This window comes from Pseudonocardia endophytica (assembly GCF_004339565.1).
GTDB lineage: Bacteria > Actinomycetota > Actinomycetes > Mycobacteriales > Pseudonocardiaceae > Pseudonocardia > Pseudonocardia endophytica.
The window spans coordinates 1,264,656-1,322,326 of sequence record NZ_SMFZ01000001.1; the positions used below are offsets into that span (position 1 = coordinate 1,264,656).

Below are 57,671 nucleotides of genomic sequence, written 5' to 3' on the forward strand. Positions count from 1 at the left end.
CTCCGGATCAGCGCGCGCCGGACGTCAGCAGGCGAGGCGACTCCGCCCAGGGCCGGGCCATCCCCCGCCGAGATGGACGTGACGGTCGAACGATCTCCGCCGGAGAGCGTTGACGTTCATGTCGAGGCTGGAGGCTCCGGGCCGAAGGCGGCGTCCAGGCCGGCGTCCAGGGCACGCAGTGCGTCCTGCGGGTCGAGCCCGGCTCCGAGGACGTGGACGGTGAGCCCGTCCGCGAGACCGAGCAGGACGGTCGTCGCCAGCGCAGGGTCGTCGACGGCGCCCGCCGCGGCGATCTCCGACGCGACGTGCCCGCGGAGCTGCCCGACGCCGTCGCGGACCGAGCGGGTGATCACGTCGTCCCGCCCGGAGACCAGGTGGGCGAGGAGCGCCCTGGCCTCACGGAGACGGCGCTCGTCGATCGGGAGCCACTGCGTGAGCAGCACCCGGACGCGATCCCGCGGGCCGGGGTCGTCCATCTCGGACAGCAGTCGCCCGCACTCCTCGGCGACCCGTTCCCCGACGATCTCGAACGCGAACAGCAGCATCTCGTCGCGGGTGTGGAAGTAGTGCTGGACCAGGCCCATCGACACGCCCGCCTCGCCCGCCACCCGGCGGAGGCTGACGGCGTCGACGCCCTGGTCGGCGACGACCCGCCACAGCGCGTCCGCGATCTCGCGGCGGCGCTGCGCGTGATCGACCTGACGGGGCACCGGGCCATCATGCCCCTCCCGGAGCCGGCACCCGGGGACCTCCCGCCAGCATGGCAATGCGGATGCATGGCGAACGACAGCCGGATACCATGCAGGTGCATTGCCACGCTGACGAGGAGGACCGATGGCCGACTACCCGTTCACCGGTGGCTCGCCGATGGACCCACCACCGCGGCTGGCCGAGCTCAGGGCGTCCGAACCGGTCAGCAGGGTGATGCTCGCGAGCGGGCCGGCCTGGCTGCTCACCCGGCACGCGGACATCCGGGAGGCGATCGCCGAACCGGCGCTGGCCGGGTTCGTGCCGGGCATCGTCGAGGGCTCCGACGACGAGCGGGAGCAGGCCGCACAGGCGGGCTTCCTGATGATGATGGACGGGCCGGCACACCAGCGTCTGCGACGACCGCTGGCCGGCGCGATGAGCGCGCGCCGGATCGCGGACCTGCGGCCGAGGATCGAGAGCAGGGCCCGCGAGCTCGTCGACGGCCTGGCCGTGGCGGGTGGCGGGGAGGTCGTCCGGGCTCTCGCCGCCCCGCTCGCCATCGACGCGATCGGCGCGCTGATCGGCGTGGACGTCACCGCGCGCCCGGACTTCGCGCAGTGGTCCGACGACTCGGCCGCGATGTTCGGCGGGAGCGACCCACAGGCGATGGCCGAGAGCGGCGCAACACTGTTCGCGTTCATCGGAGAGCTGGTGGTCGGCGAGCGGGACTCGGACGGCCTGGTCGGCGACCTGTTCCGGCTCGTTCCCGACGACGGCCTCGCGCTCACCGACGCGGAGGTGACCGGTCTGGTCGGTCAGCTGCTGATGGCCGGCTACCTGCCGACGGCGATGGTCACCGGCCTCGGCGTGCACCGCGTGCTGCGCGACCCGGAACTCGTCGCGTCACTGCGCGCGGACCCGGACTCGCTGCCCGGTCTGGTGGACGAGCTGCTGCGTCTCGATCCGGGCGCAGCGGGCACGGTGGACCGGCTCGTGCGGGCGCGGGGCGAGGTCGAGCTGGGCGGACACACGTTCGCCGACGGCGACGTGCTGGTCCTGCCTCTCGGCGCCGCGAACCGCGACCCGGACGTGTTCGCCGACCCGGACCGGATCGACCCGTCGCGCCGGCCGAACCCGCACGTGTCGTTCTTCCCCGGCCCGCATCACTGCGTCGGCGCGGCGCTGGCGCGGACGGTGCTCGGCGCGATGCTCGGCGCGCTCGTCGAACACCCGGCGGTGGCGCTCGGCGGGGAGCCGACGTGGATCACCGGCCTGCTGGGCGAGACGCAGATGGCCGCGCTGCCGATCCACGTCGGCGCGCCGGCAGCGGCGCGCTGAGCTCTCCCACCCCGAACGAACGGCACCTTCGAGCAATCACGTTGCCCGAAGGTGCCGTTCGTTCGGGAAGGCGGGGGCGGGAGGGAGGGGAAGGGAGAGAGCGGGTCAGACCGCGATGACCGTCGGGACGATCATCGGGCGGCGGCGGTAGTGGTCCGCCACCCAGCGGCCGACCACACGTCGCACACCCTGGGCGATGCGGTGCGTGTCGGTCACACCCTCGTTCTCCAGCCTGGAGAGCTCGTCCTCGACGAGCGGCTGGACCGCGTCGAGCGCCTTCGGGTCGTCGGAGAACCCGCGGCCGGCCAGCGTCGGGCGCGAGACGGCACGTCCGGTCCTGGTGTCCACCGCGACCGTGATCGCGATGAAGCCGCCCTCGCCGAGCGTGAGCCGGTCACCGAGCGTCGTCTCGCCGATGTCGCCGACGGCCAGGCCGTCCACGTACACCCGGCCGACCTCGACCCGGCCGGTGATCGCCGCGCGCCCGTCGACGAGATCCACGACGACGCCGTCCTCGGCGATCACCACCGACTCCTCCGGCACGCCGGTCGCGGTGGCCAGCGCGGCGTTCGCCCGCAGGTGGCGCCACTCGCCGTGCACCGGCATGACGTTCGACGGGCGCACCGCGTTGTAGAGGAACAGCAGCTCGCCGGCCGGAGCGTGCCCGGAGACGTGCACCTTCGCGTTGCCCTGGTGGACGACCGTCGCGCCGAGCCGGGTCAGGCCGTTGATCACGGCGAACACGGACGTCTCGTTGCCCGGGATCAGCGAGCTGGCCAGGATGATCGTGTCGTCCGGGTGGATCGTGATGCTGCGGTGCTCGCCGCGGGCCATCCGGGACAGGGCCGCCAGCGGCTCGCCCTGGGAGCCGGTGGAGACCAGAACCAGCTTCTCGTCCGGCAGCCGCATCGCCTCGTCGATGTCGACGAGCAGGCCGTCCGGGATCCGCAGCAGGGAGTGCTCGTCCGCCAGACCCATGTTGCGGACCATCGAGCGGCCGGTCAGGCAGACCTTGCGGCCGTGCTCCACAGCGGCGTCGAGCACCTGCTGGACGCGGTGCACGTGGCTGGCGAAGCAGGCCACGATGATCCGCGAGCGGGACTTGCCGAACATGTTCGAGATCACCGGCCCGATCTCGCGCTCCGGCGTGACGAAGCCAGGGACCTCGGCGTTCGTGGAGTCGACGAGGAACAGGTCCACGCCCTCCTCGCCGAGGCGCGAGAACCCGCCCAGGTCGGTCAACCGGCCGTCGAGCGGGAGCTGGTCGAGCTTGATGTCGCCGGTGTGCAGGACGACGCCCGCCGGGGTGCGGATCGCGACGGCGAGCGCATCCGGGATCGAGTGGTTGACCGCGAAGTACTCGCAGTCCCACGTGCCGTGACGCTCGCGGTCACCGGCGGCGACCTCCTGCAGGCGCGGGGTCAGCCGGTGCTCCTTGCACTTCGCGGCCACCAGGGCGAGCGTGAAGCGGCTGCCGACGACCGGGATCTCCGGGCGCATCCGCAGCAGCCACGGCACGGCGCCGATGTGGTCCTCGTGACCGTGCGTGAGCACGATCGCGTCGATGTCGTCGAGCCGCTCCTCGATCGCCCGGAAGTCGGGGAGGATCAGGTCGACGCCGGGCGAGTCCTCGGCCGGGAACAGCACCCCGCAGTCGACGACGAGCAGGCGCCCGTCGAACTCGAAGACGGTCATGTTGCGGCCGACCTCGCCGATGCCGCCGAGCGCGAACACCCGCAGACCGCCCTTGGCCAGGGCGGGCGGCGGGCCGTCGGGGAGCTCGGCGCTGCTGGTGACCGGTTCCTGGTCGCGGCCCTTGTCGGGGCGGGAGCGTCGGTCGGAACGCTGGGAACTACGACTCACTGGGTTCGTTGCCTCTTGTCTGTCGAATGGTCACGGGCGTGCGCCCGTGCGGAACATGTCTTCGGTGAGCCCGGCGGGCTCAGCGGTACGCGACCTCGGCGCCGAGGTCGGTGTGCGTGCGGGAGCCGAGGGCGCCGTGGCCGTACGGCTCGGGGGAACCGTCCGGCCGCGAGGCCGGGTCGAGCGCGACGCCCGCGACGGCGAGGTCCCCGGCGATGGCCGTGACCTGCTCCTCGGTGGCGGGTGGGAGCGGCAACCGGGTGTCACCGACGTCGATGCCGCGCAGCCGCAGCGCCGTCTTCGCGAACACGGCACCGCCGACGCGCCCCATCGCGCGGATCACCGGCAGCATCGCGTAGTGCAGGGCGCGGGCGCGGTCGTGCTCACCCGCCTCGAACGCGTCCAGCATCGCACGGAGCCGGTCGGCGACGACGTGCCCGATCACGCTGACGAACCCGACGGCCCCGACCGACAGCCACGGCAGGTTCACCGGGTCGTCGCCGGAGTAGTAGGCCAACGTCGTCGTGGCCAGCACCTCGGTGCCGACCCGCAGGTCGTTGCGCGCGTCCTTGACGCCGACGATCCGCGGGTGCTGCGCGAGCCGCTGCAGCGTCTCGAGCTCGATCGGGATAACACTGCGCGGCGGGATGTCGTAGAGCATCACCGGCAGCTCGGTCGCGTCCGCGACGGCCGTGAAGTGCGCGACCAGGCCGGACTGCGGCGGCCGCGAGTAGTACGGCGTCACGACGAGCAGGCCGTGCGCACCGGAGCGCTCCGCGGAGCGGGCCAGCTCGATGGAGTGCGCCGTGTCGTAGGTCCCGGCGCCCGCGACGACCGTCGCCCGGTCCCCCACCGCGGACACGACGGCGCGCACGAGCTCGGCCTTCTCCTTGTCGCTGGTGGTCGGCCCCTCACCGGTGGTGCCGTTCACGACGAGCCCGTCGTTGCCCAGGTCCACCAGGTGCGTCGCGAGCTCCTCGGCCTTCGCCAGGTCCAGCTCGCCGTCCCGGTCGAACGGCGTGACCATCGCCGTCAGGACCTCGCCGAACGGCCGGCGGGGCGGGTGGGCGTCGGGGCCGGTGCTCATGGTCCCCGACGGTACCGCCCCGCCCGCGCGACGGAACGCGGCGACGCGTGTGACATGCCGTCACGCTGCGCCACCCGGTCGGGCGGGAGGTCAGAGCCCCTTGGGCGCGGCCCGGTAGCTCTCGACGTCGGCAGGCAGCCCGGTGATCTCGACGCGGGCGGCGTCCCGGCCGAACGCGTGCAACACGATCTCGCCGGGTTCACCGACGACCGTGACGAGACCCTGCCCGGTCGCGACGACCTGCTGGGCGCCCTCCGGTCGTTGCAGCACGAGGCCCACGGGGCTGCGCCGGAACAGGATCCGCGCCATCGACCCGAGCATCCCCCACAGCTGGGCGTCGCGCTCCAGGTCCGACGACCGCGGCTCCCATCCGGCCTCGCCGCGCCGCAGGTCCTCGTGGTGGACGAAGAACTCGGCACCGTTGGCGACCTCGTCGACCTTGCCGATGCGGAACGGCGACCAGGGCGGAGGGCCCTTGCGCAGCTCGTCGATCATGTTCGGCCATGCGGTCGTCGCGTACCCGGCCATCGCGTTGTCGGTGATCGACGAGAGCGCGGAGACGACGATGCCCGGCGAGGCCCACGGCTGGCGCTCGCGCACGAGCAGGTGCGCCAGCAGGTCCCGACTGGTCCAGCCCTCACAGAGGGTGGGCCGGTCGGGACCGGCCCGCTCGAACTCGTCACAGATGGCGGCACGTTCGTCCACGGCGAGGCTCACGGCGCCCAACGTAGTGGCGGCGCCCGGAGCGCGCTCACGCTCGACAGAAAAGTCATGCTGCGTGGCCGTTCTGTAGTGCGTGATACAGATCGCACCCACCCTCGTCCCGATACTCCCCCGAGCCCGGCGAAACGGACGTCGAGGCACGACCACCACATCGGGGAGGATCCGTGACACACGCCGCCGCCGGGTCACCGGCGCAGCCGAGGTCGATGCGACGCATCGCGATGGCCAGCATGACCGGCACCGTGATCGAGTTCTACGACTTCTTCATCTACGGCACCGCCGCCGCGCTCGTGTTCAACAAGGTTTTCTTCCCGGAGCTCGGTGCGGCGGCCGGCACGGCGCTGGCACTGGCCACGTTCGGCGTCGCGTTCGTCGCCCGGCCGTTCGGGTCGATCCTGTTCGGACACTTCGGCGACCGCCTCGGCCGCAAGGGCACGCTGGTCACGACGCTGATGCTGATGGGCTTCTCGACGCTGGCGATCGGCCTGATGCCGACGACCGCGACCATCGGCGTGGCGGCCCCGATCATCCTGGTGGTCCTGCGGATCCTGCAGGGCCTCGCCGTCGGTGGTGAGTGGGCCGGCGCGACGCTGCTGACCGCGGAGAACTCGCCCGCCACGGCGCGCGGCAAGTACGCGCTCTACCCGCAGCTCGGCCCGTCCGTGGCGTTCGCGCTGGCCAGCGCCACGTTCCTGGTCACAGCGCTGACCATGAGCACCGAGGCGTTCGCGGCGTGGGGCTGGCGGGTGCCGTTCATCGCGTCGATCCTGCTGGTCGGCGTCGGCCTGTTCGTCCGGCTGAAGCTGGAGGAGACGGCCGCGTTCCAGGACAAGAAGGTCACGACCGGGTCGACGAGGCTGCCGATCGCGGAGGTGTTCACCGCCCGTCCACTGGCCGTGTTCCTCGGCGCCGGCTCGACGACGGCCGTGTTCGCGTTCTTCTACATCGGCGTCACCTACCTGACCACGTACGGCACGGCGCAGCTCGGCCTGGAGCGCACGACCGTGCTCGCGCTCGGCATCGTCGGCGGTCTCGTGTTCGCGGCGACGACGATCGCGTCGGCGATCCTGTCCGACCGGCTCGGCCGCCGTCGTCTGGTGGTGTGGGGCAACGTCGCGTCCGTCGTCGCGGGCGTGATCGCGTTCCCGATCATCGACATCGGGACGGCATGGTCGTTCGGTCTCGGGCTGTCGATCGTGCTCGGCGTCGTCGGCATCGCGTACGGGCCGATCGGTGCGCAGCTGCCCGAGCTGTTCCCGACCCGCTTCCGCTACACCGGAGCCGGTATCTCCTACAACCTCGCCGGCGTGCTCGGTGGCGGCGTGGTGCCGCTCATCTCGGCGGCGCTGGTGCCGGTCTACGGCAGCCTGGCGATCGGTCTGCTGCTGGCGGCCGTGTCCCTGCTGAGCCTCGCGTGCACGCTCGCGATGCCCCGCACGGACGCCGGATCGCTCGACGAGCAGGACCAGCTGGCGGCCGCCACGGTCTGATCACGCTGGCGCACACGGGCGTGCACCACCACGGGGCGTGTCCGGATCGGGTTCCGGACACGCCCCGTACTCGTCTACCGTCGGCCGGATGGGTGAGCCGCACAGGGACGAGCAGCCGGTCTCGCCGTTCCTGCTGGCCGGGCCGAACCCCATGAGCGACCGCTTCGTCGCGCTCGGCACCGCCCGCCGTTACCGGACCGGGGAGCACGTCTACCGCCAGGGCGAGGAGTCGTCGCGGTTCCACGTCGTCGTGTCCGGGCGGGTGCGGATCTCCCTGCACCGGCCGGACGGCACCGAGCGCGTGCTCGCCTACGCCGAGCCGGGCTCCACCGTCGGAGAGGCGGCGTGCTTCGACGGCAGGCCGCGCCATCTCGGCTCGGTGACCACGCAGCCGTCGGAGATCGTGTCGGTGACCCGGGACGCGCTGCTGGAGGCCTCCCGCGCCGACCCGGAGCTGCTGCTCGAGATCACCCGCCGGATCGCCTACAAGCAGCGCGTGCTCCAGCTGCACGTGATGATCGACGGCCTGCCCGCCAGCGAGCGGGTCACGCTGCTGCTCGGGCACCTGGTCGAGGCGTACGGCGAGGTCACCCTGGACACGTCGGCGCGGCTGTCCATCCGGCCCGCCGTCGACGAGCTGGCCCTCATGGTCGGACTGACCCGGGTCACGATGAGCCGCGAGCTCTCCCGGCTGGTCGCCGAGGGCGTGCTGATCAAGGAGGGCCGGGCGATCGTCGTGCGCGATCTCCCCGCTCTTCGACGACGGGTGCACGCCGTCGCCGTCTGAGCGTCAGGTGTTCCGCGGGAACCCCAGGTTCAGGCCGGCGTGGCTCGGGTCCGGCCAGCGCGTGGTGACGACCTTCCCGCGGGTGAAGAAGTGCACGCCCTCGACGCCGTGCGCGTGCGTGTCCCCGAACAGCGAGTTCTTCCAGCCGCCGAAGCTGTAGTACGCCATCGGGACCGGTACCGGCACGTTCACGCCGATCATCCCGACCTCGACCTCGTTCTGGAACCGGCGGGCGGCGCCGCCGTCGTGGGTGAAGATCGCGGTGCCGTTTCCGTACGGGTTCGCGTTGACCAGGTCGACGGCCTGTTCGTAGGTGTCCACGCGCAGCACGGACAGGACCGGGCCGAAGATCTCGTCGGTGTAGACGGACATGTCGGTGGTCACGTGGTCGAGCAGCGTCGGGCCGACGAAGAAGCCGTCCCCGTCGGCGTCGAACTCGCCGGTGCGACCGTCGACGACGACCGTGGCGCCCTCGGTCTCGCCGGCACCGACGTAGCCGGTCACCCGCTCCTGCGCTGCCCGCGTGACGAGCGGGCCCATGTCGGTGCCGCGGCGGCCGTCGCCGGTGCGCAGCCCGCGTGCCCGCTCGGCGATGCGGCCCACCAGGTCGTCGGCGCAGCTCCCGACGGCGACCACCGCGGAGATCGCCATGCACCGCTCCCCCGCCGACCCGAACCCGGCGTTGACGGCCTGGTCGGCGGCCAGGTCGAGGTCCGCGTCGGGCAGCACGACCATGTGGTTCTTGGCGCCGCCGAGGGCCTGGACGCGCTTGCCGTGCGCGGTGGCCGTCTCGTAGACGTAGCGGGCGATCGGCGTCGACCCGACGAAGCTCACCGACCTGACGTCCGGATGGGTCAGCAGGCCGTCGACGGCCGTCTTGTCCCCGTGCACGACCGAGAACACGCCGTCCGGCAGCCCGGCCTCGCGCCACAGCTCGGCCATCCAGAGCGCGGCGCTCGGCACCTTCTCCGACGGCTTGAGCACGACCGTGTTCCCGGCCGCGATCGCGATCGGGAAGAACCACATCGGCACCATGGCCGGGAAGTTGAACGGGCTGATGATCCCGACGACGCCGAGCGGCTGGCGTACCGAGTGGACGTCCACACCGGACGACGCGTTCTCGGTGGCGGAGCCCTTCAGCAGGTGCGGCATGCCGCAGGCGAACTCCACGACCTCCTGGCCGCGCGCGACCTCGCCCGCCGCGTCGGATGCGACCTTGCCGTGCTCCGCGGTGATGATCTCCGCCAGCTCGCTTGCGCGGGCGTTGAGCAGCTCGCGGAACCGGAACAGGATCTGCGTGCGCCGGGCCAGCGACGTGTCCCGCCACTCCGGGAACGCCGCCTTGGCAGCGGCGACGGCGGCGCCCACCTCGTCGGCGGAGGCGAACGGGACGCGGGCGGTCACCGCGCCGGTCGCCGGGTCCGTGACGTCACCGAACGCGCCGCTGACGCCGGGCCGCGCCGCCCCGCCGATCCAGTGCGTCAGTTCGGGGGCTCCGCCGTCGCCCGCCTCGCGGGTGGTGCTCTCCAGCGTGCTGGTCATCGGCCGTCCCCTCTCGTCCGTCTCGTTCTGCCTCCACACTCGTCGGCGGGCGGCGCGACCGCACGCCGGAGTCGCCCGGCCCGCTCAGCCCTCGGTGACGAACGGGCTCGACGCGATCACCGAGCCGTCGTCGAGCGTCTGGACCTCGAAGTCGGCGAACACGTTCGGGACCTCACGCTGCAGCTGGCGCAGGCACTCCACGGCCAGGGCACGGATCTCGACGTCCGCGTGCTCGGACGCGCGCATCGCGATGAAGTGCCGCCACGCCCGGTAGTTGCCGGTGACGACGATCCGCGTCTCGATGGCGTTCGGCAGCACCGCGCGGGCCGCCTGGCGGGCCTGCTTGCGGCGCAACGTCGTGTTCGGCACGTCCGCGAACCGGCGCTCCAGCCCGGCGAGCAGCTCCTCGTAGGCCTTCACCGACGCGGCGGCGGCCTCGGTGAACAGCGCGTGCAGCTCCGGGTCCTCCGCGATGACATCCGGCTCGACCATCGCCGCGTCCTTCTCCGGGACGTAGCGCTGGGACAGCTGGGAGTACGAGAAGTGGCGGTGCCGGATCAGCTCGTGGGTCAGCGACCGGGAGATCCCCGTGAGGTAGAAGCTGACCGTGCCGTGCTCCAGCACCGACAGGTGCCCGACCTCGAGGATGTGCTGCAGGTAGCCCGCGTTCGTGGCGGTCCTCGGGTTCGGCTTGGACCACGACTGGTAGCACGCCCGACCGGCGAACTCGGCCAGCGCCTGTCCACCCTCGGCGTCGGTCTCCCACGGCACGTCGGCCGGCGGGAAGAACTCGGTCTTCCCGACGAGCTGCACGGTCAGAGGCACGGTCTCCGGCATGCTGGCGAGAGTAACGGGGACCCCCGACAGTCCCGGCCGCCGCCAGGGATGACGCCAGATCGACATTGCGCGACGGCACGAGTGACGCCACTATGGCGTCATGGACCTCACTCCGTACGTCGCGCAGTTGCGCGACGACCTCGCCACCGCCGCCTCGGCGGGCGACGAGCAGACCCGCCGGACGGCGGCCCTGCTCGGGTCCGCCATCGAACCCGCGGCGCGCCTCGCGCTGATGAACGCCCTGTCCGACCTCGCCGCCGAGGTCACCGCCTCGCTCGGGGACCGCACCGTCGACCTGCGGCTGGACGGCCGTGACGTGCAGGTGTCCGTCGGCGGCGCCCCGACGTCGGCGCAGGAGGAGCCGCGGCGCTCGACCGAGCAGACCCAGCAGACCGGGCCGTTCGGTCCGGACGCCGGTGACATCAGCCGCGTCACGCTCCGGATCGTCGAACAGATCAAGGGCCAGGCCGAGCAGGCCGCGCAGCAGCAGGGGGTCTCGTTGAACACCTGGGTCGCGCAGGCGGTGCAGGGTGCACTGTCCGGCGCCGCGCAGCAGCGTGGTCAGGGCAGGCCCGGCCGTCCCGGTCAGGGTCCCGACGACGATGGCCGCCTCCGCGGCTGGGTGCAGGGATGAGCGCCCCGGAGTCCCCCGGCGAGGACGTCACGCCGGGTGCGCCGCAGGACGCTACCGACAACCAGGCCGGGCCTACCGGCAGGTGGGACGTCTCGACCGCCGATGCCGGTGGGAGCACGGGCCCTGGTGGGAGCACCGGGACGTCCGGCGGTGGCGGTGGCAGCGGGCCGGATGACCCCGGAGCGGCCGGCGGTGGGCCCGGCGTACCCGGCGGTGAGTCCGGCGACGGTGGTTCCGGTCCAGCAGGCTCGGCGACCGGCGCCGGCTCGGCACCCGGGAACGCCCGCGAGGACGCGACCGGACCGGTGTTCGGCGAGCCGGGGACGCGTCACGAGCGGTGGGACTGCGACGGGCCGGCCGAGATCGAGGCGACGATCGGCGGCGGCCGGGTCGAGATCGACCTGACGGACCCCGGTTCCGGCGTGACCGTGCAGGTCCGCGCGGAGCCGGGTGGCGGGGCCCCGTGGCAGAACGGGCTCGGCGGGTTGCTGGACTGGCTCGGGTCGATGTCCGGAGGCGGGATGCCGCCCGGCGCCGGTGGCGCGGGCCGCGGGTTCGACCCGATCGTCGGGGCACCGTGGGAGCGGACCGGGGACCCGTCGGCCGCTGCGGTCGAGGCGACGACCGTGACCTGGTCGGAGTCGGCACGACGCCTGGTCGTCCGCGGTCCGGACTCCCAGGGCCTGGCCGGGGTGCCGCTGGTCGTGACGGTGTCCGCGCCGCGGGGATCGCGACTGGCCGCCCGGACCGGCGCCGCCGACGTCACGGTCCGGGGCCAGGCGCGGTGGGCCGCCGTGCGCACCGGTTCCGGAGCCGCACGGCTGGAGGAGGTCGACGGCGACGTGGACGTCACCACCGGCAGCGGCGGGATCGAGCTCGGCGCCGTCGCCGGCCGTGCGCGCCTGCGCGCGGGCAGCGGTGTCGTCGACGTCGCCGCGCTGGCCGGTCCGTCCCAGCTACGGACGGGCAGTGGCGACGTGCGCGTCGGCGAGATCACGGCCGACGTCGAGGTGCGGACCGGCTCCGGCGACGTCGTCCTGGCCGACGCCGTGGCCGGGTCGCTGCACCTCACGACCGGATCCGGCGCGATCCGGGCAGGCGTGCACGCTGGCGTCGCGGCCGAGCTGGACCTCTCGAGCGGCTCCGGACGCGCCCGGAGCGACCTCGACGTCGGTGGCGTCGCCCCGGAGAGCCCGGCCGTCCTGAAGATCGGCGGCCGTACGGGCAGCGGCGACATCTGGGTCACGAGGGCGACCCCGGTCCCCGCCTGAGGGCCGGCCACTCCGGCCCGCCGCCCGGAGGGGAGTCCCCGCCGGCGAACGGATGTGGCGTTCGTACGCATGATCGGTACGGGCGCCCCATCCGTTCGACGGGCGGGCGTCGGGTCGCGGGTGGCCTGTGGCGCGCCGCGGTCGACGTGAACACCAGCGTCCTCAGGTGGCGCGTCGAGGACCGTCGCGTTCATGTCGGCCGAGGCGCGCCGACAACCGAGGGCCGATACGTGCGCCGAGCGCGTCACACGGCGCCAACGCCGGTCCGCGCGCATCACTCGGTTCGCCGGTCCGGGCGCGAGGAGAGTGCCTCGATCGGCCGGCGGGCACCCGCTGCTCGGCCGCCATGACCGGCACGAACGCGACGTTCGTACCGATCATCGGCACGAACGTGGCGTTCGTTCGCTCTCAGCATGGCCGCGACGGGCGGGGCTGAATCCGTCGACTGCCCGCGGTTCCGGAGAACGCGCGGAGGACCGCCGGACGCGCGGGCCCGGTCGCGCGCGCTCTCCGGCGGCGCACGCGTTCCGGACGTGCTCCGCGCCGTCCGACGCGCCGCGAATCGTGTCGAGCCGAACGGACAGCACTCACTCGATGAGCGAGACTCTTCGCCGTCGAACAACCGGGGTACGCTGGACCACATGGACCGCACCGCCGCTCGTGAGGCGAACGCCGCCATGATCGAGAAGCTCTCCGGGGCACCGGACGAGCCGATCCCGGAGGGCGGGTTCGCGCTGCGTGTCGTCCGCACCCGCGGGCGTCGGAGCGGCGACGTGCACGCGACGCCGTTGGGTCTGCTGCGCCACGCGGGGGCGCTGCACCTCGTGTCCCCCGTGGCCGGTCGGGACTGGGTGCAGAACCTGCTGGCCGACCCGTGGTGCGAGATCGTCACCGGCGACGGGACGACGACGTACAGCGCCACGACGCCGTCGGGCACCGAGGCCGTCGCCACGATCGCGGCCTACCTGTCCGCCGTGCAGGTGCCGTGGGCCCTCGCGGCGTTCCCGGTCGACGCGGACGCCGACGAGTCCGAGATCGCCGCGCACCTGGACGAGATGGCGACCCTGCGGCTCGACCTCCGGTAGCCGTCAGCGGAGCGCGCGCTCCAGGTCCTCGCACAGATCGCCCCGGATACCGACCACCACCCCGTCGCAGCCCTGCCACTCCGCCATCTCACGCAGCTGCGCGGCCAGCGGCCCGGCGACCCGGGCCGGGTCCACGCCCGGCTCGGTGAACGCGCCCTGCACGCGCAGCACGCCGGTCGCGCGGTCGGTCTTCAGATCCACCCGGCCGACGAGCCGCCCGTCGAGCAGGAACGGGAACACGTAATAACCGAACTCGCGCTTGGGCTCCGGCACGTAGATCTCGATGCGGTAGCGGAAGCCGAAGATCCGCTCGGTACGGTCCCGCTCCCAGACGAGCGGGTCGAACGGGCAGAGCAGCGCTGCACCCTCGATCGCGCGGGGCACCCGGGCCGCCGGGTCCCGGTAGGCGGGCTTCGCCCAGCCGCGCACCGCGACCGTCTCCAGATCACCGGCGTCGACCAGCTCGGCGATCGCGGTGCGGGTGCGTTCCGGGCCGAGGCGATAGTAGTCCCGCAGGTCGGTCTCGGTGCCGACACCGAGCGCGGAGGCCGACCGGCGCACCAGCTCGCGCGCGGCGTCGGCCGGGTCCGGCGCCGGGGTGGCGAGCATCTCCGGCGAGAGGACGCGCTCCGGGAGGTCGTAGAGCCGCTCGAAGTGCCGCCGCGTGCCGACGTGCAACTCCCCGACGGCGAACAGGTACTCGCAGACGCGCTTGACCTCGGAACGCTCCCACCAGGTGGCACCCAGCGGCCTCGGGGTCGCACCCGGATGCTCCAGCTCCCTCTCGATCGCACCCGCCCCGACCGGCCCGCGCTCGGCGACCACGGCCTTGACGTCGTCGGCCAGCGTCGGGTGCCGTTCCAGCAGCTCCGCGTAGTGCCGCCACCAGCGCTGGGGCAGCACGCGATGCCCGACCAGCGGCCAGTCCTCGACCGGCACCAGGCTCGCCTCGTGCGCCCACGCCTCGACGAGCAGCCGGGGCCTCCGCGCGGACGGTGCCCACGCCGCGTCGTCCAGCACCTCGGTCGGGAACGCACCGAGGCGGCTGAACACGGGCATGTAGTGCGCGCGCACGGCCACGTTCACCGAGTCCAGCTGCAGCAGCCGCACCCGCCCCAGCACGCGTTGCAGGTGGCGCCGCGTCACCGGCCCGGACGGCCGGGGATCCGCCATCCCCTGCGCCGCCAGCGCCGTCCGCCGGGCCACGTCCGCCGAGATCGTCCGCACGCCCAGGATGCTGTCACGACCCCCCGACAGAAACGGGCCGGTAGGCCCGCAGCACCATGTCCGCAGCCCGGTCGGCGATGTCGCGGCGCTCGTCGGGGCCCAGCTCACGCACGCCGTAGAGCGATCGCATGTTCGCCTCGTGGGACAGCAGCGAGATCAGCTGGTCCGCCGCGCGACCCGCGTCCGGGACCTCCAGCCGGCCGGCGCGGTCCAGCGCCGCGAACTCGTCGGCGAGCCGGGCGGTCAGCTCGGCAGGGCCCCCCTCGTTCCACATCGCCCGCAGGTCCGGGCGCCGGTCCAGCTCACCGATGATCAGCCGTCGCAACGCCGCCACCCGCGGGCTCATGGTCAGCGACAGGTGGTTCGCGCCGAACGCGACGAGCGCCTCCCGCAGGTCGGACGCCTCGGTGAGGCCGAGCGACGGCGGATGCTCCGTCCCGGGCCGGCCCGCTGTACGGGCGGCGTGCACGACGGCCTTGAACAGCGACTCCTTGTCCCCGAAGTGGCTGTAGACGGTCTGCTTCGCCACGCCCGCCTCGGCCGCGACCGTGTCCATCCCGGTCCCGGCGAACCCCTCGCGCAGGAACACCGCGGTCGCCGCGTCGAGCACGGCGGCCCGTTTGCGCGGCGACGGCGGACGCCCGCGGCGAGGCGCGGAACCCGCACTTGACACGGCATCGGCCACAGGAGCACTTTATCAGACTAGACAGTCTAGTCTAGTAAATGGGGGAAGCGATGACCGTGATCGAGAACGAACGGGTCGAGGAGCAACGGGTCGGATCCGGCCGCTCGCCGCTGTGGCGGTCGCTCGGCGTGCTGGCGCTCGACGTCGCGGTGCCGGTGGTGGGCTTCTACGCCCTGCAGGCCGCCGGGGTCGGGCTGGTGGCGTCGCTGGCGATCAGCAGCGCCGCCGCGGGTGTCCGGGTGATCTGGAGCCTGGTCCGGGACCGGCGGACCGATGCCGTCGCGCTGTTCGTGCTGGTCGTGACGGCGATCAGCATCCCGGTGTCGTTCATCGTGGGCTCGCCGCGGCTGATGCTGGCCAAGGAGGAGCTCGGGGTCCCGCCGATGGGCCTCTACCTGCTGGTCACCGGTCTACGCGGGCGCACGGCGATGACCGAGATGTTCCGTCCGTGGCTGGCCCGCACGGCCGCCGCCGACGGGGCGTTCGCCCGGCTGCTGGCCGTGCCCGGCGGCGTGCTCGGCCGGCAGCTGTGCCGCGCCCAGATCGTCTACGGGCTGGCGTTCCTGCTCACCTCGGCGGTGCGGCTGACGCTGATCTTCACCCTCCCGGTCACGACGGCGGTGTGGGCGTCCGGGCTGGCGTTGCCGGTCGGCATCGTGGTCGCGATCGCCGCCGCGACGCCGTTCACCGCCCGGGCCGCCGCGGCCGTGGACGCGGAGGTGGCGCGATGACGGACACGGAGGTGGTGGTCGTCGGGGGCGGCATCGTCGGCCTGACCGCGACGCTCGCGCTGGCCCGCCACGGGATCGCGACGACGCTGCTGGAGGCGCACCCCGGGACGTCGGTGCTCCCCCGGGCGCGCGGCGTGAACGCCCGCGCCATGGAGGTCTTCCGCGAGCTCGGCGTCGAGGACGCGATCCGCGACGCGGGCGCACCGCTGGCGCGCAGCGACGGGATCCTCGTCGGCCACGACCTGATCTCGTTGGTCACCCCGCTCCCCCGCCGCGACGGGCCGCCGCCGCTCCGGCCGGCGACCGCCTGGTCCCCGGTGACCGGATCTCGGGGCACGCTCGACGTGGTCGAACCCGTCGTGCTGCGGGCGGCGCTGGACGTGGGCGCGACCGTGCGGTTCGGCACCCGGGTCACCGCGCTGGAGCAGGACGACGGCGGCGTCGTCGCCCGCCGGGACGGCGGCGCCGTGCACGCCCGGTACGCCGTGCTGGCCGACGGCGCGTCCGGCCCGGTGCGGCACGCGCTCGGCATCGGTTCGACGCGCGGGCGCAGCCACGGCCATCAGGTGAACGTGCTGTTCGAGTGCGACCTCGCCGAGCTCGTCCGGGACCGCGAGTTCAGCCTCGCGATGATCGGCCAGCCCGGTCTGGGCGGGATGCTGACCGCGCTGGACAACCGGTCGCGCTGGGCGTTCCACGTCCACTACGACCCGGCCGTCGAGTCCGGAGAGGACTTCACCCCTGACCGGTGCGCCGAGCTGGTGGCGCGGGCGATCGGGCCGGGCGCGCCGCCGGTGCGGGTGCTCGCCACGCAGCCGTGGGAGGCCGCCGAGCGGGTCGCCGACCGGATGCGCCTCGACCGCGTGTTCCTGGCCGGGGACACCGCGCACCAGATGCCGCCGGCCGGTGGGCGCGGGGCGAGCACCGGCGTCGCGGACGTGCACAACCTCGCGTGGAAGCTGGCGGAGGTGCTGCGCGGCAGCGCGTCCGAGACCCTGCTCGACTCCTATGAGGACGAACGGTGGCCGGCCGGGGCGCGGGCGGTGTGGGTGTCCGGCGAGATGGTCCCGGTGATCGCCGGCGGCGCGGCGGCCGGATCGGGGCGGCTCGGCGGCCTGGACATGCACGGCGCGGCCGACCGGTACTCCTCGCGCGCGATCGTGTCCGACGGGCCGGCCGAACCGGTGCTCGACCGTCTCGACGGCAGCCCCGGCAGCCGCGTCCCACATCTCTGGCTCCCGGATGGACGGTCCACCGTGGACCTCGCCGGGGACTGGTGCGTGCTCGCCGGGCCGGACCGTCCCGGCGGCGGCGACGTCACCGTGCCCGACGTCGACGCGCTCGGGATCGGCCCGGAGGGCGCGGTACTGCTGCGTCCGGACTCCTACGTCGCGTGGCGGGAGCCGGGACCGGACGGTGACCCCGCGGCCGTGCGCGCCGCGATCCGGCGGGCCGGCACGACGGTGCCGACGGCGCGACGCTGAGCGGGCACCAGCGGGCACCGGGCCGGGTGGGCGACCCGGCGGGCCCGGCGCCCGCGGACCAGTACGCGCCCGGCGACGTCGCCGCCCCGCACTCCGTCGGCGTCCCCGCGCCGACCGGCGTGGCCTCCCCGTCGCCCGCCACCGGGTCGGGCGCATCCCGCACCTCGGGCCGCCCCGCACTCCACTCGATGTGCCGCACGGCTCCCCCTCGTCGACGGGCCGTGTGCCGCGTCGGGTATCCATGCCCGCATGGCCACCGCGAGCGTCCGCCCCGCCACCGACGACGACGTCGACGCCATCGTCGAGGTCCAGGCGACGACCTGGCGCACCGCGTACGCGGGGATCGTGCCGGACGCCGCGCTGGAGGGACTCACCGGCGACGCCGCGCGCGCCGCGTGGACCGACGCCGTGCACGCGGGCGGCGGCTTCCACCTGTTCGTCGCCGTCGAGGGCGCGCACACGGTCGGCTTCTGCGCGGCCGCGTACTACGACGGCGCCGACGGGCTGTCCATCGCCGAGGTCAGCACGCTGCTCGTCGAACCGCGGTTCGGACGGCGCGGCCACGGCGGGCGCCTGCTGGCCGCAGCGGCACAGGCGCTGCGCGAGCACGGCAGCGAGCAGGGCCGGGCCTGGGTGCCGGAGGCGGACACGGCGTCCCGCGCGTTCTACGCCCGCGCCGGCTGGGAGCCGGACGGCGCCGTCCGCACGCTGGACACCGGCGACGGGACGCTGCGCGAGGTCCGCATGTCCGGCACGCTCGACCTGCGGCTGATCGACTAGCTCAGTCCGAGCAGGGGCTCCAGCCCGATCGTCAGGCCGGGACGCTCCCGCACGGCGCGGACGGCCATCAGCACGCCGGGCATGAACGACGACCGGTTCATCGAGTCGTGCCGGATCGTCAGCACCTCGCCGTCGGCGCTGCCCAGGATGACCTCCTGGTGCGCGACGAGCCCCGGCATCCGCACGGCGTGCACGTGCACCCCGTCGACGTCCGCACCGCGGGCGCCGCCCGGGTCCTGGGTGGTCGCGTCCGGCACCGCGCCGAGCCCGGCGTCCGCGCGGGCGGCCGCGACCAGCGACGCCGTCCGCGACGCCGTGCCGGACGGCGCGTCCACCTTGCCGGCGTGGTGCAGCTCGACGACCTCGACCGACTCGAAGAACCTCGCCGCCTGCGCCGCGAAGTGCATGGACAGCACGGCGCCGACACCGAAGTTCGGCGCGACGAGCACGGAGCCGGAGCCATGGGCGTCGAGGACGTCCCGGACGAGGTCGAACTTCGTGGCGTCGAAACCGCTGGTCCCGACGACGGCCGCGACGCCGTGCTCGACGCAGTACCGGACGTTGTCCACCGCGGAGTCGGGGTGCGTGAAGTCGACGGCGACGTCGGCCCCGTCCAGTCCGGACAGATCCGAGCCGAGGTCCAGCTCGGCGACCAGCTCGGTGTCCGGTGCCTCGCGCACGGCCCGGCAGACCTCGCCGCCCATGCGTCCCTTCGCCCCGAGCACCGCCACGCGGATCGCCACCGCACACCTCCCGTTCGTGGACCTCGCCGGGCAGCCTAATCAGCGCAGGATCTCGACCAGCAGCACCCACGTCGTCAGCAGCGCCCCCAGGAACGCCGCGATCGCGGCGACCACGACGCCGTAGAGCCCCGCCTCGTGCCCGGCGACCAGCAGGACGCCGCCCACGAGCACACTCGCCGACGCGAGCACGACCGGCCCGATCGTCCCGACGAGCCGTGCCCTGGCCGTCTGCCCGGCCTCGCGCGCGCCCGGCCGGGTCAGGTAGAGCAGCCACGACCCCAGCACCACACCGAGAACCACCAGCTCGACGCCGTAGGCGACGTCCGGCTGCGGCACCAGCAGCAGCATCGCCGACAGCAACGGGAGGCTCAGCAGGACCAGCGCGACCATCGCCCGTCCGGGCAGCGTCGGCGAGTCGACGATCTGCCGCAGGTTGATCGACAGCGCGACGAACAGCAGCCCGATCAGCGCGCCGCTCACGCCGGTGACGGCCACGCCGAAGTCCGTCCACTCGTCGGTCATGCGGGCCGCTCCCGGTCGTCGAACATGTAGTTGCGCGGGCCGGAGTCGCGGATCGCGGCCGCCCAGGGTTCCACCGAGTCCGACGTCCAGTCCGGCAGCTCCTCGACCATCCCGCGCCCGAGCCGCCGCCCGGCGTCGACCGTCGAGGCACCCGCGGTGCGGCGCGCGGCGTCGTAGGCGGTCAGTGCCGCGGCCAGGTCGTCGCACGAGTCCAGCACCGTGCCCAGTGTGAACGCGTCCTCCGCGGCCTTCGCCACGCCGCTGCCGGTGTGCGGGCGGGCGACGGCGGCGGCGTCCCCGGCGAGCACGACGCCGGGCCCGGCGTACGTCGACGGCGTGTGGTCGTAGATCGGCTGCACGAGCCGGCCGTCCGGCGGCGCGATCCGCATGACCTCTGCCCAGAGCGGCGGGACGTGGTCGAGCACGCGCTCCAGCTCGGTCCCGAACGTCTCGTCCAGCGCCCCGAACGGGACGGCGTCCGGATCGTCCAGCGCGACCTCGGACGGCAGCCTGCCGTACATCGCCCAGTTCATCCGCAGCGTGCCCGGGTCGTGGCCGGGCACCAGGTAGACGACGGCGTGCCCGCCCGGGTGCACCGGCGATGCGAGCACGCCGCGTTCCAGCAGGTCGACGGCCGCGGACGGGGCGAGCGCGGCGTCGTAGGTCCCCCGCCAGAGCACGTACCCGGCGTACGACGGCGTGTCGCAGGGCGCCAGGGAGGTCCGCACGGCGGAGCGGTACCCGTCGGCCCCGACGACGAGGTCCGGCCGGTCGGTGCCGTCGTCGGACTCCACGAGCGGCGGGTCCCCCGGCACGACCCGGGAGACGGGCGAGCCCCGGCGGTGGTCGAGCGCCGGCAGCCGGGCGGTCAGCGACCGCCAGAGCACGCCCCAGTTGTTCGTCATGCCGAACAGCGGGTGCGCGTAGCAGACCCGTCCGGCGGGATCGGGGCCGGTCGTGAACCACTCCCGGCGCGTGATCGGGACGGCACCGGTGTCCGGGCCGACGAACCCGCCGTCGACGAGCTGCTCGTGCACGCCGACCGGGAGGATCACGCCGGCCCCTCGTTCCTGCAGCGCGCCCGTGGTGCGCTCGCGCACGGTCACGCCCCAGCCGCGCCGCAGCAACGTCCCGGCGGACAGCAGGCCCGCAACACTGCCCCCGACGACCACCGCTCGTCCCGGCCGCACCGCCACGCGAGCACCGTAACCCGTCGGGGCGGACCCGACGCCATGACCAGGGAACCGGCTGGGCTAGCGTGCTGGTGCGCCGCGACGGGGTCCGGGACTCACAAAGCCCGGCCGGCGAGCAGCGCGCTCCCCACCCGTCGTCCGAGGAGACGATCCGTGACGCTGCTCGAGGAGACTCCCCCGGACGCGCCCGCCGTCGAGCACCGGCCTCGCGGCCCCCGGTTCCGCGTCCGCCGTCCGGATCCTCTGCTCCTGGCCGTGATCGCGCTGGCCGCGCTGACGTCCGTCGCGACGATCGCGGTGAACGCCGGCTACAACGACGGCCGCTTCGCGCCGCCGCTGGACGACGTCTACATCCACCTGCAGTACGCGTCCCGGATCGGCCACGGCGAGTTCCTGCGGTACATGCCCGGCGACTCCCCCACCACGGGCGCGAGCAGCCTGCTCTACGTGCTGCTGCTCGGCGCCGTGGCCGCGGTGGGCGTCGGAGGGTCGCTGCTGCTCTACGCGGCGGTCGCGTTCGGGGTGGTCTGCTTCGTCGCCACGGTGGCCGGCGTGTACCTGCTCGGCCGGGCGCTGGCGTCGCGGACCGTCGGGACGGCCGCGGCGGCGCTGACCGCGCTGTCCGGCGCGCTGCTGTGGGGTGCGACGAGCGGCATGGAGGTCGGGCTGGTCTCGGCGCTGGTGGTCGCGACGCTGCTGGCGTTCGTCGTCGAGCAGCCGCGGGCCCGGTTCGTCGCGACGCCGGTCGCCGGGACGCTGCTGGCGATCACCCGTCCCGAGGGGCTCGTGGTGGTCGTCGCAGTTCTGCTGGGAGTCGCCGTCGTGCTCGGGTCCTGGTGGCGGGCCCGGCGCGCGCCGCACCGCCGCCTGCTGGCGACGGCCGCGCTCTGCCTGCTCCCGCTCGTCGCGGCCGGGACGCAGAGCCTGGTCTACGACGCGATGACCGGCACCGCGGAGAACAACGGCATCGCGGCCAAGTCCTGGCTGTCGATGCCGCTGACGTACCCGCTGGAGGTGGCCGACAAGGTCACCGGGACCGTCCAGGACCTGCTCGGCGTGTTCGGCGGCACGACCTCGACGGGCGTCGTCGGGCCGGCGACGCTGGTGCTCGCGGCCGTCGGGCTCGCGGCGCTCGTCCTCGGCCGCCCGCCGCGACGGGTGCTGGCCGGCGTGCTCGCCGTCGCGCTCGGCGGCGTGCTCGTCGCGGTCTCGACGCTGATGACCGCGAACCTGCACAACGGCCGCTACCTGCAGCCGCTGATCCCGGTCGTGCTGCTGCTGACCGTGCTGGGCATCCGTGCGGTGGCCGCCGCGGTCCCGGATCCGCGACGGGCGCGGGTGCTGGGAGCGGGCCTGCTCGGTGTCGCGCTGCTGCTCACCGCCGTCGAGGCACCGACGTGGGCGCTGCGCAGCGGGCAGCAGGGCGCGGCGATCCGCGAGTCGGCCGTGTCGGTGGCCGCCTGGCTGCGCGGCCACACGCCGCCGGACTCGCGGATCGCGGTCAACGACGTCGGCGCCGTCGCCTACCTGTCCGGCAGGCGGACCGTCGACCTGATCGGCCTGACCACGAACGGCTTCGCGGAGGCCGCCAACGAGGGCCCCGGCGCGCTCTACGAGACGCTCGCCCGGATGCCGGCCGACCGGCGGCCCACCCACTTCTCGATCTTCCGGACGTGGGGCGGCGCGAACGTCGCCGCCCTGGGCGACGGGAAGGTGTTCTCCGACGAGCCGCTGATCGCGTTCCTGGTCAAGTCCCCGCAGCGGGGCGGGCTGCCGTTCCCGGCGATCTGCCAGACCGGCGGCGAGTGCCCCGAGATCGACGTGTGGGCGGCCGACTGGAGCCACCTCGGCTCCGGCGACCTGCCGGACGCGCCGGTGCCGGGGCGGATCGTGGACCGGGTGAACGTCGGCGACCCGGTCGACGAGGCCGCGCACGGGTACTCGGTGCAGCCGGCGCTCGTCGGGCTGCAGCCGATGACCACGCTGCGCCACGAGACCGGCCAGGGCGGGCGGGTCGTGGTGGACAGCGGGCGGCACGTCGTCGGCGGGGAGACGTTCACGCTGCGCGGGCTCACGCCGGGGCGCCCGGTCACGCTCACCGGGCGGGTGGACGCCCTGGAGCCCGCCGGACCGAACTCGCAGGCCGGCGTCGTCGCCGTGACCGCGGGCGGACAGCGTCTCGGCGAGTGGGAGTTCGCCACGTCGAGGACGACGCACTGGGCCACGTCGTCGTTCACCGTGCCGGCGGACGCCGTCACCGGACCCGAGCTGACGGTCACGCTCGGCCCGCGCACGCCCTACCTGGCGCCGTACCCGGACTACACGCCGTACTCGTACTGGGCGAGCCAGGAATAGGTCGGCCGGCTCAGCCGACCACCATCCCGGTCACCCACGCCGCCGTCGCCAGCAGCCCGGCGAACAGCTCGATCAGGATGCTGGCACCGACGGCGCCGAGCGCGGCCCGCGTCGACGTCCACGCCTGCGAGCGGTCCGGCAGCCGCACCAGCTCGGCCAGCCAGACGCCGAGCACGAACCCGAGGAACAGCCCGACCACCGGCACGACGAAGAACCCGACGATGCCGAGCACCCCGCCCGCGACCAGCGTCGACGTCGGCACCCCTGACGCCTTCAGCCGCTTTCCGGGCAGCACGTACTTCACGACCTGCCCGACCGCCGTGATCGCGACGGCGACGCCCAGCACGGTCCACCCGACCGCGTCGCCGCGCGGGACCGCCCACACCGCGACGCCGGCCACGATCAGGATCGGGCCGGGCAGTACCGGCAGCACGATCCCGAGCAGGCCGACGCCGATCAGGACACCGGCGACGATCGCGAGCCAGACCACGCGCGGAACCTACTGCACGAGCACCCGCGGGCGGATCACGTCGCCCTGGCGCGCCACCACCGCCCCGGCCGGCAGCGTGGCCGCGATCGCGTCGAGCCGGTCGTCGGTGCGCGACGGGTCGTGGTGGAACAGCACCAGACGCCCGGCGCCGGCCGCGTCGGCCAGCCCGAGTGCGTAGTCGACCGACGAGTGCCCGAACGCGCGGCAGGCGTCGAACTCGCCGGCCGTGTACTGCGCGTCGTGGATCAGCACGTCGACGTCGCGGGCCAGGGCCAGCGCTGCGTCGTGGTACGGGCCGAACCCGTCCGGGCCCGGGCCGAGCGCGACCGGGCCGTGGTCGGTGAGGTACGCGACGGAGCTGTGGCCGTCGGAGACCCGGAAGCCGAGCGTGCGCCCGCCGGGGTGCGGGATCTCGCGGGCGTGCACGACGAAGCCCTCTGTCTCGTGGCGGCCCTCGGCCAGGTCGTCGAACGTCCAGCGGCCGCGCAGCCCGGCCGGCGTGATCGGGAAGTGCGGCGGGGACAGTACCCGCGCGAGCGTCTTCTCGGCCGTCAGACCCTCCGCGGCCGGCAGCCGGAGGCGGACGGTCGCGTCGTCCCGGTCACCCGCGCGGAAGAACGGCAGGCCGTGCGTGTGGTCCCAGTGCAGGTGCCCGAGCAGGATCGTCCCCCGGAACGGGCCGTCCAGCAGGGCCGTCACCCGGGCCAACCCGGTACCGGCGTCGAGGACGAGTACGGGGTCGGCGCCGTCGTGGGCGATCGCCACGCAGGACGTGTCGCCGCCGTACCGGGCGAACGCGGCACCGGTCGCCGGGGTGGAGCCGCGCACGCCGGCGAGGTGGACCCTCACGGCGCGGCCCGCTCCTCACGACGGTGCCCGCCGGCCAGCTCGGCCAGCGCGGCGCGGTCGATCTGCGCGGCGCCCGCGACGGCGACCCGGACCGGCGTGCGTGCCCGCAACGTCGACGTCCGGCGGCCGTCCTCGAGCAGCGCCCGCTCGCCGCCGACGGCGCCAGGACCCAGCTCGGCGACCGGACGGCCGTCCACCAGGACGTCCAGCACGCCGTCGAGCAGCAGGAACAGCTCGTCGCCGCGCTCGCCCTGGCGGAACAGCTCGTCGCCCTCGGGCAGCGTCCGCACCCACGGCTTCTCGCCGCCGCGCATCAGCGTCGCGGACAGCGTCCGCTCCAGCTCGGTCTCGACGGCGGTGACCAGGGCCGGGCTGTCCACGTCACCCCACGGGCTGTGGTCACCGAAGCACACCGCCGACCAGCCGGCGAAGTCGGTGATCCCGCTCTTCGCGACGAGCGCGCCGCCGTCGTCGTAGACCCAGTGGCGCGGGAACGGGCTGGCGCCGGCCATCCGGGCATCGGCGCGGCCGTCGGTGTGCAGGACGAGCTCCAGCGTCGTCCACACGGTCGGGGCGCTGAGCTGCACGAACGGCGCGCGGCTCACCGGGCGCGGCATCGGCGCGCCGGTCCGGCCGCCGACCGTCTGCCGGAACCGCACCCAGCCGTCCCCGACCTCGGGGTCCGGCCGCAGGTCCGGGTAGGAGACGGCCGCGAACGTCGCCGCCGACCGGCCGAGCCGCAGCGTCGTCGACCCGATCAGACCTCCGCCGGTGTGCCCGTACCCGGTGATCGCGCCGCCGTCGTCGACGTCGATCCAGGCGGCAAGCCGGTTCGCGAACCGGAACCGGTCCGCGTCGCGCCAGTCCTGCAGGTCCCCGAGCTCCGACGGCGGCGGGTCGTCGTAGTGCGACACCCCCAGCGAGAACGGCAGCCGCATCGGCCCCGGCACGGCCTCCGACGGGATCCAGGACACGGACGTGACCGACGACGTGCGACGCATCTCGGGGCTCCTGACCGCAGGTGGCTGGTGCCGATCCAGAGTGCCGTCCGCGGGCCGGGAGGGACACGGATGCCGACCAGCGGACCCGCGGGGAGGCAGGCACCCCCTCCGGTCGCGGGGGCCGCACCCTGCCGCCGCCCGCCCCGGTGCCCGACGCTCGACGAAACGCCTCCGCACCCGAGGACGAGGAGCACCCATGCCCCACCGGATCGGGCTGTTCCTCGCCGACGACAACCTCATCGTCCGCGAGGGGGTGCGTGCGCTCCTCGAGCTGGAGGACGACTTCGAGGTGCTCGGCACCGCCGCCGACTACGACGGTCTGGTCGCCGGCGCCGAGGCCACGTCGCCCGCCGTGGTGGTCACCGACATCCGGATGCCGCCCGCGTTCGGGCGCGAGGGCATCGACGCCGCGCAGCAGGTACGCAAGCGGCATCCCGGCACCGGCGTCGTCGTGCTCAGCCAGTTCGACGACCCGGACTACGCCGTGGCGCTGCTCGCCGACGGCGCCGCGGGCTACGCCTACCTGCTCAAGGACCGCGTCGCCGAGGGCGACCAGCTCGCCAGGGCCGTCCGGGAGGTCGCCGCGGGTGGGTCGATGCTGGACCCGGCGATCGTCGCGGCGCTGACCCGGCCGGTGCGCCGCGGCGACCTGACCGACGACGAGGAGGACCTGCTCCAGCGGGTCGGCGCCGGGATGCCGATCAAGGCGATCGCGGCCGCGCGGAGGACGACCCCGGCCGACGTCGCGACGGCGGTGGAGCGGCTGTTCGTCCGGCTCGCCGAGGGCCTCGGCGCGGGCGACCGGCAGTGCCTGACCCGGCTGAAGACGCTGCAGCAGGCGATCGTGGACCGCGAGGAGCAGGGCGAGGCGCTGTCCCGGCTGCTCCCGGACGGGATCGCCGACCGGCTGCGGGCCGGAGGACACGCCGTCGGGGACACCGAGCGGCTGCAGGTCACGGTGCTGATGTCGGACATCCGCGGGTACTCCGCGATCGCCGAGCGCACCGACCCCGGCGCGCTGGCCGGCCAGCTCGGCACCCACCGGGCCGCGATGAACGGCGCGATCCACGCCGAGCACGGCACCGTGATGCAGTTCGTCGGCGACGCCGTGATGGCCGTGTTCGGCGCGCCGGAGCCGAGCACCGACCACGCCGACCGCGCGGTCGCCGCGGCCTCGGCGATGCACCGGGCGCAGGCCGACGTGAACGCGGAGTTCGCCCGGCGCGGCCTGGAGCCGTTCGGGCTCGGGATCGGGCTGTCCACCGGGGAGGTGGCCGCCGCGCTGCTCGGCTCCGCGGAGCGGGTGGAGTACTCGCTGGTCGGCGCCACCGTGAACCTCACCCAGCGGCTGCAGCAGTGGGCCGCCGCGGGCGAGACCGTGCTCAGCGTGCCGACGCACGCGGCACTGACGACGCCGGTGACCGCCCTCGAGCTGGAACCGGCGCCGGTCAAGGGCAGCGCGGCTCCGGTGCGGGCCTGGCGGATCGGGGCGTCGGCGTGAGCACCGCGGAGCGCCCCGACGCGACCCTGCCCCTGCCCAACGCGCTCGGCTACGGCGTCGCGGTCGTCGCCGTGGCCGGCGTCGTGGTGCAGGGCGTCGCCGTCGCGGCCGGCCGGGCGTCGCTGGCCGGGGCGCTGGCCTCGTTCGACCTGTACACCATGGCGTTCGCGGCCGTCCTGGGCGCGCTGATCCTCCGGCAGCGGCCCGGTCACGTGATCGGCTGGACTCTCGTCGGGATCGGCGGCGTGGACGCCGTGTTCGGGTTCGGCCGCCTCTACCGGCTGTACACCGGCCTCGGGTTCGACGACGACCCGGTCCACTTCCTATGGGTCTTGATCGGAGCCGGGGTCCTGATCGCGCTGCCGCAGCTGTTCCCGGACGGGCGCCTCCTCTCCCGGCGCTGGTGGCCGGTGGCGGCCTACGGCGTGGCGACGACCGTGCTGCTGGCCGTCGGGATCGCGCTCGACCCGGCGGAGGACGACGGCACGGCCCTGATCGCGGTGGCGAGCCCGCTCTACGCGTCCGCGATCCTGGCCGGCCTGGTGCCGCTGGTGGTGCGGTTCCGGCGGTCGACGGGGGCGCGGCGCCAGCAGTTCAAGTGGGTGTTCTACGGCTTCGCCGTCGGCGGTCCCCCGTTCGCGGTGGCGATCGCGGCCGGATTGTCCGAGGCGGCCGTCGCCGTCACGGTCCTGCTGCTCATGGTCGCCGTCCCGGGCGCCATGACGGTCGCCGTGCTGCGCTACCGCCTCTACGACATCGACGTCGTGATCAGCCGGACGCTGCTGGTCGCCGGCCTGGCCGCGTTCATCACGGTCGCGTACGTCGCGATCGTCGTCGGCATCGGGTCGTTGATCGGGCGGACCGGGGCGGAGCCGGACCTGACGCTGTCGCTGGTCGCCACGGCGGCCGTCGCGGTCGCGTTCGCGCCGGTCCGGCTCGCGCTGCAGCGGATCGCGAACCGGCTGGTCTACGGCAGGCGCGCCACCCCGTACGACGTGCTCAGTGGCTTCGCCACCCGGATCGGCGCGGCGGAGCCGTCACCGGACACGCTGGCGCGCCTGGCCGGGCTGATGGCCGGCGGGACGGGCGCCCACCCGGCCCGGGTGTGGCTGCGGGTGGGACGCCAGCTCCGACCGGCCGCGACGTGGCCGGACCGCGACCCCGTCGACGACGCCCCCGCACCCGTCGACACGGCGGCGTCCACCAGGCTGCCGGACGCCGATCTCGCCGTGCCGGTGCACGACCGCGGCGAGCTGCTCGGCGTGCTGACCATCGCCAAGCCCCGCGGCGAGCGGGTCACCGACGCGGACACCGACCTCGTCGGACGGCTCGCCGCGGCGGCCGGGGTGGTGCTGCGCAACCTGCGCCTCGACGCCGAGCTCGCCGAACGCCTGAGCGACATCGAGGCGTCCCGGCGACGGCTCGTCGTCGCGCAGGACGAGGCACGACGGCGCATCGAGGCCGACCTCGCGGGCGGTGCTCGCGCCCACCTGGCCGGGCTGCGCGACGAGCTCGCGGATCTCGCCCGGCACGCGGACCCGGCCGCGGCACCGAAGACCGCCGGGCTGCTCACCGGGCTCGTCGGCCAGGCGGGCGGGGCGCTCGCCACGCTCGACGGGCTCGCCGCCGGCATCTACCCACCCCGGCTGGCCGCCGACGGCCCGGCCGCAGCGCTGGCCGAGCAGGCCCGTCGGGCCGGGCTCCCGGTCGTCGTGGACGCCGACGGGGTCGGCCGCTACCCGCCGGACGTCGAGGCCGCCGCCTACTTCTGCGTGCTGGAGGCCCTGCAGAACGTCGCCAAGTACGCCGGGGCGTCGTCGGCCCGGGTCCGGCTGTCCGACGACGGGACCTCGTTCCGGTTCGCGGTCGTCGACGACGGCGCCGGGTTCGACGCGGCGACCACCGCCCGCGGGACCGGGCTGCAGGGCATGGCCGACCGCCTGGACACCGTCGGCGGTGCGCTGACCGTGTCGTCGGTCCCCGGCTCCGGCACGACGGTCACCGGAGAGATCCCGGTCGAGGGCAGCGCGACACCGGCACCGCAGCGCACACCGGCCGGGGCACGCGCATGACCACCGGGAGCGACGAGCGCCCGGCCGCGACCCTCCCGCTGCCGAACGGGCTCGCCTACGCGGTCACGGCGCTCTACGTCGCCTCCGCGCTCGCGCTGCTCGGCTCGATCGCCTGGTCCGGGGCGTCGTGGGGCGACGCGCTCACCGCCCACCAGCTGCACAACGTCGACCTCGCCGCCGTCCTGGGCGTGGTGATCCTGCGCCGGCAGCCGGGACACGTGATCGGGTGGTTGCTCGTCGCGGTCGGTGCCTTCGAGTGGCCGCTGCTGCTCTCGCGGGCCTATCACTTCCTCGACCTGCCGGGCGGGGCCGCCGTCGAGGACCGGCTCTCCGGGTTGTTCGTGCCCGCCACCGCGTGCCTGCTGATCGGCATCCCGCAGCTGTTCCCGGACGGCCGGTTGCTCTCCCGGCGGTGGCGTCCGCTCGCCGCGTTCGGCCTCCTCGCCTCCGCCTACCTGACCGTGCTGTTCCTGGTCGTTCCACCGGACCTGCAGCTCGGTGACCAGCCGTGGCCGATCGAGCTCGGCTTCCCGCTGATCGGCGTGACGGCGCTGGCCAGCCTGGTGCCCGCGTTCCTGCGGTTCCGCCGGTCGCGCGGTGGGGAACGTCAGCAGTTCAAGTGGGTGATCTACGGGCTGGCGTTCAGCGGGGTTCTGCTGGCCGTCGGTTCCGCCCAGATCTCCGACGTCGGCGAGTCCCTCTCCAACTCGGTGCTGACGCTCGTGGCGCAGGGGATCATCCCGATCGCGTTCGCCGTGGCCGTCCTGCGCTACCGCCTCTACGACATCGACGTCGTGATCAACAAGACGGTCGTGTTCGTGGCGCTGGCCGCGTTCATCACGGCCGTCTACGCCGGGATCGTCGTCGGGCTGGGGCGTCTGCTGCCGATCGACTCGGGCGACCTCGGACTGTCGATCGCCGCGACGGCGGTGGTCGCCGTCGCGTTCGAGCCGGTCCGGGCGCGCGTGCAGCACGCCGCGAACCGGCTCGTCTACGGCCGCCGGGCCACGCCGTACGAGGCGCTGGCGGCGATGACCGCGCACCTCGGGCGGGCCGCGGACCCGGACACCGCGCTGGCCGAGGCCGCCCGGCTGCTGGCCGAGGGCACCGGCGCGGCCCGCGCCGCGGTGTGGGTGGCGCGCGACGGGCGGCTCGAACCGGTCGGGACGGCGGGCGGTCCCGGTGCCGGGTCCGTGCCACTGGACGGGAGCGCGCTGCCCCGCCTGCCGGGCGCCGACCTGGTGGCTCCGGTGCACGACGAGGGACGGCTCGTCGGGGCACTGAGCCTCGCCAAGCGCCCGGGCGAGGGGGTCAGCACGGCCGACCGCAAGCTCGTCGGAGAGCTGGCCGGGCAGGCGCGGCTGCTGCTGACCAACACCCGGCTGCGGACGCGGTTGCGGGAACGCCTCGACGAGCTGCGCGCGTCCCGGCGGCGGCTGCTCGCGGCCCAGGACGGCGCCCGGCACACGCTCGAACGCGACCTGCACGACGGCGCCCAGCAGGAGGTGGTCGCCTGCAAGATCAGGATCGGGCTGGCGCGGACGATCGCCGCCCGGGAGGGCGCGACCGAGCTGGCCGAACGGCTGGAACGGACCGCCGTCGTCGCGGACCGGGTCGTCGACACGCTGCGCGACGTGGCCCGCGGCATCTACCCGCCGCTGCTCGAGGCCGAGGGGCTCGGCGCCGCGCTGCGGGCCCAGACCCGGCGGGCCGACCTGGCCGTGACCGTGCTGGACCGCGGCACCGGCCGCGCGTCCCGCGAGATCGAGTCGACGGCGTACTTCTGCGCGCTCGAGGCGCTGCAGAACACGGCGCGGCACTCCGGTGCGGCGCACGCCCACGTCGAGCTCGACGGTGGCGACGCGACGCTCACGCTCACCGCCACCGACGACGGCGCGGGCTTCGACCCCGACCGCACGCCGCGCGGCGACGGACTGACGACCATGCTCGACCGGGCCGACGCGGCCGGCGGCACGCTGGCCGTCGAGTCCCGGCCCGGCCACGGCACGACGATCACGCTGGTGCTCCCGACCGCGGGATGACCGCTCAGGCCGCCGCCCAGGCGTCCTCCAGCACGAACGGGTCGAACGCCGACTTCGCGAGGAAGTCGAGCGCGCCCGCCGCCAGCGCGCGGGGCCGGAAGTCGGCCGGGTCGTGGGTGGACAGCATCAGCACCCGCGTCGCCGGACACGCGGCCCGGATCCGCCGGGTGGCCTCGAACCCGTCGAGATCGGGCATGTTCATGTCCATCAGCACCAGCTCGGGGGTCAGCCGCGCGGCCGCGTCCACGCCGTCCGCACCACCGCAGGCCTCGCCGACGACCGTGAACCCGTCGGCCATCTCCACGACCATCCGGGCCACGTCACGGAACGCGGCCTGGTCGTCGACGATCAGCACGCCCACCGGCACGGCGTCGATGATCCCCGGAACGGGCCGCGGCCGGAACCGTGCGCACCCGTACCGGCCGGGGGTGCAGGCACCCCCTCAGGCGCCGTCGGTCGCGGCCAGGTACAGCAGGACGGCCCGGACCCGGTGATGGCTGTCCGGCTCCTCGGCCAGCCCGAGCTTCGCGAAGATCGAGTTGATGTGCTTCTCCACCGCCCGTGACGACAGCGAGAGCCGTTCGCCGAGCGCACGGTTGTTGGCCCCGCGGGCGATCTGCGCGAGCACCTCGCGCTCGCGGGCGGTGAGGTCGTCGACCGGTGACCGCCGGGTCCGCGCGCTGATCAGGGCGTCGACGACGGCGCGGTCCACGACCGACCCGCCGCCGTGGACCTCGCGGATCGCGTGGACCAGGTCGTCGACGTCCCCGATCCGCTCCTTGAGCAGGTACGCGCGCCGGGCCGAGCCGTCGGAGAACAGGCGGACGGCGTAGCCCTCCTCGACGTACTGGGACAGCACGACGACGCCGATGCCGGGATGCTCGCGACGCAGCTGCTGCGCGGCCCGCACACCCTCGTCGGTCTGTGTCGGGGGCATCCGGATGTCGGTCAGCACGACGTCCGGGACGGTGTCCCCGACGGCCGCGAGCAGCTCCGGCAGGTCGCCGCACGTCCCCACCAGCTCGAGATCGTCCTGGGTCTCGACGATCGCCCGGACGCCCTCGCGGACGACGAAGTTGTCCTCGGCGAGCAGCACGCGGATCGGCGCCGCCCGTCCGGTCGTCACGGCTCAGCCCAGGTCGCGCAGCGGTGCGGGGAGGTCGTCCACGCCGTCGTACGGCCCGACGACGGCCGCCGTGAGCGGCTGCGAGAGCAGCTCGGCTGCCGCGACGGCCACGTCGTCGGTGGTGACCGCCTCGATCCGGCCGAGCGTCTCGGCCAGCGAGCGCTGGCGCCCGTGGTCGAGCTCGGAGCGTCCGATCCGGTTCATCCGCGACGCCGTGTCCTCGCACCCGAGCACCAGCCCGCCGCGCAGCGAGCCCTGGGCCCGCTTCACCTCGGCGTCGGTGAGCCCGTGCGCGGCGACCTCGCCCAGCACGTCGCGCACGACGGCGACGACCTCGCCGAGCCGCTCCGGCGCGCACCCCGCGTACACCGACAGCGAGCCGGCGTCGGCGTAGCGGACCTGCGACGAGAACACCTGGTAGGCCAGTCCGCGCTGCTCGCGGACCTGCTGGAACAGCCGGGAGCTCAGACCGCCACCGAGCGCGGTGTTGAGCACCGCCAGCGTCGCGCGGCCGGGGACGTGCCGCCCGGGCCCTGGGACGCCGAGCATGACGTGGGCCTGCTCGGACTCGTCGAACTCGCACGCCAGGGCGCTCTCGCGGACCGGCTGGATGCCCCGCGCGGCACGCGGCGGCTCGCTGCGGTGCCCGGCGTGCGCGGCGGACGCACCGGCCAGGGCGGTGCCGACGAGCTCCGCGATCCGGTCGTGCTCGAGGTTCCCGGCGGCCGCGACCACCATCCGCGGCGTCGTGTACTCGCCGCGCCAGAACGCGTGCAGCGTGTCCCGGCTCATGCTCTTGATCGACTCCTCGGAGCCGATCACCGGGAGGCCCAGCGGGTGGTCGCCGAACAGCGTGCGGTCGAACAGCTCGCCGAGGAGGTCCTCCGGGTCGTCGTCGCGCATCGAGATCTCCTCGAGCACGACGCCGCGTTCCAGCTCGACGTCGGTGTGCGCCAGTTCCGCGTTCGTCACCACGTCGGCGAGCACGTCCACGGCCAGCGCGACGTCGGAGTCCAGGACGTGCGCGTAGTAGCAGGTGTGCTCCTTGGCGGTGAACGCGTTCACCTCGCCGCCGACCGCGTCCATCTCCTCGGCGATGTCGGACGCCGTCCGCCGCCCGGTGCCCTTGAACAGCAGGTGCTCCAGGTAGTGCGCGGCGCCGGCCTGGTCCGGGCCCTCGTCGACGGAGCCGATGCCGATCCAGATGCCCAGCGCCACCGACCGCACCGACGGCACGGTCTCGGTGACCAGCCGGGCCCCGCCGGGAAGCTCGCTCCGCACGACGCCGGCGGCGCCGGAGACCCGGGAGTCCGGGTCCGGCGCCGCCGGTGTGTCGTTCGCGTCGATCACTCTCAGCTCGGGTTCGACGCCGTCGCCTCGGCGCCCTCCGTGGCGAGCGGAGCGTCCGGGTCGGCACCGTCGCCGGCACCGTCCTCCTCCACCACCGGGATCAGGCTGATCTTGCCCCGGTTGTCGATGTCGGTGACCTCGACGCGGAGCTTGTCACCGACCTTGGCGACGTCCTCGACCTTGCCGATGCGCTTGCCGTTGCCCAGCTTCGAGATGTGCACGAGGCCGTCCTTGCCGGGCACCAGCGAGACGAACGCGCCGAACGCGGCCGTCTTCACGACCGTGCCGAGGAACCGCTCGCCGATCTTCGGCAGCTGCGGGTTCGCGATCGCGTTGATCATGCCGATCGCCTGCTCGGCCGACGGGCCGTCGTTGGCGCCGACGTAGATCGTGCCGTCGTCCTCGATCGAGATGTCGGCACCGGTCTGCTCGGTGATCGAGTTGATCATCTTGCCCTTCGGGCCGATCACCTCGCCGATCTTGTCGACCGGGACCTTCACCGCGGTGACCCGCGGCGCGTACTTCGACATCTCGTCCGGGCCGTCGATCGCCTCGCCGATCACCTCGAGGATGGTCAGGCGGGCGTCCTTGGCCTGGTTCAGCGCGGCGGCCAGTACCTCGGACGGGATGCCGTCGAGCTTCGTGTCCAGCTGCAGCGCGGTGACGAAGTCCTTCGTGCCGGCCACCTTGAAGTCCATGTCGCCGAACGCGTCCTCGGCGCCGAGGATGTCGGTCAGCGCGACGTAGGACGTCTGGCCGTCGACCTCGTCGGACACCAGGCCCATCGCGATGCCCGCGACCGGGGCCTTCAGCGGCACTCCGGCGTTGAGCAGCGACATCGTGGACGCGCAGACCGAGCCCATCGACGTCGAGCCGTTCGAGCCCAGGGCCTCGGAGACCTGGCGGATCGCGTACGGGAACTCGTCGCGGTTCGGCAGGACCGGGATCAGCGCACGCTCGGCGAGCGCGCCGTGGCCGATCTCGCGCCGCTTCGGCGAGCCGACGCGGCCGGTCTCGCCGGTCGAGAACGGCGGGAAGTTGTAGTGGTGCAGGTAGCGCTTGGAGGTCTCCGGACCGAGCGAGTCGATCGTCTGCTCCATGCGCAGCATGTTCAGCGTGGTGACACCCAGGATCTGGGTCTCGCCGCGCTCGAACAGCGCCGAGCCGTGCGCCCGCGGGACGACCTCGACCTCGGCCGACAGCGGCCGGATGTCGGTGATGCCGCGGCCGTCGATGCGGACCTGGTCGCGCAGGATGCGCTGGCGGACGAGCTTCTTGTTGAGCGACTTGAACGCCGCCCCCAGCTCGCTCTCGCGGCCCTCGAAGCGCTCGCCGAGCTTCTCGAGCACCGACGCCTTGATCTCGTCGGTCCGGTTGTCCCGGTCCTGCTTGCCGTGGATCTGCAGGGCCTGGGCCAGCTCCTGCTCGGCGGCCTCGGTGACGGCCTCCAGCGTGTCCGGCTGGTAGGCCGGGAACAGCGGGTAGTCCGCGGTCGGCTTCGCCGCGACGTCGGCCAGCTGCTGCTGGGCGACGCACAGGCTGCGGATGAACGGCTTGGCCGCCTCCAGCCCGTCGGCGACGACCTGCTCGGTCGGGGCGGTGGCGCCCTCGGCGATCAGCGCGATGGTCTGCTCGGCCGCCTCGGCCTCGACCATCATGATCGCGACGTCGTCACCGACGACGCGGCCGGCCACGACCATGTCGAACACGGCGCGCTCGAGCTGGTCGTGCGTCGGGAACGCGACCCACTGGGTGTCGGTCCCGGCGTCGTTCGCGATCAGCGCGACGCGCACGCCGCCGACCGGGCCGGAGAACGGCAGGCCGGCGAGCTGGGTGGACGCCGACGCGGCGTTGATCGCCACGACGTCGTACGGGTCCTTCGGGTCCAGCGACATCACCGTGATGACGACCTGGACCTCGTTGCGGACGCCGTCGGCGAACGACGGGCGCAGCGGGCGGTCGATCAGGCGGCAGGTCAGGATCGCGTCGGTGCCGGGGCGGCCCTCGCGGCGGAAGAACGAGCCGGGGATGCGGCCCGCGGCGTACATCCGCTCCTCGACGTCCACGGTGAGCGGGAAGAAGTCGAACTGGTCCTTCGGCCGCTTCGAGGCGGTCGTCGCGGACAGCAGCATCGTCTCGTCGTCCAGGTAGGCGACGACGGAGCCGGCGGCCTGGCGGGCCAGCCGGCCGGTCTCGAAGCGGACCGTGCGGGTGCCGTAGGCACCGTTGTCGATGACGGCGGTGCTCTCGTGCACGCCGTCCTCGGGGTCCACGGTGATCGGATCTGTCATGTGTGGAGTGCTCTCCGTCTTCTACGGTGCACCACCGCGCCCGTCCGGGAGATCCTCGTCGGGCCGGTCTTCGATCGAAGCCCTCGGGAACCCGTGGTTCCCGGGAGCCACTACCGAGGACCGGCGGATGCTCGGGCCGGCACGGCGATGCAGTTGTCTCGTGGTGCTGCGGTGCTCTGCGTCGCGACCCGGCACCGGGGGCGCCGGTACCGGGTCGCGGGAGGGTCAGCGGCGGATGCCGAGCCGCTCGATCAGCGAGCGGTAGCGCATGACGTCCACCTCGCGCAGGTAGGACAGCAGCCTCTTGCGGCGCCCGACCAGCAGGAGCAGGCCGCGTCGCGAGTGGTGGTCGTGCTTGTGGTGCTTCAGGTGCTCGGTCAGGCCGGTGATGCGCTGGGTCAGCAGCGCGATCTGCGCCTCCGGCGAGCCGGTGTCGGTCGCGTGGGTCCCGTAGGTCTCCAGCGTGGACTTCTTCTGCTCCGTGGTCAGTGCCACAGGTCGTACTCCTTCGTGATCAGACGGTCCGTGGGGCCTCCCGTTCGCGTGCGGCGCTCTCGACTCTCCTGCGCCTGCCGCCCTCGGGCCGGTAGACGGTCTCGGCCACCACGGACTGCAGCCGGACCCAGACCGAAACGTTACCAGCGGGCCCCGACGGACCGACCGGCGACCCGCCTGACCACCACCGACGCGGTCCGGGCCGGCGGTCCGGCGTGAGATGCGCGTGATGGTCGTTCCGGGCGCTCGCTGGAACCACCACCATCATCTCACGCGGGAGAGCCGATCCGTGGATGGTGACCCGGCACGAACCCGACGTGGGTCAGCGCACCGGGCGGCTCGCGGCCCGTCGCAGCACCTCGGCGATCTCCGGGAACGACGTCGCCAGCGCCGCAGCGGCCGCGACCAGCCGGGCCGGCGGGGAGACGCCGCGCAACGCGTCGTCGGCGGTCGGCGTCGGGCGCCGCGGGCCGGGGACCATCGGTGTCACGATCCGCGACGTCCCGGTGACCTCGGCCGACGACCAGCGCAGCTTCGCCGCGTGCACGTGCTGGAGCAGGGCGGGCACGTCGTCCGGCGGCACCGGGCCGCGCGCGCAGCGCTCGTCGAGCGCGATCAGGCGGGACAGCACGGCCGGGTCGCCGATCTTCACCCGCCGTCCGCTGACCAGCTGGCTGAGCATGGCCGGGCTCAGCCCGAGCGTGGCCGCGAGCCGCGCCTGGGTGACCCCGAGCGCGGCGGTGAGCCGGTGCACCCGCTCGGCCAGCGGCGCGCCGTAGAGCTCACGCTGCCGCTCCCGGTTCGCGGTCGTGTCGGACTGGTCGCTGGCCATGCCGCCGATCCTGCTCCGCGGCGCCGCTCGCCACGGCGGAACCACGAAACCGAGTGCTTCCACTCAATCCGCCGGTTTCGGCTCCGCGTCCAGCAGCTCCCTGGTCCGCTCGACATCGAGCCGCATCTGGGCGATCAGCGGCTCCAGCCCGTCGTAGGTCTCCTGGCCCCGCAGGCGCTCGACGAACTCGACACCGACCTCGTGGCCGTAGAAGTCCTCGTCGACGTCCAGCACGTACGCCTCCACGGTGCGGACCCGGCCGGAGAACGTCGGGTTGCTGCCGACCGAGATCGCCGCGGGCAGCCTGCGGTCACCGATCCGGAACCACCCGGCGTAGACGCCGTCGGCCGGGATCGCCGTGTACGGGGGGCAGGCGATGTTCGCGGTAGGGAATCCGAGGTCGCGACCGCGCTTGTGCCCGTGCACGACGACGCCGTCGATCCGGTGCCAGCGACCGAGCGCGGCCGCGGCGGCGGCCACCGCACCGGCGTCGATGCAGGAGCGGATGTAGGTCGAGGAGAACGTGACCTCGTGGTCGCTGATCAGCTCCAGCGCCTCGCTGGTGAACCCGAACCGCCCGCCGAGCCGCTCCAGCTCGCGGACGTCGCCCTCGGCGCGGTAGCCGAACGTGAAGTTGCTGCCGACCACGACGACGGCCGCGTGCAGCCGGTCCACGAGCACCGAGTGCACGAACTCGTCCGGCGGCATCCGCAGCAGCTCGGGCGTGAACGGGATGACGCAGAAGACGTCGGCCCCGCACGCCGCGACGAGCTCGGCCCGTCGATCCAGTGTGGACAGCCGCGCCGGGTGGGTGCCCGGCCGGACCAGCTCGGTGGGGTGCGGGTCGAACGTCACGACGACGACCGGCAGAGCCCGTTCGATGCCCCGCTGCACGGCGCGTTCGATCAGCTGCCGGTGGCCGCGGTGCACGCCGTCGAACACGCCGACGGTCACGACGGACCGACCCCACCCCGGTGGAACGGACTCCAGTCCCCGCCAGCGCTGCACGCCCACCAGCCTACGAACCCGCCTGCTCAGCTTCCGGCGGGGGCGAGCACGACGACCGGCCGGGCCGTCCGCCCCCGGTCGGCCATCAGCGCCAGCGCGCGGCCGTCCGGGGCGAACACGCCGTACGTGCCGTCGATCCCGGCCGCGGGAAGCGACTTCCCGTGACCGACGTCGACGGCGCCGGCGTCGTCGACGTCGTGGCGCGGAAACGCGGCGGCGACGGCGCCGGCCAGGTCGAGCGAGAGCCCGGGCGCCTCGGCGAGCTGTTCGACGGTCCGGGCGTGCTCCAGCGTGAACGGACCGACCCGGGTGCGGCGCAGCGCCGTCAGATGACCGCCGACGCCGAGCGCCTCCCCCAGGTCGCGGGCGAGCGCGCGCACGTAGGTGCCGGAGGAGCACTCCACGACGACGTCGAGGTCGGTCACCCCCTCACCCCGGCGCACGTCGGCGAGGAAGAACGCCGACACGGTCACCCGGCGGGCCGGGATCTCAACGGTCTCGCCGTCGCGCACCCGCTGGTAGGCGCGCTTGCCGTCGATCTTCACGGCGCTCACCGCACTGGGGACCTGGTCGATGTCCCCGCTCAGGGCGGCCATCCCGGCCCGGACCGCGTCCTCGGCGACGTCCGCGGCGTCGGCTGTGGACACGGTGTCGCCCTGGGCGTCGTCGGTCGTGGTGGCGGCGCCGAGCCGGATCGTCGCGTGGTACGCCTTCGTGTCCAGCGTGAGGTGCCCGAGCAGCTTCGTCGCGCGCTCGATCCCGATCACCAGCACGCCGGTCGCCATCGGGTCCAGGGTCCCGGCGTGCCCGACCTTGCGGGTGCCCATGATCCGCCGGAGCGCGCCGACGACGTCGTGCGACGTGGGGCCGGACGCCTTGTCGACGATCACGAGACCGGGTGGGGGTGGCACGGCTAGATCCTCCCAGCGCGCCTCAGCGGGCCAGGCGGTACCCGACACCACGCACCGTGCTGACCACCTCGCGCGCCCCGAGCTTGGAGCGCAGCGACGCGACGTGCGCCTCCAGCGTGCGGGCCGCGGACGCGTCGGTCGTGCCCCACACCTGCTCCAGCAGCTCCGCGCGTTCGACGACGGCACCCTCCCGTCGGGCGAGCGCGGCGAGCAGGTCGAACTCCTTGCGGGTCACCGCGATCTCCGCGCCCGCGGCGGTGACGACGCGACGGTCCAGGTGCACCGTCACGTCGCCGACGTGCACGTCGGCGGCGACGGCGGCACCGGTGCTGCGGCGCAGCACGGCCTCGATCCGGGCCAGCAGCTCGTCGGTGGACACGGGCTTGACCAGGTAGTCGTCGGCTCCGCTGCGCAGCCCCTGCACGCGGGCGTCGACGTCGCCGCGGCCGGTGATCGCCAGGATCGGCACCCGGGAGCGCCCGCGGATCTCGCGGCAGACGCCGAGCCCGTCGCGGTCCGGCAGGCCCATGTCGAGCAGCACGACGTCCGGCTCCGCCTCGTCGAGCACGGCGAGACACTCTCCCCCGCTGCCGACCAGCCGCGTCGTGTAGCCGGCCCTGGTCAGGGTGCGCCGCAACGCGTCGCCGAGCACGGCGTCGTCCTCGACCAGCAGCACCCGCACGGGGACACCGTAGTGGCCCGCTTCCTCAAGAGTCCCTCAAAGCTCGGTGACGCGGCGTTGACCGGATTGTCGGTGGCCCGCCTTACTGTGCGCACCGTTACAGCCGTCGAGGAGGACGTCATGGCCGAGGCCACCACAGCGGAGAGGGCGCCGACACCGCGGAAGCGGCGCTACTACCAGCAGCTCTGGTTCTGGGTGCTGATCGGCATCGCCGCGGGCATCGTGCTCGGCCTGGTGGCCCCCGGTGTCGCCAAGGAGACCAAGTGGCTGGCCGACGCGTTCGTCCAGATGATCAAGGTCATCATCGGCCCGGTCATCTTCTGCACTGTGATCGTCGGTATCGCGTCGCTGGGCAACCTGGCCAGGGCCGGTGGGCTGGCGCTGCGCGCGCTGGCCTACTTCCTGCTGATGACCGTGCTGGCACTGTCGCTGGGGCTGATCGCGGCGAACGTGTTCCAGCCCGGTGCGGGCTTCGAGGGCGTGCCGTCCGCGTCGGACGTCGCGAAGGCCACCGAGCAGGCCGGTGAGGGCGGCCAGGAGTCGGGCGTGATCCCGTTCATCCAGGACAGCCTGCTCCCGAAGAGCTTCCTCGGCCCGTTCGTGGACAACTCGGTCCTGCAGGTGCTGGTGCTCGCCATCCTGACCGCCTGCGCGATCAGCGCGCTGTCGCCGAGCCTGCGCGGGCGGCTGGTGAGCGGCATCGAGTCCATCTCGAAGGTGATCTTCGGGATCATCAAGCTGATCATGTGGGCGGCGCCGGTGGCCGCGTTCGGCGGCATGGCGTACACGGTCGGCCAGTTCGGGACGGCCTCGCTGGGCAACCTGGTCTTCCTGATGGCCGTGTTCTGGGGCACCTGCGCGGTGTTCATCCTGGTCGTGCTCGGCGCCGTGTCCGCGTTCTGCGGGTTCAACATCCTCAAGGTGATCCGGCTCGTGAAGGACGAGCTCCTGATCATCGTCGGCACGTCGTCGTCGGAGTCGGTGCTCCCGCGGCTGCTGACGAAGCTGGAGTCGGCGGGTGCGTCCAAGCAGACCGTCGGCATGGTGATCCCGACCGGGTACTCGTTCAACCTGGACGGCACCTGCATCTACCTGACGCTGGGCGCGCTGTTCATCATCCAGGCCGGTGGCGAGACCCTGCCGATCGGCGTCCAGATCGGACTGGCCGTGCTGATGGTGCTCACCTCGAAGGGTGCCGCGGGAGTCACCGGCGCCGGGCTGGTCACGCTGGCCGCGTCGCTGCAGGCGTTCGGCGGCGAGTTCTTCACGCCGGAGGCGATCGTCGTCGGCCTGGCGCTGATCGTCGGCATCGACCGCGTGATGAGCGAGGGACGCGCGCTGACGAACATGATCGGCAACGTGGTCGCGACGTTCGTGGTCGCCCGCTGGAACGGTGAGCTCGACCAGGACCGGCTGCGCGCCGTGCTGGACGACCCGAGGCTCGTCGAGGCCGACATGGAGGCCGAGCACGGCGCGGCGGCCGACGACGAGCACGACGACGCCTCCCCCGGCGAGGACGGCGGCAGGACCGCCGAGCGGCAGCCGGCCGGGACGCCGGGCTGACGGCCCGCGAGGCCGTAGGGGTGGTCCGGGCCGGGGCGGGGGCGCACGATGTCCCCGTGCCCCGGCCCGGACGCGTTCCCCAGCGGCGATCCCGCCTGGTCCGGCGGCTGCTCGCGCTCCAGGTCGTGACCGTCCTGCTGACCGTCGGCGGCCTGGCCGCACTCGCCGTGTGGGGTGCCCAGCAGATCCAGGAGGAGGCGGCCGGACGGCTGACCCGCGCGACGGCCGCCGCGCTCGCCGGGGACCCGGCCGTGGTGGACGCGCTCACCCGCGGCGGCGACGTCGCCGCGCTTTCCGCCCGGATGCAGCCGCTCGCCGAGCGGGTGCGGGCCGCGTCGAACACCGGGTTCGTCGTCGTGATGGCTCCCGACGGCACCCGCTACAGCCACGCCGAGCCGGACCGGATCGGCGGCGTCTACCAGGGCACCCTCGCCCCGGCGCTGGCCGGGCGGACGCTCACCGAGGTGTTCCCGGGCACGCTCGGGCCGAGCGTGCGGACGGTCGTGCCGGTGCTCTCCGGGGATCGCGTCGTCGGTGCCGTCTCCGTTGGCGTGCTGCAGACCCGGGTCAGCGACCTCGCCCTGCTGTATCTGCCGTGGATCGCGGTCTCGGCGGGCGTCGCGCTGCTGCTCGGCGTGGGACTGGCCGTGCTGGTGGCGCGACGCCTGCGACGCCAGACGCTCGGGCTGGAGCCCGAGGAGATCACCGCGGCGTACACGCACCACGACGCGGTACTGCACGCCGTCGGTGAGGGGCTGCTGGTCGTCGACGGCGACGGGCACCTCGTCGTGGTGAACGCCGAGGCCAGACGGTTGCTGGCACTCGGTCCCGACGGCAGCGACCCGACCTTGCGCGATGCCACGACGAGCGGCCCGACCCCGCGCAACGCCGGGATCGGCAGCGATGCGGCCTTGCACAACGGCGGCACGGACGGCAGCCCGACCACGCCCGATGCTCGGACGGGCGACAACGCCACCTCGGGCCGGCCGGCGATCGAAGCGGACCCCGCGGCTCCGGGCACACGTGTGGACGGGCTGGCCGCGGATCCCGCCGTGCTCGCCGTCCTGGACCGCGGCCTGCGCGAGGACCTCCGCGACGAGCCGGCGCTGGCCGGGGAGCGGGTGCTGCTGGTCAACAGCCGAACCGCGGGCCCCGCGGCGGGACCGGGCACGCGGGTGTTCACCCTGCGCGACCGCACCGAGCTGGCCGGGGCCCTGCGCGAACGCGACGACGCCCGGGACAAGGTCGCCGCGCTGTCCGCCCAGGCGCACGAGTTCGGCAACCGGCTGCAGACCGTGCTCACGCTGATGGAGCTCGGCGACACCGCGGACGCGACCCGCGCCGGCGTCGCGGCACTGGACCGGTCCCGCGGTCCCGGGGCCGCCGTCGCCGCCGAGGTGGTCGACCCGGTACTGGCCGCTCTGCTCGCGGACAAGGCGTGGACGGCCACCGACGGCGGCGTGACACTCGTGGTGACCGACCGGCACCGTCCGGGCGACCTGCCCGGCGACCGCCTCCCCTACTCCGCCGACGACCTGCTCTCGCTCGTCGGGAACCTGGTGGACAACGCGCTCGAGGCCGTCGCCGCCGTCCCGCACGGCAGTCCCCGCGAGGTGCGGGTGACGCTCGGCCCCGACCCCGACCCCGACCACGGCACAGGCGGCCTGGAGCTGGAGATCGCCGACACCGGGCCGGGCATCCCGGACGACGTGGTCGCCGAGCTGTTCACGTACGGCTTCAGCACCCGGGCGGAGGGCGCCGACCGCCCCCGCGGCATCGGCCTGGCGCTGGTGGACCGGATCACCCGCCGGCTCGGTGGAACGGTGGAGGTGGTGTCCGCCGGTCAGGACGGAGGAACGGTGTTCACGGTGCGCCTGCCGGCACCCGACACCGGCGCAGCCACAACGGCGGACGAGCCCGCCGGAGCCGCTCCGGGAGATCTCGCGTCCGACGCGCCCGGTCCGGACCTGCCCGCCGACGCACGTCGCTGACCGATACTCCCGCCGGAACCGATGCGGGGCCGGTCGCGTCCACTAGCGCCCGCGGCCGGCGGCCACCCAGCCGCGCCCGTGCAACACCACCGGCCGACGCGCCGGTCGGCCGTCCGGGGCGGATCCGCGCCACAGGTGGCAGCGATTCCACCGGCCAGCGCCACGACGGCCAGCGCGGCGGCCCGGACGAACGATCACCCGGACGGATCGGCTCCGCCACACCTCGCACCGTCGCACCCTGCGTCGCCGCCATGATCCGCAGGACGCGCGCGGAACGGGTGCACGCACGCGTCCCGGCACGCGCGTTCTCCAGGCACGCGAGCGTTCTCCGGACCAGCGCGCGGACCGGGCGGATCATGGAGGCGAGGCGTGATCCCGACCGGTCTCAACCGCGGACGGCGCCGGGGACCGCCCAGGCGCCGGAGCGGGCTCTCCACCCCACGGCGACGAGGCGCACCAGCATGAACGCTGCCAGGCCGGCCCAGATGCCGGCCAGGCCCCATCCGAAGCCCAGCGACGCCCAGATCAACGGCAGGAACCCGGCCAGGGCGGCGACGAGCGTCGTCGTACGCAGGAACGCGGCGTCCCCGGCACCGAGCAGGACGCCGTCGAGCGCGAACACCACACCGGCGATCGGTTGCAGCGCGGCGAAGAACCACCACGGCACGCCGACCGCGTCAAGCACGGCCGGGTCGGCGGTGAACACGCCCGGCAGTACCGCGTAGAGCGCGGCGAACAGCACGCCGAACCCGACGCCCAGCACGGCGCCGTAGCGGGTCACCCGGGCGGCGAGCGCGCGAGCCCGCGAGGTGCCGTCCGGGTCGCGTCCCGCCGAGCCGAGCGCGGCGCCGACGAGCGACTGCGCGGCGATCGCGACGGCGTCCAGCACGAGCGCCTGGAACACCCACAGCTGCAGCACGATCTGGTGCGCCGCAACGGAGGCGGCGCCGAAGCGGGCGGCGACGGCCGTCGCGGACAGGAAGCAGGCCTGGAATCCGAGCGAGCGCAGGAGCAGGTCGCGTCCCATCGTGGACTGCGCGCGGAGCACGGCGGGCACCGGCCGCAGCCGGACCGGGTCGGACGCCCGCGCGACGGCCCGCTCGGCGAGCAGCGCCCGGAGGAACAGCGCGGCCGACACGCTCTGGGCGACGACGTTCGCGACGGCGGAGCCCTCCAGCCCCCACCCGTCCCAGGACCCGATGCCGTGCACCAGGAACGGGCACAGCACGGCGGACAGACCGTTGCCGGCCAGCACGTAGCGCATCGGGCGGACCGTGTCCTGCACGCCGCGCATCCAGCCGTTGCCGGCGAGCGTGACCAGCACCATCGGGGCGCCGAGCAGCGCGATCCGCAGCCAGGACGTCGCGCCGTCGGCCACCGCGGCGCCGTCCGGGCCGCTCCCGGCCAGTGCGCCGGTCACCGGTCCGGCCACCAGCTGCCCGACACCGAGCACGAGCAGGCCGACGGCCAGTGCGAGCCACGTCGCCTGCACGCCCTCGACCACGGCCGACCCGCGCCGCCCGGCACCGTGCAGGCGCGCCGCACGCGCCGTCGTGCCGTAGGACAGGAAGTTCAGCTGCGTGGTGACCTGTCCGAACAGGACGCCCGCCACGGCGAGGCCGGCCAGCGGGACGGCCCCGAGGCGTCCGACGACGGCCGTGTCGACCAGGACGTAGAGCGGCTCGGCGGCCAGCACCGGCAGCGCGGGGACCGCCAGCCGAAGGATCTCGCGGGCGCCGCCGCCGTCGGGACGATCGGTACGGATGGCCTCAGTCCGCGGTGCGGGCGGCGCCGCGCGGACGGCGGCACAGGTAGCAGAACGCGGGCGGCAGGTTGCGCCATACCGTGCGGGTCACGATGACCTCGTCGAACGTGTCGTGCAGCGTCGCGCGGAACCGGCGCGCGGACGGCAGCGGCATCCCGAACGAGTAGGCGAACGTCGCGAACACGCCCGTGTCACCGATCGCCGAGACGACCTGGTCCAGGATGGACCGCTGGGTGTCGTTGCCGAACAACGACCACGGGAGTCCGCTTATCACGGCGTCCACCCGCTTCAGGTCGCGCTCGGCGAGCAGCGACATCAGCTCGGCGGCATCACCGGTCACGACCTCGACGCCCGGGTGCGCCCGCGACAGGTACCCGGCCATCGCCGGGTCCAGCTCGACGGCGAGGTGCCGGGCGGTCTCCGGGAGCCGCCGCGACACCGCGGCCGTCACCGCGCCCGTGCCGGGCCCGAGCTCGACCACCACCGGGCTGCCCTGGCTCGGCGCCACGAGCGCCAGCTTCGCGGACAGCACCGGTGAGCTCGGCGCCACCGCACCGATCCGGCCCGGGTTGCGGACCCAGGCCCCCAGGAACTCGCGCCACGCGGGCTCGGCTCCGACGGCCGGTGCGGGCTCGGGCGTCACGTCGTCCTCCTTCAGGGGTCGTCGCCGAGCACGCTACGGCCCCGGCAGCGGCGACGCTCGACCCGGTCCGGCGTCACGTCCCCTGCCCGACCGTCTCCGCCACCAGCGCCTCACGCAGCGCCTCCAGCACACCGTCGGCCGTCCCGCCCAGCTCAGCGCCCGCGGCGCCGCGGTGCCCGCCCCCGCCCAGCCGCCGCGCGACCGCGGAGAGATCGGGGCGGCCGGTACCGCGCAGTGAGACCGACCACGTCCCGTCCTGGCACTCGGTGAGCAGTGCCGCGACGCCATGGCCGGCCGTGGCCGCCAGCTGGCCCATCACGGAGCCGACCTGCTCACCGAACCGGCCCGCCGTCGCGGCGTCCACCCTGGCCCAGACGAGCCCGGCGCCTGCGACCGCGTCCGGCTCGCGGTGCGCGCCGGCCAGGATCGTCGCGAGCGCGGCGAGCCACCCGAACGGCCGGTCGCCGTTCAGGCCCCGCATCAGCGACGCCGGCTCGGCCCCCGCCTCGACGAGCTCGGCCGCGAGCCGCAACGTCGGGGCGCCGCCTGCCCGCAACCCGCCGGTGTCGGTGTACAGGCCGGCGAACAGGGCGCTGGCCTGGTTGGCGTCCAGCGGCTCCCCGAGCTCGGCCAGCACCTGCCGGACGAGCGTGACGGTCGCCGGCGCCGTCGGGTCGACGAACTGGTGGGTGCCGAACGGGACGAACGAGACATGGTGGTCGATGACGAGCGACGCGCCCGCCGTGTCCAGGCGGTCGGCCAGCGATCCGAGGCGGCGGCGCTCCGACGCGTCGCAGCAGACCAGGAGGTCCGGCGAGGGCGGGGCGTCAGCCGCGTGTACGACGATCCCGTCCGGGTCGAGCGTGCGCAGCCGGTCCGCGATCGGCCCCGGGTCCCCGACCGCGACCACCGCGGGAACGCCGCGCCTGCGCATCGCCGTCGCGACCGATACCGCGCAGCCGAGCGTGTCCGGGTCCGGCCCGACATGGCCGAGGACGAGCACGTCCGACGCGTCTCGCAGCAGCGCGGCGGCGCCGCCCGCGTCCACCGCTCCCGGATCCGGGCGCATCTCGGACCAACCCCCGTCAGTCGCGACCGGTGCTCCCGGCCACCAGGGCTCACCCCGCCCTGCGGCGGCCGCATCCGGTTCCGGCGAGGATAGCGCCTCCGGCGTGGTCGCACCGGCCATGTGACGCAGCCCCTGTTCAGTCCAGGTCGGCTGCGTCCTCACGCGGGGCGCGGTACGGGTCGGCGTCGCCCGCGGGCGTTGCGCCCGCCGCCAGACGCGCGACCTCGGCGTCGGACTCCCTGGTACGGGCCAGCAGCTCCTCCATCCGGCGGGCCTCGTCCGGCACCTCGTCGGCGACGAACGCGAGGCTCGGCGTGTGCCGGATGCCGGTCTGCTGACCGACCCGGCTGCGCAGGACGCCGGTGGCGCTGGCCAACGCCGCGGCCGCGCCGGCCGCGTCCGGCGCGGCGTCCACCGAGGACCCGAGCACCGTGTAGAACACGGTGGCCTCACGGAGGTCACCGGTCACGCGGGCGTCGGTGATCGTCACCATGGACAGCCGCGGATCCTTGACCTCGTGCTCGAGTGCCTCCGCGACGATCTGCGAGATCCGCTTCGCCAGCTTGCGGGCGCGCGCGTGGTCGACCATGTAGTTCCCTCCTCAGTACCGATGCGCAGCTCCGGCAGGCTCCGTGCTCAGTCCTCCGGCCCGAGCATCCGGTGCCGCACCGACAGCAGCTCCAGCTCGGGGCGGGCGGCGACCAGCCGCTCGCACCGTTCCAGCAACGCCGTCACGTGCCCGGCGTCGGCGGCGACGCAGCTGACACCGAGCAGCGCCCTGCGGTGCAGGTCGAGGTGTCCGGCCTCGGCGGCGGCCACCTCGAAGCGACGAAGGTCGGCCAGCACCGGCCGGACGACCGCCCTCTTCTGCTTCAACGACCGCACGTCGCCGAGCAGGACGTCACACTCCAGCGCGCCCACGAACACGCACCCAGCCTGACACGCCCCGGCTCCGGGCCACCACCAGGTCGGCGGTACCTCCGGAGCCGGGACGCTCGGACGGATCAGGCGCGCGGCTTCTCGCGCATCTCGAACGTCTCGATCACGTCTCCGACCTTGATGTCGGAGTAGCTCCCGAGCGTCAGACCGCACTCGTAGCCCTCGCGGACCTCGACCACGTCGTCCTTGAACCGCCGTAGCGAGCTGACCGGCAGGTTCTCGTGGATCACCGTCGAGTCCCGCATGAGACGGGCGCGGGCGTTGCGGCGGATCTCGCCACCCATGACCAGGCAGCCGGCGATCGTGCCGAACTTGGAGGACTTGAAGACCTCGCGGACCTCCGCCCGTCCGAGCTCGACCTCCTCGTACTCCGGCTTGAGCATGCCCTTCAGGGCCTGCTCGATCTCCTCGATCGCCTGGTAGATCACCGAGTAGTAGCGGATCTCCACGCCCTCGCGGTTGGCCAGCTCCGTGGCCTTGCCCTCGGCACGGACGTTGAAGCCCATGACGATGACGTTGTCCGCGATGGCGAGGTTGATGTCGCCCTCGGTGATGCCGCCGACGCCGCGGTGGATCACCCGGAGCTCGACGTCCTCGCCCACGTCCAGCTTCATCAGGGCGTCCTCGAGTGCCTCGACGGTACCCGAGTTGTCACCCTTGATGATCAGGTTGAGGGTGTTCGTCTCCTTCAGCGCGGCGTCCAGATCCTCCAGGCTGACGCGCTTGCGACGGCTCGCCAGCTCGGCGTTGCGCTCACGCGCGCGCCGACGGTCGGCGATCTGGCGGGCCACCCGGTCCTCGTCGACGACGAGGAACGTGTCGCCCGCACCCGGCACCGACGTCAGGCCGATGACCTGCACGGGCCGCGACGGGAGGGCCTCCTCCACGTCGTTGCCGAGCTCGTCGATCATCCGCCGGACACGGCCGGACGCGTCGCCCGCGACGACCGAGTCCCCGACGCGGAGCGTGCCGCGCTGGACCAGGACCGTCGCGACCGGGCCGCGGCCGCGGTCCAGGTGACCCTCGATCGTGACGCCCTGGGCGTCCATGTCGGGGTTCGCCCGCAGATCCAGCGACGCGTCCGCGGTCAGGACGATCGCCTCGAGCAGCTGCTCGATGTTGGTCCCCTGGCGTGCCGAGATGTCGACGAACATCGTCTCGCCGCCGTACTCCTCGGCCACCAGGTTGTACTCGGTCAGCTGCTGGCGGACCTTCTGCGGGTTGGCGCCCTCGACATCGATCTTGTTCACCGCGACCACGATCGGCAGGTCGGCCGCCTGGGCGTGGTTGATCGACTCCACGGTCTGGGGCATCACGCCGTCGTCCGCCGCCACCACGATGACCGCGATGTCGGTGGCCTTCGCACCGCGGGCACGCATGGCGGTGAACGCCTCGTGACCCGGGGTGTCGATGAACGTGATCTCCCGCTCGTTGCCGTCGACCTCGGTCTCGACCTGGTAGGCGCCGATGTGCTGGGTGATGCCGCCGGCCTCGCCCTCGCGGACGTTGGTCTTGCGGATCGTGTCCAGCAGTCGCGTCTTACCGTGGTCGACGTGACCCATGATGGTCACCACCGGCGGACGGGCCGCCAGGGCGTCCTCGTCACCCGGATCACCGAAGTCGATGTCGAAGGACTCGAGCAGCGCCCGGTCCTCCTCCTCCGGGCTGACGACCTGGATGTTGTAGTTCATCTCCTGGCCGAGCAGCTCGAGGATCTCGTCCGAGACCGACGCCGTCGCCGTGATCATCTCGCCCAGGTGGAACAGCACCTGGACCAGCGACGCCGGGTTGGCGTTGATCTTCTCGGCGAAGTCGGTGAGCGACGAACCGCGCGGGAGCCGGATCGTCTCGCCGCCGCCCTTGGGCAGACGGACGCCGCCGACCGACGGCGCCTGCATGGCGTCGTACTCCTGCCGCTTCTGCCGCTTCGACTTGCGACCCCGCCGCGCCGGACCGCCGGGACGGCCGAACGCACCCGCGGCACCGCCGCGGCCACGCGCGCCGCCACCACCCGGGCGACCGCGGAAGCCACCGCCTGCGGGCGGAGCACCGCCGCCACCGGGACCACCGCCGCCACCGGGGCGGAAGCCACCGCCGCCGCCACCGGGACCACCGCGACCGCCACCGGGACCACCGCGACCGCCACCGGGACCGCCACGGCCGCCACCGGGACCACCGCGACCGCCGCCGGGGCCACCGCCGCCGGGACGTCCCGCGGCCGGACGCGCGGGCATCATGCCCGGGTTCGGACGCGGAGGCATGTTGCCGGGCGACGGACGCGGACCACCGCGGCCGGCCTCACCGCCGGGACGCTGGGCGGGACGCGGAGGCGCCTGACCACCCTGCGCCGCCGGAGCGGCCGGCTGACCACCCTGACCGCCCTGACCACCCTGACCACCCTGGCCGCCGCCCTGGTTGCCGCCGCCCTGCTGGGCGGGCGGACCGGGGCGGGGCGCGGACGGCCGCGGCGGGGCGCCCTGGCCGACACCGAACGGGTTGTTGCCGACGCGCGGCTGGCGCGGGCCGGGCTTGGGTCCGGCCGGACGCGTGGCCGACGAGTCGGACCCACCGCCGGACGGCCGCTGACGGTCGCCGTCCTGACCCGGACGGGCCTGACCACGGTCGCCGGACGGCTCCTGCTCGTTCGAACCGGGGCGCGGGCCGGGCTTCGGCGCGCCGGGACGCTCCTGGCCCGGAGCCGGAGCGGCCGGACGCTGCTGCTCCGGCGCGGGGGCCGGAGCGGCACTGGCCGCCGGGGCGGCCGGGGTCTCCGGAGCCGCGGGCGCCGGGGCCTGCGGACGCGGACCGGGCTTCGGCGCTCCGCCGGGGCCGGGCTTCGGCGCGCCGGGCGTCGGGCCGGGCTTGGGCGCGCCGCCGGACGGACCGGGCTTCGGCGTCGGACGGGACGGCGACGGCGCGCCGCTCCCGCCGGTGCGACGCGGGGCCGGGCCGCCGCCACGGGGGCGCTCGCCACCCGGGACGCCACGGCGCTGACCGTTGCCGTTGCCGGACGAGGAACCGCCGCCTGCCATCGCGTCGCGCAGCTTGCGCGCGACGGGGGCCTCGACGGTGGAGGACGGGGACTTCACGAACTCCCCGAGGTCCTGGAGCTTGCTCAGGACCTGCTTGCTGCTGACGCCGAGCTCCTTGGCGAGCTCATGGACGCGGGCCTTGCCTGCCACTGATCTCCTTGTTCGTACTCGGAGGTCGGGCGGCGGACCCGCACGACCTCTGGCCTAGTGACGAAGCACGTTCATGGTGCGATCTTCACTGCTGGCTCATGACTGGTCGACCGTGCTCTCTTCCGGTGTCGGACCCGGGGTTCCCCGGCTCCGGGTGATGCTGTGGCCCCCATCCTGCCGGGGGCCTTCTCCGTCCTGCAGCCGGGCCCGCACCTCGGTGGCGTCCAACGGTCCCGGCACGCGCAGCGCGCGGGTGAACGCCGAGCGACGCTCGGCCCGATCGAGGCACCGCCGCACCGGGTGCAACCAGGCACCCCGTCCGGGGAGGCGTCGGCGCGGATCCGGGACCAGGCGCCCCTTCACCGCGACCACACGCAACAGATCGGTGGCCAGCTCCCGGCTCCGGCATCCCACACATGTCCGGACGGGAGCCGTTCGGGTGTACGGGAGTTCCGGCCGCCGACGGCGGACCTTCACCGAGTGTAGCGCAGAAGGGTCGCTTCCCACTCAGGCGACCGGCTCCGTCGGGGAGCTGTCGTCCGGCGACGGCGCGGTCTGCGACGTGCGCGGGTCGGCGTCGCTGCGGATGTCGATCTTCCAGCCGGTCAGCCGGGCGGCGAGACGGGCGTTCTGCCCCTCCTTGCCGATGGCCAGCGACAGCTGGAAGTCCGGGACGACGACGCGGGCGATCCGCGCGCGCTCGTCGAGCACCGTCACCGACACGACCTTGGACGGCGACAGTGCATTGCCGACGAACTCGGCCGGGTCGTCGGACCAGTCGATGATGTCGATCTTCTCGCCGAGCAGCTCGCTCATCACGCCGCGCACCCGCGCTCCCATCGGGCCGATGCACGCGCCCTTCGCGTTCAGGCCGGACCGGGTCGAGCGCACCGCGATCTTGGAGCGGAACCCGGCCTCGCGCGCGACCGACACGATCTCGACCGACCCGTCGTTCAGCTCGGGCACCTCGAGCGCGAACAGCTTGCGCACCAGGTTCGGGTGCGTGCGGGACAGCGTGATCTGCGTCCCGCGCGAGCCGCGGTTGACACCGATCACGTAGCAGCGCAGGCGTTCCCCGTGCCGGTAGGTCTCACCGGGCACCTGCTCGGCCGCGGGCAGCACGCCCTCGGTCTGGCCGCCCAGCGAGACGACGACGGTGCCTCTCGCGTTCGCCCTGGCGTCGCGCTGGACCATGCCGGCGACGATCTCGCCCTCCTTCGTGGCGAACTCGCCGTAGGTGCGCTCGTGCTCGGCGTCGCGCAGGCGCTGCAGGATCACCTGACGGGCGGTGGTCGCGGCGATCCGGCCGAAGCCCTCCGGGGTGTCGTCGAACTCCGGCCCGGGGGTGCCGTCCTCGGACGCGTCGGAGGAGTCACGGGCCATCACGCGCACGACGCCGGTCTTGCGGTCGATGTCGATCCGCGCGTCGTCGTGGTGGCCGTCGGAGTGCTTGTACGCGGTGAGCAGGGCGGTCTCGATCGCCTCGATGACCGTCTCGAACGGGATGTCCTTGTCCTGCTCGATCGCCCGCAGCGCCGGGATGTCGACGTTCATCGGTCCTCCTCCCCGTTCGCCGAGGTCCCGGAGCTCGGGTCGAGCAGGGCGACCTCGGCCTTCGGGGGGTCCCGGAACTCCACCTCGACGCGGGCGCCCGCGATCTCGCCGTAGCCGAGGTCGCGCAGCTCCGGCCGCTTGCCGGTGGTCGCGACCCGGACACCGTCGTCGTCCGCGCGCCCGACCCGGGCGGTCAGCTCGGAGCCGTCGGTCAGGCGGATCGAGGCCAGCCGCAGCCAGGCGCGCCGCCAGTGCCGCGGCCGGGTCAGCGGCCGGTCGACGCCCGGCGAGGTGACCTCGAGCGTGTACGAGCCGCCGATCAGGTGCTCGTGGCCGTCCAGCTCGGCGGCGGCCGAGCGGCTCAGCTGCGCGACGTCGTCGAGCCCGACGTTCTCCGTCGGCGCGTCGTCCGGGCGGTCCACCACCACGGTCACCGCGTGCCGTCGCCCGGCGGCGCGGACCTCGACCGCGTCCAGCTCGAAACCGGCGGCCGTGACGACCGGTTCCAGTACGCCGCGCAGCTGCCCGGTGAGCCGCTCGGTGTCCGGGCTCGGCATCGGATTCTCCTCGTCTTTCTGGCCCGTCAGGGGATCGCCGGTGCCGCGCGGACACGCAGGACGACCGGCCGGTCAGCGTAGCGCGTCGGCCCGCGGGTGATCCGGGTGCTCCGGCGTGGAGGAGGTCCGGCTCCCGGGCCGCGGGGCGGCTGGCAGGATGACCGGACGTGAGGGACCGGATGCGCCATGTATCGGGCACCGCGCTGTCCCGGCGCAGGATGCTCGCGGCCTGCGCCGGCGTCGTCGCACTCCCCCCGGTGCTGGCCTCCTGCACGTCCGGCACCGGCTCCGACGACGGCGACCCGGCCGCCCTGCTCGCACTCGCCGACCAGGCACGTGCGGACGCGGCGCTCGTCGTCGCCGCGGTGACCGCCGACCCGGGACTGTCCGGGCGCCTCGAGCCGCTGCGTGCCGCGCGGATCGCCCACGCGGGCGCGCTGGACACCGCAGGCGGGCGCACCACGCCACCGCCGGAGACGGTGTCCGGGGCGGCGCCGCAGAACGTCGACCTGGGGCGGATCCGGGACGCGGTGACCGCGTCGGCCCGCTCCGCCGCGCAGGCCGTCGCCGGCACGTCGGTGTCCCGGGTGGGGCTGGTGGCCGAGGTCGCGGCGTGCTGCGCCGCCTATGCGACGGTGCTGACATGACGACGGTGCTGACATGACGATGGTGCTGACATGAACCCGGCTCAGGACCAGGGTGACGACTCGGGGATCACCGACGTCGCGGCGGAGGCGCTGCAACGGGCGCTCGCGAGCGAGCACGCCGCGATCTGGGCGTTCTCGTTGGCGACGGCGTTCGTGCCGCCGGACCAGGAGCCGCGCGTCCGCAGCGATCTCGAGGGGCACAAGCAACTGCGCAGCTTCGCGACCGCGCAGCTGTCCCAGATCGGCAAGCGGCCGGTCTCCGCGCAGCCGGCGTACTCGCCGCCGCAGCCGGTCGTCGACGCCGTGAGCGCCGGTGCACTGCTGGTGGCGGCGGAGACGGACACGGTCGCGGCGTGGCGCTCGCTGCTGGAGCGGTCGACCTCGACCCAGCTGCGCGCGATCGGGCTGCGGGCGATGGTCGACTCGACCGGGCGCCTGACGTTCTGGCGCGGCGTGACCGACCGGTCCCCCGCCGTGCCGGTGTTCCCCGGCCGCGGCTGAGCGCTACCGGTCCTCGATCGCACGCGCGGCGCGGTCGACGTCGTCGCCGGTGTTGGCGAGGTGGAACGACACCCGCGCCGCACCCGCCCGCGAGGCCACGACGAGCCCGGCGCCGGTCAGGCGTTCGGCCGCGCCCGGACGGTCCACGGCCACGATCGCCGACCCGGCGGGCGCCATGCCGAGCCGCTCGCGCAACGAGTCCGCCAGGCCCACGCAGTGCGCCCGCACCTGTTCCGCGTCCAGCCCGGCCAGCCACGGGAGCGTCACCGCGGCGCCGACCTGGCTGAGCCAGTCCGGGGACGTGTCCAGCCCGGCCGGACCGTCCGCGCGCGGCGGGCCGAGCGTGTACAGGTCGCCCCAGCGGTCCCGGTTGCCGTACCAGCCCGCGGCGTGCGGCACCGGCGTCCACGTCGGATCGGAGGTCCACGACGGGTGCAGTGCCAGCCAGGAGGAACCGCGCGGGCAGAGCAGCCACTTGTAGCCGGCGCCGACCACGGCGTCCGCCCAGTCCAGCCGCAGCGGCAGCCAGCCGGCCGCCTGCGTGACGTCGAGCAGCACGCGGGTGCCGCCGTCGTGGGCCGCCCGGAGCGCGTCGAGGTCCGCGATCCGCCCGTCGGCCGACTGCACGACCGACACAGCCACCAGGTCGTACGCCGGCGCGAGCTCGCCCAGCCGGTCCGGCGGGACCTCGGTCACGGTCACACCGCGGACCTGCACCGCGAACGGGTGCGTGACGCTCCCGAACTCGCCCGCCACGACGAGGACGCGGGTGCCGTCCGGGACGCTCGCGGCGAGGAGCCCGACGAGCGCCGAGACCGTCGACCCGCAGGCCACGCGGTCGGCCGCGACACCGATGAGCGCGGCGAACCCGGCCCTGGCGGTCTCCACGGCGCCGTCGAACGACGGAGGACGGGCCCGGCCGGTCGCCCAGTCCGCGACGGCGTCGGCGACGGCCTCCGCCGCGACGGCGGGCGGGAGACCGATGCTGGCGGTGTTCAGATACCCGGGGCCTGCCCGGAAGTCCTGGCCGAACGCGCGCACGGCCTCGACGCTAGCCTCGGACGCCGTGTACAGCGAGCTGATCGAGGTCCGGACCGGGTCGTCGGAGACGGTGGTCGACCTGACGCGTGAGATCCAGGAGTACCTGCAGGACAAGGGTTCCTCGGTGAACGGCCTGCTCAACGTGTTCGTGCCGCACGCCACGGCCGGCGTCGCCGTGATCGAGACGGGGGCAGGCAGCGACACCGACCTCCTGGCCGCACTGCGCGACCTGCTGCCGGCCGACGACCGCTGGGGGCACCGGCACGGCAGCCCCGGGCACGGACGCGATCACGTGCTGCCGGCGATCGTCGCGCCATCGATGTCGATCCCGGTGATCGACGGGAGGCCCGCGCTGGGCACGTGGCAGTCGATCTGCCTGGTCGACACGAACGGCGACAACCCGACGCGCTCCGTGCGGTTGTCGCTCCTCACCGACGCACACTGAACGCGGACGACACGTCGCTGAGAAAGCGTCCGGACCCCCCGTTTACTCTGTGGACCGTGACAGTGGGCAACCAGCGGCCCCCGGGTGGAGCATCCGATGTTCCGGTCGGACCAGGGCAGGCGCCGGAAAGCTCCGCCCGGATGGACGACGGCGGATCGACCGACGCGCCGCGGGCACCGATCCCGCCGGTGGTCCCGGCCCGGGTGACGATGGTGTCGCGCACGTCCCCGCCTGCCGTGCCGCCGAACAGCATGCCCCCGGGACGGGGCGAGCAGGCTTCCTCAGGGGCCGCCCCACCTGCGTCGGGGTACGGCCCCCCGTCCCGGATGTTCGACCCGGCCCGCCCCGCGGGGCCGGCGCGGACGCCGGAGCCGGCGGACCGGTTCACGTCGTCGCAGTTGTTCGAGCCGGTCACCCCCGTCGGCCGGCCGTCGGACCCAGCGCCGTCCACCTCGACACCGCCACCGACCGCACCGTGGATGCCGACGACCGCGACGGGGTCGTCGCCCGACGACCGTGTCGCGCCGGACCCCACTCCCCGCACACCGGTGACCGGGCGGAGCCGTCCCTCCCGGCCGGACGCCGGGCCCGGCCGCACCCCCTCCGAGGCCGGCGTCGCACCCGAGCCCTCTCGGCCCGACGCCGCGCCCGCCCACCCGCCGGCGGGCGCGGTCTCCGCGACCGGACCAGCCCGTCCCGTGATGCCGTCGACGGGCCCGCCGTCTCGCATGCAGGGTGGCGAGCCGGGCGCATCGACCGGTGCCTCGGGGCGAGCCGAGGACTCCGCGGAGGCTGACACTGCAGCCGCCGACGCCCCGGCCACCGCCGACGCTCCGGCCACTGCCCACACCTCGGCCGCCGCCGACGCTCCGGCCACCGCCGACACAGCGGCCACTGCCCACGCCCCGGCCACTGCCCACGCGGCCGGCGACGACGACGCGACATCCCGGCCCGGGCATGCCGACGACCCCGCCACGACGGTCGGCCCGGACGGCACGGGCACCACGCCCGGCACCGGCGACACATCGGCCGCGGACGACGCGAGTCGTCCGCCCGGCGTCGGCGAGCCGACGGCCGACGATGGCGCGACGGCACGCCCGCTCCAGGCCGCACCGGTCAGCGGCGGCACTCCACGGGACGTCTCCGCCGAGCCGGCGGGGACGGTGACACCGGACAGATCCGGTACGAACACGATCGACGACACGACCGGCCCGAGCGAGTCCACGTCCGATGTGGACCGTCCGGACGCCACGTCCGCCGGTGTGGCCGCGAACCCCTCCGCGGCCCCCTCCGCGGCCGACGACACCGCCGCCGGACCCCAGGGCACCGCGCCGCGGCACGAGGACCGGCCGAGCGCGAGTACCGACGGCATGTCCCCCACGACCGGCACCGCCACCGCCGGGCCGCCGACCGGCGCGCCGTCGCACACCGCGAACGACCCGGCCGCGTCCACTGCGGTCGACTCCGCGCCGCCGCTCGCACCGGGACGGACCCCGAGCGCGGATCCACGCCGGGGCACACCGCCTCCGGGATGGACACCGCCGCTCGGCGACCCGGCGACGACTCCTCCGAGCACCCCGCCCCCGGGCGGCGTCCCGTCCGCCCGGCCTCCCGGTCGCGGCGGACCACCGCCCGGACGGCCCCTGCCGCCCCGGGTTCCGGCCCGGGTGTCGATGCGGTCCGACTCCCGGGCGACCGCTCCTCCCCGGCGGCCGGAGGCCTCCACGGCGACCGGGCGGCTACGACGGCTGCCCGTCGTCCTGCTCGTGGTGGCGGTCCTCGTCGCCGGGCTCGGCTACGTCGGATACCGGCAGCTCACCGGCGGCCCGCCGGAAGGGTTCCGGACCGCGGCATCGCCGGGCTACGAGCTCGCCGTGCCCGACAGCTGGACCCCACCTGCGCCGGGAGCGCCCCCGCTGACGGTGTTCGGTGTCCCGTTCGGCACAGCGGGACAGTTCGGCGAGTACTCGTGCAAGGACGGACGGTTCCCCCGGGCGGTCGCGGCGTCCGCGCTGATCGCGGTCCCGGCGAACGTCGGACTGGACCAGGCTGCGACG

General features: G+C 74.3%; 53 protein-coding genes (1 of these 53 only partly in view). 19 read left to right on the plus strand and 34 right to left on the minus strand.

Features of this window, described 5'->3' with window-relative positions:
• Positions 1-116 precede the first annotated feature (116 nt).
• The gene (locus tag EV378_RS05550) at positions 117-710 is read right to left on the minus strand and encodes a TetR/AcrR family transcriptional regulator (RefSeq protein WP_132421627.1); all 594 of its coding nucleotides are present in this window, start codon (positions 708-710) and stop codon (positions 117-119) included.
• A 124-nt stretch (positions 711-834) separates the two neighbouring features.
• Here EV378_RS05550 and EV378_RS05555 point away from each other — a divergent pair, with 124 nt between their 5' ends.
• On the plus strand, positions 835-2,028 hold the full coding sequence (locus EV378_RS05555) for a cytochrome P450 (protein WP_132421628.1): 1,194 nt from the start codon (positions 835-837) through the stop codon (positions 2,026-2,028).
• A 105-nt stretch (positions 2,029-2,133) separates the two neighbouring features.
• Here EV378_RS05555 and EV378_RS05560 read toward each other — a convergent pair whose 3' ends face one another.
• The 3 genes from EV378_RS05560 to EV378_RS05570 all read right to left on the minus strand — a co-directional run bounded on the left by EV378_RS05560 (position 2,134) and on the right by EV378_RS05570 (position 5,695).
• On the minus strand, positions 2,134-3,783 hold the full coding sequence (locus EV378_RS05560; protein ID WP_243653573.1) for a ribonuclease J: 1,650 nt from the start codon (positions 3,781-3,783) through the stop codon (positions 2,134-2,136).
• 187 nt (positions 3,784-3,970) lie between these two features.
• Positions 3,971-4,978, minus strand: a complete 1,008-nt coding sequence (dapA, locus tag EV378_RS05565) for a 4-hydroxy-tetrahydrodipicolinate synthase (protein WP_132421630.1) — start codon at positions 4,976-4,978, stop codon at positions 3,971-3,973.
• Positions 4,979-5,068: 90 nt separating this feature from the next.
• On the minus strand, positions 5,069-5,695 hold the full coding sequence (locus tag EV378_RS05570; protein WP_132421631.1) for a TIGR03085 family metal-binding protein: 627 nt from the start codon (positions 5,693-5,695) through the stop codon (positions 5,069-5,071).
• Positions 5,696-5,865: 170 nt separating this feature from the next.
• Here EV378_RS05570 and EV378_RS05575 point away from each other — a divergent pair, with 170 nt between their 5' ends.
• Positions 5,866-7,191: an MFS transporter gene (locus EV378_RS05575; protein WP_243653302.1), complete on the plus strand. Its 1,326-nt coding sequence runs from the start codon at positions 5,866-5,868 to the stop codon at positions 7,189-7,191.
• 88 nt (positions 7,192-7,279) lie between these two features.
• Positions 7,280-7,978, plus strand: coding sequence for a Crp/Fnr family transcriptional regulator (locus tag EV378_RS05580; protein ID WP_132421632.1), 699 nt, complete (start codon positions 7,280-7,282; stop codon positions 7,976-7,978).
• Between the two features lie 3 nt (positions 7,979-7,981).
• Here EV378_RS05580 and EV378_RS05585 read toward each other — a convergent pair whose 3' ends face one another.
• Together EV378_RS05585 and thyX are read right to left on the minus strand one after the other, a co-directional pair.
• Positions 7,982-9,520 carry a CoA-acylating methylmalonate-semialdehyde dehydrogenase gene (locus EV378_RS05585; RefSeq protein ID WP_132421633.1) on the minus strand — a complete coding sequence of 513 codons (1,539 nt, stop codon included), beginning with the start codon at positions 9,518-9,520 and terminating at the stop codon, positions 7,982-7,984.
• A gap of 84 nt (positions 9,521-9,604) precedes the next feature.
• Positions 9,605-10,357 (minus strand): FAD-dependent thymidylate synthase, encoded by a 753-nt coding sequence (gene thyX, locus EV378_RS05590; RefSeq protein WP_132421634.1) that lies wholly within the window; start codon positions 10,355-10,357, stop codon positions 9,605-9,607.
• A 100-nt stretch (positions 10,358-10,457) separates the two neighbouring features.
• On the opposite strand from thyX, the gene EV378_RS05595 reads away from it, so the two are divergent.
• From EV378_RS05595 to EV378_RS05605, 3 genes are all read left to right on the plus strand, one after another.
• Positions 10,458-10,991 carry a toxin-antitoxin system HicB family antitoxin gene (locus EV378_RS05595; protein ID WP_132421635.1) on the plus strand — a complete coding sequence of 178 codons (534 nt, stop codon included), beginning with the start codon at positions 10,458-10,460 and terminating at the stop codon, positions 10,989-10,991.
• On the plus strand, positions 10,988-12,262 hold the full coding sequence (locus tag EV378_RS05600; protein ID WP_132421636.1) for a DUF4097 family beta strand repeat-containing protein: 1,275 nt from the start codon (positions 10,988-10,990) through the stop codon (positions 12,260-12,262). Before EV378_RS05595 ends, EV378_RS05600 begins: the two co-directional genes overlap by 4 nt.
• 641 nt (positions 12,263-12,903) lie before the next feature.
• Positions 12,904-13,347: a nitroreductase/quinone reductase family protein gene (locus tag EV378_RS05605; RefSeq protein WP_132421637.1), complete on the plus strand. Its 444-nt coding sequence runs from the start codon at positions 12,904-12,906 to the stop codon at positions 13,345-13,347.
• A gap of 3 nt (positions 13,348-13,350) precedes the next feature.
• On the opposite strand, the gene EV378_RS05610 is transcribed toward EV378_RS05605, so the two are convergent.
• Complete coding sequence (locus EV378_RS05610) at positions 13,351-14,574, minus strand: winged helix-turn-helix domain-containing protein (RefSeq protein WP_165922152.1); 1,224 nt, start codon at positions 14,572-14,574, stop codon at positions 13,351-13,353.
• Between the two features lie 13 nt (positions 14,575-14,587).
• Positions 14,588-15,184, minus strand: a complete 597-nt coding sequence (locus tag EV378_RS05615; protein ID WP_165922153.1) for a TetR/AcrR family transcriptional regulator — start codon at positions 15,182-15,184, stop codon at positions 14,588-14,590.
• Between the two features lie 125 nt (positions 15,185-15,309).
• Here EV378_RS05615 and EV378_RS05620 point away from each other — a divergent pair, with 125 nt between their 5' ends.
• From EV378_RS05620 to EV378_RS05630, 3 genes are all read left to right on the plus strand, one after another.
• Positions 15,310-15,990 carry a VC0807 family protein gene (locus EV378_RS05620; protein WP_132421639.1) on the plus strand — a complete coding sequence of 227 codons (681 nt, stop codon included), beginning with the start codon at positions 15,310-15,312 and terminating at the stop codon, positions 15,988-15,990.
• Entirely contained in the window at positions 15,987-17,474 is a 1,488-nt protein-coding gene (locus EV378_RS05625; protein WP_132421640.1) for an FAD-dependent oxidoreductase, read from the plus strand. The genes EV378_RS05620 and EV378_RS05625 overlap by 4 nt, the downstream gene beginning before the upstream one ends.
• A gap of 249 nt (positions 17,475-17,723) precedes the next feature.
• Positions 17,724-18,254, plus strand: a complete 531-nt coding sequence (locus tag EV378_RS05630) for a GNAT family N-acetyltransferase (protein ID WP_132421641.1) — start codon at positions 17,724-17,726, stop codon at positions 18,252-18,254.
• On the opposite strand, the gene dapB is transcribed toward EV378_RS05630, so the two are convergent.
• From dapB to EV378_RS05645, 3 genes are read right to left on the minus strand one after another with little or no spacing between them, the layout of a single operon-like run.
• Positions 18,251-18,997 (minus strand): 4-hydroxy-tetrahydrodipicolinate reductase, encoded by a 747-nt coding sequence (gene dapB, locus EV378_RS05635; RefSeq protein WP_132421642.1) that lies wholly within the window; start codon positions 18,995-18,997, stop codon positions 18,251-18,253. The genes EV378_RS05630 and dapB overlap by 4 nt on opposite strands.
• A 39-nt stretch (positions 18,998-19,036) precedes the next feature.
• Entirely contained in the window at positions 19,037-19,519 is a 483-nt protein-coding gene (locus EV378_RS05640) for a hypothetical protein (RefSeq protein WP_132421643.1), read from the minus strand.
• Positions 19,516-20,715 (minus strand): FAD binding domain-containing protein, encoded by a 1,200-nt coding sequence (locus EV378_RS05645; protein ID WP_132421644.1) that lies wholly within the window; start codon positions 20,713-20,715, stop codon positions 19,516-19,518. Before EV378_RS05645 ends, EV378_RS05640 begins: the two co-directional genes overlap by 4 nt.
• Before the next feature lie 150 nt (positions 20,716-20,865).
• Here EV378_RS05645 and EV378_RS05650 point away from each other — a divergent pair, with 150 nt between their 5' ends.
• Entirely contained in the window at positions 20,866-23,067 is a 2,202-nt protein-coding gene (locus EV378_RS05650) for a hypothetical protein (protein WP_132421645.1), read from the plus strand.
• A gap of 10 nt (positions 23,068-23,077) precedes the next feature.
• Here EV378_RS05650 and EV378_RS05655 read toward each other — a convergent pair whose 3' ends face one another.
• Genes EV378_RS05655 through EV378_RS05665 form a run of 3 tightly spaced genes read right to left on the minus strand, consistent with a single transcriptional unit; the run spans position 23,078 to position 25,407 of the window.
• Positions 23,078-23,557, minus strand: coding sequence for a DUF456 domain-containing protein (locus tag EV378_RS05655; protein ID WP_132421646.1), 480 nt, complete (start codon positions 23,555-23,557; stop codon positions 23,078-23,080).
• A gap of 9 nt (positions 23,558-23,566) precedes the next feature.
• Positions 23,567-24,406, minus strand: coding sequence for an MBL fold metallo-hydrolase (locus tag EV378_RS05660; protein ID WP_132421647.1), 840 nt, complete (start codon positions 24,404-24,406; stop codon positions 23,567-23,569).
• A complete protein-coding gene (locus EV378_RS05665; RefSeq protein ID WP_165922154.1) occupies positions 24,403-25,407 on the minus strand; it encodes a cyclic nucleotide-binding domain-containing protein in 1,005 nt (334 codons plus the stop codon). The genes EV378_RS05660 and EV378_RS05665 overlap by 4 nt, the downstream gene beginning before the upstream one ends.
• A 196-nt stretch (positions 25,408-25,603) precedes the next feature.
• Between EV378_RS05665 and EV378_RS05670 the strand changes: the two genes are divergently transcribed.
• The 3 genes from EV378_RS05670 to EV378_RS05685 are packed head-to-tail and all read left to right on the plus strand — an operon-like array spanning position 25,604 to position 31,022.
• Entirely contained in the window at positions 25,604-26,908 is a 1,305-nt protein-coding gene (locus EV378_RS05670) for an adenylate/guanylate cyclase domain-containing protein (protein ID WP_132421649.1), read from the plus strand.
• Complete coding sequence (locus EV378_RS05680; protein ID WP_165922155.1) at positions 26,905-28,980, plus strand: ATP-binding protein; 2,076 nt, start codon at positions 26,905-26,907, stop codon at positions 28,978-28,980. The genes EV378_RS05670 and EV378_RS05680 overlap by 4 nt, the downstream gene beginning before the upstream one ends.
• The gene (locus tag EV378_RS05685) at positions 28,977-31,022 is read left to right on the plus strand and encodes a sensor histidine kinase (RefSeq protein WP_132421651.1); all 2,046 of its coding nucleotides are present in this window, start codon (positions 28,977-28,979) and stop codon (positions 31,020-31,022) included. The genes EV378_RS05680 and EV378_RS05685 overlap by 4 nt, the downstream gene beginning before the upstream one ends.
• Positions 31,023-31,026: 4 nt before the next feature.
• Here EV378_RS05685 and EV378_RS05690 read toward each other — a convergent pair whose 3' ends face one another.
• The 9 genes from EV378_RS05690 to EV378_RS05730 all read right to left on the minus strand — a co-directional run bounded on the left by EV378_RS05690 (position 31,027) and on the right by EV378_RS05730 (position 39,717).
• Positions 31,027-31,389, minus strand: a complete 363-nt coding sequence (locus EV378_RS05690) for a response regulator (RefSeq protein WP_132421652.1) — start codon at positions 31,387-31,389, stop codon at positions 31,027-31,029.
• A 75-nt stretch (positions 31,390-31,464) separates the two neighbouring features.
• On the minus strand, positions 31,465-32,148 hold the full coding sequence (locus tag EV378_RS05695) for a response regulator transcription factor (protein ID WP_243653303.1): 684 nt from the start codon (positions 32,146-32,148) through the stop codon (positions 31,465-31,467).
• 3 nt (positions 32,149-32,151) lie between these two features.
• The gene (locus tag EV378_RS05700; protein WP_341540409.1) at positions 32,152-33,498 is read right to left on the minus strand and encodes a M16 family metallopeptidase; all 1,347 of its coding nucleotides are present in this window, start codon (positions 33,496-33,498) and stop codon (positions 32,152-32,154) included.
• A gap of 2 nt (positions 33,499-33,500) precedes the next feature.
• Positions 33,501-35,789 (minus strand): polyribonucleotide nucleotidyltransferase, encoded by a 2,289-nt coding sequence (locus tag EV378_RS05705; protein WP_132421654.1) that lies wholly within the window; start codon positions 35,787-35,789, stop codon positions 33,501-33,503.
• A gap of 225 nt (positions 35,790-36,014) precedes the next feature.
• Positions 36,015-36,284 carry a 30S ribosomal protein S15 gene (rpsO, locus tag EV378_RS05710; RefSeq protein WP_132421655.1) on the minus strand — a complete coding sequence of 90 codons (270 nt, stop codon included), beginning with the start codon at positions 36,282-36,284 and terminating at the stop codon, positions 36,015-36,017.
• 322 nt (positions 36,285-36,606) lie between these two features.
• Positions 36,607-37,116 (minus strand): helix-turn-helix domain-containing protein, encoded by a 510-nt coding sequence (locus EV378_RS05715; protein ID WP_132421656.1) that lies wholly within the window; start codon positions 37,114-37,116, stop codon positions 36,607-36,609.
• A gap of 63 nt (positions 37,117-37,179) precedes the next feature.
• On the minus strand, positions 37,180-38,124 hold the full coding sequence (locus tag EV378_RS05720; RefSeq protein WP_132421657.1) for a bifunctional riboflavin kinase/FAD synthetase: 945 nt from the start codon (positions 38,122-38,124) through the stop codon (positions 37,180-37,182).
• Between the two features lie 26 nt (positions 38,125-38,150).
• Positions 38,151-39,035, minus strand: a complete 885-nt coding sequence (gene truB, locus EV378_RS05725) for a tRNA pseudouridine(55) synthase TruB (protein WP_132421658.1) — start codon at positions 39,033-39,035, stop codon at positions 38,151-38,153.
• Between the two features lie 22 nt (positions 39,036-39,057).
• Entirely contained in the window at positions 39,058-39,717 is a 660-nt protein-coding gene (locus EV378_RS05730) for a response regulator transcription factor (protein ID WP_132421659.1), read from the minus strand.
• A 120-nt stretch (positions 39,718-39,837) separates the two neighbouring features.
• Here EV378_RS05730 and EV378_RS05735 point away from each other — a divergent pair, with 120 nt between their 5' ends.
• Both EV378_RS05735 and EV378_RS05740 read left to right on the plus strand, forming a co-directional pair.
• Positions 39,838-41,280 carry a cation:dicarboxylate symporter family transporter gene (locus EV378_RS05735; RefSeq protein ID WP_132421660.1) on the plus strand — a complete coding sequence of 481 codons (1,443 nt, stop codon included), beginning with the start codon at positions 39,838-39,840 and terminating at the stop codon, positions 41,278-41,280.
• A 56-nt stretch (positions 41,281-41,336) separates the two neighbouring features.
• Positions 41,337-43,271 (plus strand): sensor histidine kinase, encoded by a 1,935-nt coding sequence (locus tag EV378_RS05740; RefSeq protein ID WP_132421661.1) that lies wholly within the window; start codon positions 41,337-41,339, stop codon positions 43,269-43,271.
• 385 nt (positions 43,272-43,656) lie between these two features.
• On the opposite strand, the gene EV378_RS05745 is transcribed toward EV378_RS05740, so the two are convergent.
• From EV378_RS05745 to rimP, 9 genes are all read right to left on the minus strand, one after another.
• Entirely contained in the window at positions 43,657-44,967 is a 1,311-nt protein-coding gene (locus EV378_RS05745; RefSeq protein ID WP_279389594.1) for an MATE family efflux transporter, read from the minus strand.
• A 73-nt stretch (positions 44,968-45,040) separates the two neighbouring features.
• Positions 45,041-45,679: a class I SAM-dependent methyltransferase gene (locus tag EV378_RS05750; RefSeq protein ID WP_132421663.1), complete on the minus strand. Its 639-nt coding sequence runs from the start codon at positions 45,677-45,679 to the stop codon at positions 45,041-45,043.
• Positions 45,680-45,752: 73 nt separating this feature from the next.
• A complete protein-coding gene (locus EV378_RS05755; protein ID WP_165922156.1) occupies positions 45,753-46,748 on the minus strand; it encodes a DHH family phosphoesterase in 996 nt (331 codons plus the stop codon).
• A 136-nt stretch (positions 46,749-46,884) separates the two neighbouring features.
• Entirely contained in the window at positions 46,885-47,337 is a 453-nt protein-coding gene (gene rbfA, locus EV378_RS05760; protein WP_132421665.1) for a 30S ribosome-binding factor RbfA, read from the minus strand.
• A 47-nt stretch (positions 47,338-47,384) separates the two neighbouring features.
• Entirely contained in the window at positions 47,385-47,675 is a 291-nt protein-coding gene (locus EV378_RS05765) for a DUF503 domain-containing protein (RefSeq protein ID WP_132421666.1), read from the minus strand.
• 77 nt (positions 47,676-47,752) lie between these two features.
• Complete coding sequence (gene infB, locus EV378_RS05770) at positions 47,753-50,869, minus strand: translation initiation factor IF-2 (protein WP_132421667.1); 3,117 nt, start codon at positions 50,867-50,869, stop codon at positions 47,753-47,755.
• Positions 50,870-50,965: 96 nt separating this feature from the next.
• Complete coding sequence (locus EV378_RS05775; protein WP_424511205.1) at positions 50,966-51,376, minus strand: YlxR family protein; 411 nt, start codon at positions 51,374-51,376, stop codon at positions 50,966-50,968.
• Positions 51,377-52,423 carry a transcription termination factor NusA gene (nusA, locus tag EV378_RS05780; protein ID WP_132421669.1) on the minus strand — a complete coding sequence of 349 codons (1,047 nt, stop codon included), beginning with the start codon at positions 52,421-52,423 and terminating at the stop codon, positions 51,377-51,379.
• The gene (gene rimP / locus EV378_RS05785; RefSeq protein ID WP_132421670.1) at positions 52,420-52,980 is read right to left on the minus strand and encodes a ribosome maturation factor RimP; all 561 of its coding nucleotides are present in this window, start codon (positions 52,978-52,980) and stop codon (positions 52,420-52,422) included. The genes nusA and rimP overlap by 4 nt, the downstream gene beginning before the upstream one ends.
• A gap of 179 nt (positions 52,981-53,159) precedes the next feature.
• On the opposite strand from rimP, the gene EV378_RS05790 reads away from it, so the two are divergent.
• Both EV378_RS05790 and EV378_RS05795 read left to right on the plus strand, forming a co-directional pair.
• The gene (locus tag EV378_RS05790; protein WP_132421671.1) at positions 53,160-53,627 is read left to right on the plus strand and encodes a hypothetical protein; all 468 of its coding nucleotides are present in this window, start codon (positions 53,160-53,162) and stop codon (positions 53,625-53,627) included.
• 30 nt (positions 53,628-53,657) lie between these two features.
• On the plus strand, positions 53,658-54,128 hold the full coding sequence (locus tag EV378_RS05795) for a ferritin-like domain-containing protein (protein WP_132421672.1): 471 nt from the start codon (positions 53,658-53,660) through the stop codon (positions 54,126-54,128).
• 3 nt (positions 54,129-54,131) lie between these two features.
• Here the strand turns inward: EV378_RS05795 and EV378_RS05800 are convergent, their stop codons facing one another.
• A complete protein-coding gene (locus EV378_RS05800) occupies positions 54,132-55,169 on the minus strand; it encodes an aminotransferase class V-fold PLP-dependent enzyme (protein WP_132421673.1) in 1,038 nt (345 codons plus the stop codon).
• Between the two features lie 25 nt (positions 55,170-55,194).
• On the opposite strand from EV378_RS05800, the gene EV378_RS05805 reads away from it, so the two are divergent.
• Positions 55,195-55,614, plus strand: a complete 420-nt coding sequence (locus EV378_RS05805; protein WP_207908583.1) for a secondary thiamine-phosphate synthase enzyme YjbQ — start codon at positions 55,195-55,197, stop codon at positions 55,612-55,614.
• Here the strand turns inward: EV378_RS05805 and EV378_RS05810 are convergent.
• A complete protein-coding gene (locus tag EV378_RS05810) occupies positions 55,598-57,067 on the minus strand; it encodes a hypothetical protein (RefSeq protein WP_132421675.1) in 1,470 nt (489 codons plus the stop codon). The two genes, EV378_RS05805 and EV378_RS05810, sit on opposite strands and share 17 nt — an antisense overlap.
• A gap of 220 nt (positions 57,068-57,287) precedes the next feature.
• Between EV378_RS05810 and EV378_RS05815 the strand changes: the two genes are divergently transcribed.
• Positions 57,288-57,671: the 5' portion of a DUF8017 domain-containing protein gene (locus tag EV378_RS05815; protein ID WP_132421676.1), read on the plus strand. Its footprint extends 327 nt past the window's final position; 384 of the gene's 711 nt are visible here — the first part of the coding sequence; it begins with the start codon at positions 57,288-57,290; the stop codon falls past the right edge of the window.

Coding starts and splice junctions, on each gene's coding strand:
- EV378_RS05555 (WP_132421628.1), top strand. CDS start 835: ATGGCCGACTACCCGTTCACCGGTGGCTCGCCGATGGACCCACCACCG.
- dapA (WP_132421630.1), bottom strand. CDS start 4,978: ATGAGCACCGGCCCCGACGCCCACCCGCCCCGCCGGCCGTTCGGCGAG.
- EV378_RS05580 (WP_132421632.1), top strand. CDS start 7,280: ATGGGTGAGCCGCACAGGGACGAGCAGCCGGTCTCGCCGTTCCTGCTG.
- EV378_RS05585 (WP_132421633.1), bottom strand. CDS start 9,520: ATGACCAGCACGCTGGAGAGCACCACCCGCGAGGCGGGCGACGGCGGA.
- thyX (WP_132421634.1), bottom strand. CDS start 10,357: ATGCCGGAGACCGTGCCTCTGACCGTGCAGCTCGTCGGGAAGACCGAG.
- EV378_RS05595 (WP_132421635.1), top strand. CDS start 10,458: ATGGACCTCACTCCGTACGTCGCGCAGTTGCGCGACGACCTCGCCACC.
- EV378_RS05600 (WP_132421636.1), top strand. CDS start 10,988: ATGAGCGCCCCGGAGTCCCCCGGCGAGGACGTCACGCCGGGTGCGCCG.
- EV378_RS05605 (WP_132421637.1), top strand. CDS start 12,904: ATGGACCGCACCGCCGCTCGTGAGGCGAACGCCGCCATGATCGAGAAG.
- EV378_RS05620 (WP_132421639.1), top strand. CDS start 15,310: ATGACCGTGATCGAGAACGAACGGGTCGAGGAGCAACGGGTCGGATCC.
- EV378_RS05625 (WP_132421640.1), top strand. CDS start 15,987: ATGACGGACACGGAGGTGGTGGTCGTCGGGGGCGGCATCGTCGGCCTG.
- EV378_RS05630 (WP_132421641.1), top strand. CDS start 17,724: ATGGCCACCGCGAGCGTCCGCCCCGCCACCGACGACGACGTCGACGCC.
- EV378_RS05640 (WP_132421643.1), bottom strand. CDS start 19,519: ATGACCGACGAGTGGACGGACTTCGGCGTGGCCGTCACCGGCGTGAGC.
- EV378_RS05665 (WP_165922154.1), bottom strand. CDS start 25,407: ATGCGTCGCACGTCGTCGGTCACGTCCGTGTCCTGGATCCCGTCGGAG.
- EV378_RS05670 (WP_132421649.1), top strand. CDS start 25,604: ATGCCCCACCGGATCGGGCTGTTCCTCGCCGACGACAACCTCATCGTC.
- EV378_RS05685 (WP_132421651.1), top strand. CDS start 28,977: ATGACCACCGGGAGCGACGAGCGCCCGGCCGCGACCCTCCCGCTGCCG.
- EV378_RS05705 (WP_132421654.1), bottom strand. CDS start 35,789: ATGACAGATCCGATCACCGTGGACCCCGAGGACGGCGTGCACGAGAGC.
- EV378_RS05715 (WP_132421656.1), bottom strand. CDS start 37,116: ATGGCCAGCGACCAGTCCGACACGACCGCGAACCGGGAGCGGCAGCGT.
- EV378_RS05735 (WP_132421660.1), top strand. CDS start 39,838: ATGGCCGAGGCCACCACAGCGGAGAGGGCGCCGACACCGCGGAAGCGG.
- EV378_RS05755 (WP_165922156.1), bottom strand. CDS start 46,748: ATGCGCCCGGATCCGGGAGCGGTGGACGCGGGCGGCGCCGCCGCGCTG.
- rbfA (WP_132421665.1), bottom strand. CDS start 47,337: ATGGTCGACCACGCGCGCGCCCGCAAGCTGGCGAAGCGGATCTCGCAG.
- nusA (WP_132421669.1), bottom strand. CDS start 52,423: ATGAACGTCGACATCCCGGCGCTGCGGGCGATCGAGCAGGACAAGGAC.
- rimP (WP_132421670.1), bottom strand. CDS start 52,980: ATGCCGAGCCCGGACACCGAGCGGCTCACCGGGCAGCTGCGCGGCGTA.
- EV378_RS05790 (WP_132421671.1), top strand. CDS start 53,160: ATGCGCCATGTATCGGGCACCGCGCTGTCCCGGCGCAGGATGCTCGCG.
- EV378_RS05795 (WP_132421672.1), top strand. CDS start 53,658: ATGAACCCGGCTCAGGACCAGGGTGACGACTCGGGGATCACCGACGTC.